The sequence below is a fragment of the Massilia sp. METH4 genome, assembly GCF_037094685.1.
In the GTDB taxonomy this organism is placed as follows: domain Bacteria; phylum Pseudomonadota; class Gammaproteobacteria; order Burkholderiales; family Burkholderiaceae_D; genus Rugamonas.
In genome coordinates this window covers 4,107,404-4,163,283 of record NZ_CP146614.1, presented here as the reverse complement: position 1 = coordinate 4,163,283, position 55,880 = coordinate 4,107,404, and the positions used below count along the sequence as shown (strand labels likewise).

Annotated in this window: 52 protein-coding genes, 6 tRNA genes and 2 pseudogenes (2 of these 60 running past the window's edge); 25 read left to right on the top strand and 35 right to left on the bottom strand. The window is 64.4% G+C overall.

The annotated features are described in order from the left end of the window. Positions 1 to 138, top strand: the final stretch of a protein-coding gene (locus V6Z91_RS18395) for a hypothetical protein (protein ID WP_338759329.1). 483 nt of this gene lie to the left of the window's left edge; only the last 138 of its 621 coding nucleotides appear in the window; its start codon lies beyond the left edge, outside the window; the stop codon is at positions 136 to 138. A 95-nt stretch (positions 139 to 233) separates the two neighbouring features. Here the strand turns inward: V6Z91_RS18395 and V6Z91_RS18390 are convergent. Beyond that, positions 234 to 697: pseudogene (locus V6Z91_RS18390) on the bottom strand (transposase); the annotation flags it as partial. A 235-nt stretch (positions 698 to 932) separates the two neighbouring features. On the opposite strand from V6Z91_RS18390, the gene V6Z91_RS18385 reads away from it, so the two are divergent. Then, positions 933 to 1,637 (top strand): hypothetical protein, encoded by a 705-nt coding sequence (locus tag V6Z91_RS18385; RefSeq protein WP_338759326.1) that lies wholly within the window; start codon positions 933 to 935, stop codon positions 1,635 to 1,637. A 261-nt stretch (positions 1,638 to 1,898) separates the two neighbouring features. On the opposite strand, the gene V6Z91_RS18380 is transcribed toward V6Z91_RS18385, so the two are convergent. From V6Z91_RS18380 to cysS, 6 genes are all read right to left on the bottom strand, one after another. Beyond that, positions 1,899 to 1,991 (bottom strand) — tRNA-Ser (locus V6Z91_RS18380). 119 nt (positions 1,992 to 2,110) lie between these two features. After that, positions 2,111 to 3,355: an aspartate kinase gene (locus tag V6Z91_RS18375; RefSeq protein ID WP_338759323.1), complete on the bottom strand. Its 1,245-nt coding sequence runs from the start codon at positions 3,353 to 3,355 to the stop codon at positions 2,111 to 2,113. A 133-nt stretch (positions 3,356 to 3,488) separates the two neighbouring features. Further along, positions 3,489 to 4,868, bottom strand: coding sequence for a tRNA lysidine(34) synthetase TilS (gene tilS / locus V6Z91_RS18370; RefSeq protein WP_338759322.1), 1,380 nt, complete (start codon positions 4,866 to 4,868; stop codon positions 3,489 to 3,491). Between the two features lie 133 nt (positions 4,869 to 5,001). Further along, on the bottom strand, positions 5,002 to 5,976 hold the full coding sequence (locus V6Z91_RS18365) for an acetyl-CoA carboxylase carboxyltransferase subunit alpha (RefSeq protein ID WP_338759319.1): 975 nt from the start codon (positions 5,974 to 5,976) through the stop codon (positions 5,002 to 5,004). A gap of 75 nt (positions 5,977 to 6,051) precedes the next feature. Then, positions 6,052 to 6,714, bottom strand: a complete 663-nt coding sequence (locus V6Z91_RS18360) for a DNA-3-methyladenine glycosylase 2 family protein (protein ID WP_338759317.1) — start codon at positions 6,712 to 6,714, stop codon at positions 6,052 to 6,054. Next, complete coding sequence (cysS, locus tag V6Z91_RS18355) at positions 6,714 to 8,099, bottom strand: cysteine--tRNA ligase (protein ID WP_338759314.1); 1,386 nt, start codon at positions 8,097 to 8,099, stop codon at positions 6,714 to 6,716. The genes V6Z91_RS18360 and cysS overlap by 1 nt, the downstream gene beginning before the upstream one ends. A 359-nt stretch (positions 8,100 to 8,458) precedes the next feature. On the opposite strand from cysS, the pseudogene V6Z91_RS18350 reads away from it, so the two are divergent. The 3 genes and pseudogenes from V6Z91_RS18350 to V6Z91_RS18340 form a co-directional block, all read left to right on the top strand. Beyond that, positions 8,459 to 9,013, top strand: a pseudogene (locus V6Z91_RS18350) (peptidylprolyl isomerase); the annotation flags it as partial. 245 nt (positions 9,014 to 9,258) lie between these two features. Next, on the top strand, positions 9,259 to 9,750 hold the full coding sequence (locus V6Z91_RS18345) for a peptidylprolyl isomerase (protein WP_338759311.1): 492 nt from the start codon (positions 9,259 to 9,261) through the stop codon (positions 9,748 to 9,750). Between the two features lie 30 nt (positions 9,751 to 9,780). Then, positions 9,781 to 10,518, top strand: coding sequence for a UDP-2,3-diacylglucosamine diphosphatase (locus tag V6Z91_RS18340; RefSeq protein WP_338759308.1), 738 nt, complete (start codon positions 9,781 to 9,783; stop codon positions 10,516 to 10,518). 252 nt (positions 10,519 to 10,770) lie between these two features. Here the strand turns inward: V6Z91_RS18340 and V6Z91_RS18335 are convergent, their stop codons facing one another. Next, a complete protein-coding gene (locus V6Z91_RS18335; protein WP_338759305.1) occupies positions 10,771 to 11,373 on the bottom strand; it encodes a DinB family protein in 603 nt (200 codons plus the stop codon). Positions 11,374 to 11,472: 99 nt separating this feature from the next. Between V6Z91_RS18335 and V6Z91_RS18330 the strand changes: the two genes are divergently transcribed. Then, on the top strand, positions 11,473 to 12,105 hold the full coding sequence (locus tag V6Z91_RS18330; RefSeq protein WP_338759302.1) for a glycoside hydrolase family 19 protein: 633 nt from the start codon (positions 11,473 to 11,475) through the stop codon (positions 12,103 to 12,105). 25 nt (positions 12,106 to 12,130) lie between these two features. Here the strand turns inward: V6Z91_RS18330 and V6Z91_RS18325 are convergent, their stop codons facing one another. Together V6Z91_RS18325 and V6Z91_RS18320 are read right to left on the bottom strand one after the other, a co-directional pair. Beyond that, on the bottom strand, positions 12,131 to 12,889 hold the full coding sequence (locus V6Z91_RS18325; protein WP_338759300.1) for a tetratricopeptide repeat protein: 759 nt from the start codon (positions 12,887 to 12,889) through the stop codon (positions 12,131 to 12,133). 72 nt (positions 12,890 to 12,961) lie between these two features. Further along, positions 12,962 to 13,519 (bottom strand): DUF1439 domain-containing protein, encoded by a 558-nt coding sequence (locus V6Z91_RS18320; RefSeq protein WP_338759298.1) that lies wholly within the window; start codon positions 13,517 to 13,519, stop codon positions 12,962 to 12,964. Positions 13,520 to 13,619: 100 nt separating this feature from the next. Between V6Z91_RS18320 and V6Z91_RS18315 the strand changes: the two genes are divergently transcribed. After that, entirely contained in the window at positions 13,620 to 14,348 is a 729-nt protein-coding gene (locus V6Z91_RS18315; protein WP_338771921.1) for a DUF72 domain-containing protein, read from the top strand. Here V6Z91_RS18315 and V6Z91_RS18310 read toward each other — a convergent pair. Beyond that, on the bottom strand, positions 14,345 to 16,567 hold the full coding sequence (locus V6Z91_RS18310) for a solute carrier family 23 protein (protein ID WP_338759295.1): 2,223 nt from the start codon (positions 16,565 to 16,567) through the stop codon (positions 14,345 to 14,347). The two genes, V6Z91_RS18315 and V6Z91_RS18310, sit on opposite strands and share 4 nt — an antisense overlap. A gap of 698 nt (positions 16,568 to 17,265) precedes the next feature. Between V6Z91_RS18310 and V6Z91_RS18305 the strand changes: the two genes are divergently transcribed. The 4 genes from V6Z91_RS18305 to V6Z91_RS18290 all read left to right on the top strand — a co-directional run bounded on the left by V6Z91_RS18305 (position 17,266) and on the right by V6Z91_RS18290 (position 20,124). Next, a complete protein-coding gene (locus tag V6Z91_RS18305) occupies positions 17,266 to 17,625 on the top strand; it encodes a GntR family transcriptional regulator (protein WP_338759293.1) in 360 nt (119 codons plus the stop codon). Further along, entirely contained in the window at positions 17,622 to 18,479 is an 858-nt protein-coding gene (locus V6Z91_RS18300; protein ID WP_338759290.1) for an ABC transporter ATP-binding protein, read from the top strand. The genes V6Z91_RS18305 and V6Z91_RS18300 overlap by 4 nt, the downstream gene beginning before the upstream one ends. After that, complete coding sequence (locus tag V6Z91_RS18295) at positions 18,476 to 19,459, top strand: hypothetical protein (RefSeq protein ID WP_338759287.1); 984 nt, start codon at positions 18,476 to 18,478, stop codon at positions 19,457 to 19,459. Before V6Z91_RS18300 ends, V6Z91_RS18295 begins: the two co-directional genes overlap by 4 nt. Before the next feature lie 167 nt (positions 19,460 to 19,626). Then, positions 19,627 to 20,124 (top strand): hypothetical protein, encoded by a 498-nt coding sequence (locus tag V6Z91_RS18290; protein ID WP_338759284.1) that lies wholly within the window; start codon positions 19,627 to 19,629, stop codon positions 20,122 to 20,124. Here V6Z91_RS18290 and V6Z91_RS18285 read toward each other — a convergent pair. From V6Z91_RS18285 to rnr, 4 genes are all read right to left on the bottom strand, one after another. Next, positions 20,105 to 20,815 carry a YceH family protein gene (locus V6Z91_RS18285; protein ID WP_338759282.1) on the bottom strand — a complete coding sequence of 237 codons (711 nt, stop codon included), beginning with the start codon at positions 20,813 to 20,815 and terminating at the stop codon, positions 20,105 to 20,107. The genes V6Z91_RS18290 and V6Z91_RS18285 overlap by 20 nt on opposite strands. 10 nt (positions 20,816 to 20,825) lie before the next feature. Then, entirely contained in the window at positions 20,826 to 21,560 is a 735-nt protein-coding gene (gene cysE, locus V6Z91_RS18280) for a serine O-acetyltransferase (protein WP_338759280.1), read from the bottom strand. A gap of 139 nt (positions 21,561 to 21,699) precedes the next feature. Then, positions 21,700 to 22,446 (bottom strand): 23S rRNA (guanosine(2251)-2'-O)-methyltransferase RlmB, encoded by a 747-nt coding sequence (gene rlmB, locus V6Z91_RS18275; protein ID WP_338759278.1) that lies wholly within the window; start codon positions 22,444 to 22,446, stop codon positions 21,700 to 21,702. An 80-nt stretch (positions 22,447 to 22,526) separates the two neighbouring features. Continuing rightward, a complete protein-coding gene (gene rnr / locus V6Z91_RS18270) occupies positions 22,527 to 25,205 on the bottom strand; it encodes a ribonuclease R (RefSeq protein ID WP_338759275.1) in 2,679 nt (892 codons plus the stop codon). A gap of 294 nt (positions 25,206 to 25,499) precedes the next feature. Between rnr and V6Z91_RS18265 the strand changes: the two genes are divergently transcribed. The 10 genes from V6Z91_RS18265 to V6Z91_RS18220 all read left to right on the top strand — a co-directional run bounded on the left by V6Z91_RS18265 (position 25,500) and on the right by V6Z91_RS18220 (position 34,120). Continuing rightward, positions 25,500 to 25,584 (top strand) — tRNA-Leu (locus V6Z91_RS18265). Between the two features lie 203 nt (positions 25,585 to 25,787). Next, positions 25,788 to 25,872: transfer RNA gene (locus V6Z91_RS18260), tRNA-Leu, on the top strand. A 186-nt stretch (positions 25,873 to 26,058) separates the two neighbouring features. Next, positions 26,059 to 26,646: a hypothetical protein gene (locus tag V6Z91_RS18255; RefSeq protein WP_338759273.1), complete on the top strand. Its 588-nt coding sequence runs from the start codon at positions 26,059 to 26,061 to the stop codon at positions 26,644 to 26,646. A gap of 78 nt (positions 26,647 to 26,724) precedes the next feature. After that, positions 26,725 to 26,809: transfer RNA gene (locus tag V6Z91_RS18250), tRNA-Leu, on the top strand. Positions 26,810 to 26,840: 31 nt separating this feature from the next. Beyond that, positions 26,841 to 26,925 (top strand) — tRNA-Leu (locus V6Z91_RS18245). Positions 26,926 to 27,076: 151 nt separating this feature from the next. Continuing rightward, a complete protein-coding gene (locus tag V6Z91_RS18240; RefSeq protein ID WP_338759269.1) occupies positions 27,077 to 29,287 on the top strand; it encodes an ATP-binding protein in 2,211 nt (736 codons plus the stop codon). Continuing rightward, positions 29,284 to 29,481, top strand: a complete 198-nt coding sequence (locus V6Z91_RS18235) for a hypothetical protein (protein ID WP_338759266.1) — start codon at positions 29,284 to 29,286, stop codon at positions 29,479 to 29,481. The genes V6Z91_RS18240 and V6Z91_RS18235 overlap by 4 nt, the downstream gene beginning before the upstream one ends. A 36-nt stretch (positions 29,482 to 29,517) precedes the next feature. Continuing rightward, positions 29,518 to 30,063, top strand: a complete 546-nt coding sequence (locus V6Z91_RS18230; protein ID WP_338759263.1) for a phasin family protein — start codon at positions 29,518 to 29,520, stop codon at positions 30,061 to 30,063. A 146-nt stretch (positions 30,064 to 30,209) separates the two neighbouring features. Continuing rightward, positions 30,210 to 31,847, top strand: a complete 1,638-nt coding sequence (locus V6Z91_RS18225) for a VRR-NUC domain-containing protein (protein WP_338759260.1) — start codon at positions 30,210 to 30,212, stop codon at positions 31,845 to 31,847. Next, the gene (locus tag V6Z91_RS18220; protein WP_338759257.1) at positions 31,832 to 34,120 is read left to right on the top strand and encodes an ATP-dependent DNA helicase; all 2,289 of its coding nucleotides are present in this window, start codon (positions 31,832 to 31,834) and stop codon (positions 34,118 to 34,120) included. Before V6Z91_RS18225 ends, V6Z91_RS18220 begins: the two co-directional genes overlap by 16 nt. Before the next feature lie 3 nt (positions 34,121 to 34,123). On the opposite strand, the gene V6Z91_RS18215 is transcribed toward V6Z91_RS18220, so the two are convergent. From V6Z91_RS18215 to V6Z91_RS18185, 7 genes are all read right to left on the bottom strand, one after another. Beyond that, a complete protein-coding gene (locus V6Z91_RS18215) occupies positions 34,124 to 34,870 on the bottom strand; it encodes a LytTR family DNA-binding domain-containing protein (RefSeq protein ID WP_338759254.1) in 747 nt (248 codons plus the stop codon). An 8-nt stretch (positions 34,871 to 34,878) separates the two neighbouring features. Continuing rightward, positions 34,879 to 35,955, bottom strand: coding sequence for a histidine kinase (locus V6Z91_RS18210; protein WP_338759252.1), 1,077 nt, complete (start codon positions 35,953 to 35,955; stop codon positions 34,879 to 34,881). 13 nt (positions 35,956 to 35,968) lie between these two features. Further along, complete coding sequence (locus tag V6Z91_RS18205; RefSeq protein ID WP_338759249.1) at positions 35,969 to 36,682, bottom strand: DUF5668 domain-containing protein; 714 nt, start codon at positions 36,680 to 36,682, stop codon at positions 35,969 to 35,971. Continuing rightward, the gene (locus tag V6Z91_RS18200; RefSeq protein ID WP_338759247.1) at positions 36,679 to 37,083 is read right to left on the bottom strand and encodes a DUF5668 domain-containing protein; all 405 of its coding nucleotides are present in this window, start codon (positions 37,081 to 37,083) and stop codon (positions 36,679 to 36,681) included. Before V6Z91_RS18200 ends, V6Z91_RS18205 begins: the two co-directional genes overlap by 4 nt. Positions 37,084 to 37,276: 193 nt before the next feature. Beyond that, complete coding sequence (locus V6Z91_RS18195; protein ID WP_338759244.1) at positions 37,277 to 37,438, bottom strand: hypothetical protein; 162 nt, start codon at positions 37,436 to 37,438, stop codon at positions 37,277 to 37,279. A gap of 25 nt (positions 37,439 to 37,463) precedes the next feature. After that, positions 37,464 to 37,622 carry a hypothetical protein gene (locus V6Z91_RS18190; RefSeq protein WP_338759241.1) on the bottom strand — a complete coding sequence of 53 codons (159 nt, stop codon included), beginning with the start codon at positions 37,620 to 37,622 and terminating at the stop codon, positions 37,464 to 37,466. Between the two features lie 296 nt (positions 37,623 to 37,918). Then, positions 37,919 to 38,800 carry a LysR family transcriptional regulator gene (locus V6Z91_RS18185; protein WP_338759239.1) on the bottom strand — a complete coding sequence of 294 codons (882 nt, stop codon included), beginning with the start codon at positions 38,798 to 38,800 and terminating at the stop codon, positions 37,919 to 37,921. Between the two features lie 283 nt (positions 38,801 to 39,083). On the opposite strand from V6Z91_RS18185, the gene V6Z91_RS18180 reads away from it, so the two are divergent. Both V6Z91_RS18180 and V6Z91_RS18175 read left to right on the top strand, forming a co-directional pair. Then, positions 39,084 to 39,632, top strand: coding sequence for an FxDxF family PEP-CTERM protein (locus V6Z91_RS18180; RefSeq protein ID WP_338759237.1), 549 nt, complete (start codon positions 39,084 to 39,086; stop codon positions 39,630 to 39,632). Positions 39,633 to 40,305: 673 nt separating this feature from the next. Beyond that, entirely contained in the window at positions 40,306 to 41,283 is a 978-nt protein-coding gene (locus tag V6Z91_RS18175; protein WP_338771919.1) for a type II asparaginase, read from the top strand. Between the two features lie 53 nt (positions 41,284 to 41,336). On the opposite strand, the gene V6Z91_RS18170 is transcribed toward V6Z91_RS18175, so the two are convergent. Further along, complete coding sequence (locus tag V6Z91_RS18170; protein WP_338759234.1) at positions 41,337 to 42,224, bottom strand: LysR family transcriptional regulator ArgP; 888 nt, start codon at positions 42,222 to 42,224, stop codon at positions 41,337 to 41,339. A 93-nt stretch (positions 42,225 to 42,317) separates the two neighbouring features. Here V6Z91_RS18170 and V6Z91_RS18165 point away from each other — a divergent pair, with 93 nt between their 5' ends. Beyond that, positions 42,318 to 42,941 (top strand): LysE family transporter, encoded by a 624-nt coding sequence (locus V6Z91_RS18165; RefSeq protein WP_338759231.1) that lies wholly within the window; start codon positions 42,318 to 42,320, stop codon positions 42,939 to 42,941. Positions 42,942 to 42,953: 12 nt separating this feature from the next. On the opposite strand, the gene V6Z91_RS18160 is transcribed toward V6Z91_RS18165, so the two are convergent. The 7 genes from V6Z91_RS18160 to V6Z91_RS18130 form a co-directional block, all read right to left on the bottom strand. Next, the gene (locus tag V6Z91_RS18160; RefSeq protein ID WP_338759229.1) at positions 42,954 to 43,601 is read right to left on the bottom strand and encodes a zinc ribbon domain-containing protein; all 648 of its coding nucleotides are present in this window, start codon (positions 43,599 to 43,601) and stop codon (positions 42,954 to 42,956) included. 69 nt (positions 43,602 to 43,670) lie between these two features. Further along, positions 43,671 to 43,874, bottom strand: coding sequence for a hypothetical protein (locus tag V6Z91_RS18155; protein ID WP_338759227.1), 204 nt, complete (start codon positions 43,872 to 43,874; stop codon positions 43,671 to 43,673). Between the two features lie 150 nt (positions 43,875 to 44,024). Beyond that, a tRNA-Arg gene (locus V6Z91_RS18150) sits at positions 44,025 to 44,101 on the bottom strand. Between the two features lie 166 nt (positions 44,102 to 44,267). Next, entirely contained in the window at positions 44,268 to 45,626 is a 1,359-nt protein-coding gene (gene glmM, locus V6Z91_RS18145) for a phosphoglucosamine mutase (protein ID WP_338759224.1), read from the bottom strand. A gap of 19 nt (positions 45,627 to 45,645) precedes the next feature. Continuing rightward, a complete protein-coding gene (gene folP, locus V6Z91_RS18140) occupies positions 45,646 to 46,470 on the bottom strand; it encodes a dihydropteroate synthase (RefSeq protein WP_338759221.1) in 825 nt (274 codons plus the stop codon). Positions 46,471 to 46,538: 68 nt separating this feature from the next. After that, positions 46,539 to 48,419 (bottom strand): ATP-dependent zinc metalloprotease FtsH, encoded by a 1,881-nt coding sequence (gene ftsH, locus V6Z91_RS18135; protein ID WP_338759218.1) that lies wholly within the window; start codon positions 48,417 to 48,419, stop codon positions 46,539 to 46,541. Between the two features lie 273 nt (positions 48,420 to 48,692). Then, positions 48,693 to 49,343, bottom strand: coding sequence for an RlmE family RNA methyltransferase (locus V6Z91_RS18130; protein WP_338759215.1), 651 nt, complete (start codon positions 49,341 to 49,343; stop codon positions 48,693 to 48,695). Between the two features lie 42 nt (positions 49,344 to 49,385). Between V6Z91_RS18130 and yhbY the strand changes: the two genes are divergently transcribed. Next, positions 49,386 to 49,853, top strand: coding sequence for a ribosome assembly RNA-binding protein YhbY (gene yhbY, locus V6Z91_RS18125; RefSeq protein ID WP_338759213.1), 468 nt, complete (start codon positions 49,386 to 49,388; stop codon positions 49,851 to 49,853). 121 nt (positions 49,854 to 49,974) lie between these two features. Here the strand turns inward: yhbY and V6Z91_RS18120 are convergent, their stop codons facing one another. The 5 genes from V6Z91_RS18120 to V6Z91_RS18100 all read right to left on the bottom strand — a co-directional run. Further along, entirely contained in the window at positions 49,975 to 50,436 is a 462-nt protein-coding gene (locus V6Z91_RS18120) for a DUF4149 domain-containing protein (RefSeq protein WP_338759212.1), read from the bottom strand. Next, entirely contained in the window at positions 50,436 to 50,912 is a 477-nt protein-coding gene (greA, locus tag V6Z91_RS18115; RefSeq protein WP_338759211.1) for a transcription elongation factor GreA, read from the bottom strand. Before greA ends, V6Z91_RS18120 begins: the two co-directional genes overlap by 1 nt. A gap of 115 nt (positions 50,913 to 51,027) precedes the next feature. After that, entirely contained in the window at positions 51,028 to 54,258 is a 3,231-nt protein-coding gene (gene carB, locus V6Z91_RS18110) for a carbamoyl-phosphate synthase large subunit (protein ID WP_338759209.1), read from the bottom strand. A gap of 2 nt (positions 54,259 to 54,260) precedes the next feature. After that, complete coding sequence (gene carA, locus V6Z91_RS18105; RefSeq protein WP_338759208.1) at positions 54,261 to 55,424, bottom strand: glutamine-hydrolyzing carbamoyl-phosphate synthase small subunit; 1,164 nt, start codon at positions 55,422 to 55,424, stop codon at positions 54,261 to 54,263. A gap of 294 nt (positions 55,425 to 55,718) precedes the next feature. Then, a protein-coding gene (locus V6Z91_RS18100; RefSeq protein ID WP_338759207.1) for a GDSL-type esterase/lipase family protein crosses the window boundary here: on the bottom strand, positions 55,719 to 55,880 show its 3' end. The gene runs 1,038 nt beyond the window's last position; 162 of the gene's 1,200 nt are visible here — the last part of the coding sequence; the start codon falls outside the window, past its right edge; the stop codon is at positions 55,719 to 55,721.

The following is a 55,880-nucleotide window of genomic DNA, read 5'->3' as shown; positions in this document are numbered from 1 at the left end:
ACGGATCTGCGCGACGTGCTTCGGAACTACGATCCTTATAAGGGGGAATTCACCTTCCGCGGCGAGTCGTATGACTTGGTGCCAATCCACGCTGCACTAGAGCAGGTCTATGCAAAGGCTTCCGAGTTGCATAAATAGCTTGCTTCGGACTATTTTGGTAAGCGTCTGCTCAGCACCGTCTTGAGGCGCCAGATTGAAAGCGAGATGATGGCCACACCGCTGGGAAGCGGCGTTCAGCCGGCCAGCTTGGCGGCACAGTTCCAGAGCAGGAAATCTTCGACGCGATTGATTGGGTGATCGGCGATATGCATCAGCACATTGCGCAACCAGGCTTCGGGGTCGATACCGATCAGCCCGGCCGTTCCGATCAGCCTATACATGGCAGCGGCCCGTTCGCCACCGCTGTCGGCGCCGGCAAAGAAGAAGTTGCGCCAACCCAGCGGGACGCCACGTGGTGCGCGTCCAGCCGCCGAGTTGTCGATCTCGATGCGGCACTCGTCGGCATAGCGGGTAAGCGCTGGCCACAGCTTGAGGGTGTACAGCATCGCCGCTGCCGTATCCGATCTGCGCGATAGCGTAACGAGCAAGGCGTGCAGCCAGCGCTCCAGGTCATCGAGCCGCGGTTTCGCTCGTAGCTGCCGTGCAGCACAACGTTCGTCGAAGGCTTGCCGCGGATGGCTTCTTCGATGCCATACAGTTCACTGGTCCAGCGCAGCGCATTGGTGGTTCGCGCTGTCATGCAAGCCGCACCGATGTCATAAAGATTACAAGCGCCGGCACTGCATCATGACTTTAGCGCGTGCACTTTCTCTCCAGATATACTAGTTGCATGGAGACAGGTCATATAGGAGATTGCGCTGACAACAAGCGCATTGCGCTCGACCTGAACCTGCCATACCCTAGCATGCGACCTATCTTAATATGGTAGCCAGATGCTCCTCTCCGCTCAAAACATCGATGAACTGCGCGAACGGCTTCCCGGTTTGGATGTCGTGGTTCCAGCCCACCCAGCGCCGCGCGGCAACACGCCAGAGCTGTACTCGATCACTCGGCTTTTGGCGACTATACCGTTGGGCAATACTGATTTTCCACTTCATCTGTCCAAGAGTGAGCGTCCAGACTTCGTACTGCAGTTGGGCAGCCGGTCAATCGGTGTCGAACACACGGAAGCTGTGGCGGAAAATATTGCCCATGAGAGGAAAATTCGTGCTTCCATGCCTAGCCATCGCTTTCACCTCATCAGGCCGGCGACGGTAACTGAGCCGAGGATGTCTCGCAATGACATAGAAGCGCAGATTTCCAAAAACCGCATGCCTGCGCCAATGATGGGAGACTCGGTAGAGCGTAACTGGGCTGAAGCGATGGCGCACTTCATCGGCAAGAAGGCATTAAGCGCGCAGAAGCCCGGCTACGCCGTGCATGACGAACAGTGGCTGATGATCTACGATAACTGGCAGGCTTTCGCTCTGGAGCGCCAGCATGCCCTGCTGTTGCTGCAAGAACGATTGGCGTTACTCGTCCCCTTTTCGGTCTTCAGCCGCGTCTTCATCCTTACCGGTAAAGTGCTTATTGATCTTTCCGCTGACAGCATGCTAATCCACCGTCAGATGAGCCGCCGTCCCGTAGCGAGAGCCTGACCACCCTTCTAGCCCGAACACCTCGACCAAGTCACACCCTGCGCAGTGAATTGAACCCTAGCACAACCATACAGCTAGGACGCGATGCCATTCAAGGAATCTATCGCTCATGCGTATTACGACCGAAGCCCAATCTCGGCAACGCTCCGCCCTACGACATCCAAACGACGCGACAGAGGGGGCAAAAAGGGGGGCAAGTACAGAGAAATTCGCTCAGAAAAACAAAAAGCCCTTGAAAATCAAGGGCTTTCTGAGAAATACTGGCGGAGGCGGTGGGATTCGAACCCACGATACAGGTTTTGCCCGTATGCTTCCTTAGCAGGGAAGTGCCTTCGGCCACTCGGCCACGCCTCCTAGATGATTACTCACCTATCATCTTTTCTGCAACATTTCTGCGTCAGATCAGATGCCCGCCATAGTAATTGCCACGACCTGTTTGGTCAAGGAAATCGGCGGTATTTTTTCGGAAATATTTACTCTTTCTCGAGTTCGAACGCCTTGTGCAGCGCGCGCACGGCCAGTTCCATGTATTTCTCGTCGATCAGCACGGAAATCTTGATCTCGGACGTGGAAATCATCTGGATGTTGATGCTCTCGTCGGCCAGCGTCTTGAACATCTGCGAAGCGACGCCTACGTGGCTGCGCATGCCCACGCCGACCACGGAGATCTTGGACACTTTCGCGTCGCCGATCAGCGAGGCGAAGCCCAGCTCGTCCTTCTGGCCGTTCAGCACTTCCAGGGCCTTGTTGTAGTCGTTGCGGGAGACGGTGAACGTGAAGTCGGTCTTGCCGTCGACGGACTGGTTCTGGATGATCATGTCCACTTCGATATTGGCGTCGGCCACCGGGCCCAGGATGTGGTAAGCCACGCCCGGGCGGTCTGGCACGCCCATGACGGTGATTTTGGCTTCATCGCGGTTGAAGGCGATGCCGGAGATGACTGCTTGTTCCATATTGTCTTCCTCAAACGAAATCAGGGTACCGGACTGGGCTTCTTCTGCCAGGTCCATCAGCGGATCGGTCAGCGACGACAGCACGCGCGTCGGCACGCGGTAGTTGCCGGCGAATTCCACCGAGCGCGTCTGCAGCACTTTCGAGCCCAGCGACGCCATTTCCAGCATCTCTTCGAACGTGATGTTCTTCAGGCGGCGCGCTTCCGAGACCACGCGCGGGTCGGTCGTGTAGACGCCGTCCACGTCGGTGTAGATCAGGCATTCGTCGGCCTTCAGCGCGGCGGCGATCGCCACGGCCGACGTGTCCGAACCGCCGCGGCCCAGCGTGGCGATGTTGTCGTTCTCGTCCACGCCCTGGAAACCGGTGATGATCACGATCTTGTTCTGGTCGAGATCGGCACGCACGCGCTTGTCATCGATCGACTGGATACGGGCTTTCGTGAACGCGGAGTCGGTCTTGATGCCGACCTGCCAGCCGGCGTACGACACGGCATCCTTGCCGATCGCCTGCAGCGCCATCGACAGCAGGCCGACGGACACCTGTTCGCCGGTCGAGGCAATCATGTCCAGCTCGCGCGGGTCGGGCGGGTTCTGGATTTCCTTGGCCAGCGCGATCAGTCGGTTGGTCTCGCCGGACATCGCCGACGGCACCACCACGATCTGGTGTCCCGCGTCGTGCCACTTGGCGACACGGCGCGCGACGTTCTTGATACGGTCCGTCGATCCCATCGACGTACCGCCGTATTTGTGAACGATTAAAGCCATTGCGTTTTCTTATGGGTTGAAGTAAAGGAGCCCTTTACTGTACCTGCTGCAATGCAAAAGGACAAGTCAAAAAAGTAATGAAGTCATACACTTAGGGCATAAGCTCATAAGAATTCGGCACGGTGGCCGAACTTTATTCGGGCACCCAGCGCAGTGCTATGCGGAAATTCGCCCCGGTACCTACATAATGGCAATCCATGCCGATGCCTGCCGCGAACAACAGTCGGCCCGGAATTGCCACCACGGGCAATCGCGGGCGCTGCCAGGCAGGCACGCCGAGCGCCTGGTAATGATGCTTGAGGTCGCGCGTGGGCCGGTTCGGCGCCGGCCTGAGCCGTTCGCCGCCGCGGCGGAACGAGATCGTCAGCAACTGTTGCCGCAGCCAATCGGCGGGAACGCCCTCCTCCGCCATGTCGAAATGCAGCGTGCCGCCATAGTCGGGGAACGTGATCGACGCTTCGCCATTCCAGCGGAAGTGCTGGCTCGGGCGCTGGTCCCAGGCATCCTCCTCGGCGCCGGCCAATTGCCTTCCCTTCGGCACCAGGTGCACGCGGCCACGGTGGCGCCGCACCTCGCAATCGGGGTGCGTAACGAGCAATTGCGCATCGTCGCGGGCGTCCAGCAACTGCGCCGTCATCTCGGCCAGCCAGGCGGCCGAAGGAATGCGGATGCCGCGCACCGTGAACCAGTGGCGCAGCAGGTTGTTGCGGCGGTCTTCGCCCAGCGCACGCAGGTGGTCGACGGCGATGCTGCCCTCTTCCAGGCTCGCTTGCAGATCCTGCTCGGCCAGCTCCGCCAGCAGGCGCTGGGCGGAACGGGCGTGCGCGGCGCTGCGCGCGAAGCGCTCCTGGTAGCCGGGGAATGCGGCGGCCAGCGCGGGCATCACCGTGTGGCGCAGCGCGTTGCGGGCGTAGCGGGTGTCGCTGTTCGATTCATCCTCGATGTGCGCGATGGCGTGCTCGCTGGCGTAAGCTTCGAGCTGGGCGCGTGAGGCTTGCAGCAGCGGGCGCGCGAGCACGACGTCGGCGCTGCCCAGCAGGCCGGGCGCGGTGTTGAAGGCGTCCATGCCGGACATGCCCGCCGGGCCGGCGCCGCGCGCCAGTTGCAGCAGGATCGTTTCGGCCTGGTCGTCCAGATGGTGGGCCGTCAGCAGCAGCTTGACGCCGTGCTCGCCGCTCAGTTCGCCCAGGGCCGCGTAGCGGGCCTGGCGGGCCGAGGCTTCGGTACCGGCCTTGCGATCCGCGAGGGTGACCTTGCGCGAAGCGAACGTGATGCCGAGCCTGGTGCATTCGGCTGCGCAGTGGGCTTCCCAGGCGTCGGCATTGGGGCTGAGGCCGTGGTGGATGTGGAAGGCGAACACAGGTGCGCCGCCCGCGGCCGCGCGGGCCAGGTGCAGCAGGACCGAGGAGTCGAGGCCACCGCTGTAGGCGATGGCGATGGGGTGGCTGGCTTCGCGGGGCAATGTGGCCAGTGCCGCGCGGAAGACCGAAGTGAGATCGGGGTGGCGCTTCATGATTGCTCAAAACAGAACGGGGACAGCCGCGCTGGCGGACTGTCCCCGATATGGTGCTGCGAGAGAAAACCGGTGTCCGACACTATGTCCAGGCGCAGCCTGGAAATAGTGTCAGACACCAATCGTCGGTACCTTACTCCTGCGGCGTGGTTTCCTTGAACTTGCCGTAGCTCATCAGCTTCTGGTGACGCTGTTCCAGCAGGTCTTTCGTCTTCATGCCCTGGAACTGGCGCAGCGAGTCGGCCAGCGCGCGTTTCAGCAGGCGGGCCATTTCCTTCGGGTCGCGGTGGGCGCCCCCCAGCGGCTCACTGACGATCTTGTCGACCAGGCCCATCGCCTTCAGGCGGTGCGCGGTCAGGCCCAGCGCCTCGGCGGCGTCGGCCGCGCGCTCGGCGGTCTTCCACAGGATCGAGGCGCAGCCCTCGGGGGAAATCACGGAATACGTGGCGTATTGCAGCATCAGCACGGAGTCGCCCACGGCGATCGCCAGCGCGCCGCCGGAACCGCCTTCGCCGATGATCGTGGCGATCAGGGGCACCTTCAGTTCGGCCATCACGTACAGGTTGTGGCCGATCGCTTCGGACTGGCCGCGCTCTTCGGCATCGATGCCGGGGAAGGCGCCGGGCGTGTCCACGAACGTGAAGATCGGCAGGTTGAATTTCTCGGCAACCTTCATCAGGCGCATGGCCTTGCGGTAGCCTTCCGGTTTCGGCATGCCGAAGTTGCGCAGCGCGCGTTCCTTCGTGTCGCGGCCCTTCTGGTGGCCGATCACCATGCACGGCTGGCCATTGAAGCGGGCCAGGCCGCCGACGATCGACTGGTCGTCGGCATACGTGCGGTCGCCGTGCAGCTCGTGGAAGTCCGTGAAGATCTCGTTCACGTAGTCCATCGTGTAGGGGCGCTGCGGGTGGCGGGCGATCTGCGATACCTGCCACGGCGTCAGCTTGGCGTAGATATCCTTCGTCAGCTGCTGGCTCTTCTTGGCCAGGCGGTCGATTTCCTCGGAAATGTCGACGGCCGAATCGTCCTGTACGAAGCGCAGCTCTTCAATCTTGGAGTCCAGCTCCGCGATGGGCTGCTCGAAATTGAGGAAAGTAGTTTTGGTCATTGGTCCTCCGAGAGTATGAACCCAGGACGCGCTCGTGCAACGGCAGCGGGAGCGGGCGAGGCTTCAAATTGTTGGCTATTCTACCGGAACAGGATCGAGGCTACGCCATAAATACCAGGTAGCGACGGTCCGATACGGCTCCCAGTTTGCCGAGACTTCGCGCGCATCGCTGCGCGAAACCGGCTCGCCCGAGAAATAGTTATGGCTGATGCCCGCGATCAGGCGCGGGTCGTCCAGCGGCAGCACATTCGGCCGCAGCAGGTTAAAGATCAGGAACATTTCCGCTGTCCAGCGCGTGATGCCGCGGATCTGGACCAGCTCCGCAATGACGGCTTCATCGTCCATCTGGTGCCACTCGCCGGCATGCACTTTCCTTGCCTTGAAGTTGTCCGCCAGGTCGAGGATGTATTCCGTCTTGCGCTTGGAAAGCCCGCACGCGGCCAGCTGCTCGGGGCCGGCCTTGATGACGAGCGCGGGCGTGAATTTCGGGATTGCTTCCAGCAACTTCTGCCAGGCGGCATTGGCCGCCTTCGGCGTCACCTGCTGGTTGACGATCGAGCGCGCCAGGGTGATGAACGGGTCGTCGTGACCCACCAGGTGCAGGTCGCCGAACTGGGGGATGAGCTTGTTCATGATGCGGTCACGCCGCATCAGCTCGGCCTTGGCCTCTTCCCAATACGGCGGCACGGCCACCTGGCGGCCCGCGCCGCCCGATTTGTCCCTGGACTGGAGAACCATTATGCGCGGCGCCAGTTCGTCGTGCCGTCCGGCTTGTCCTCGAGGACGACGCCGGCGGCCAGCAGGTCGGCGCGGATCTTGTCCGCCTGCGCGAAGTCGCGCGCCTTCTTGGCCGCGGCGCGCGCCGCGATCGCTTCTTCGATGGACGCTTCGCCGAATGCATCGGCCACGCCCGCCTTCAGGAATTCCTGCGGATCGCGCTGCAGGATGCCCAGCACGCCGGCCAGGCCCTTCAGCTGGCGCACCGCTTCCGGCGCCTTCGTGCGATTGACTTCGGACGCCAGGTCGAACAGCACGGAGACGGCGATCGGCGTGTTGAAATCGTCGTTCATGGCTTCCGCAAAACGTTGCGCATGGGGCTCGTTCCAGTCGAGCTCGGCACCGTCGCCCTGCACGCCATCGAGGGCGGTGTACAGGCGCGTCAGCGCGCCGCGCGCATCCTCGATATGCGTATCCGAGTAATTCAGCGGGCTGCGATAGTGGGCGCGCAGGATGAAGAAGCGCACCACTTCGGCGTCGAATTTCTTCAGCACTTCGCGGATCGTGAAGAAGTTGCCCAGGGATTTGGACATCTTCTCGTTATCGACGCGCACGAAGCCGTTGTGGATCCAGTAGTTCGCCAGCGGCTTGCCGAACGCGCCTTCCGATTGGGCGATTTCGTTCTCGTGGTGCGGGAATTGCAGGTCTTGCCCGCCGCCGTGGATGTCGAACTGCTCACCCAGCAGCGCGCACGCCATCGCCGAGCATTCGATATGCCAGCCCGGGCGGCCGTTGCCCCACTTCGACTCCCACTTCACTTCGGCGGGCTCCGACTCCTTCGACGCCTTCCACAGCACGAAGTCGAGCGGGTCGCGCTTGCCCGTGTTGACGTCCACGCGCTCGCCGGCGCGCAGGTCGTCCAGCGACTTGCCGGACAGCTTGCCGTAGCCTTCGAAGCCGCGCACGGCGTAGTTCACGTCGCCGTCCTCGCCCTTGTAGGCCAGGCCCTTTTCTTCGAGCTTCTCGATGATGGACAGCATCTGCGGCACATATTGCGTGGCGTGCGGCACGTCGGTCGGCGGCAGGATGCCGAGCGCCTGGACGTCCTCATCCATGTAGCGCTCGAAGCGGGAGGTGAGCGAATAGATCGATTCGTTGTTCTCGACGGCGCGGCGGATGATTTTGTCGTCGATGTCCGTCACGTTGCGCACGTATTGCACGTCGTAGCCCGATGCCTTCAGCCAGCGGTAGATCACGTCGAACGCCATCATCATGCGCGCGTGGCCGACGTGGCAGTAATCGTAGACCGTCATGCCGCAGACATACATCCGGACCTTGCCCGCCTCGATGGGTTCGAATACCTGCTTGTCGCGCGCCAGCGTGTTATAGATCTTTAAGTTGCTCATCGGACTCTTGTTTTCTTCGGCGCCGGGGCCCAACGCACAAAGAGAAAACCGGGCGCCGGCATCATCGTGCCGCGCCGGGTTTTCTCGATTGCCTGGGAAGCCGGACAGACCCTCAGTGGTTCTTCTGGGCACCACGAAAAACCTGCTGCGCCTCGCATTGGCGGCCTGCGATGCTCACCGTACCCGAGTACGGTTGCGCTTCTCGACCACCACTGCTTCCGCTCGCGACGGTTCTCGGGGTGCCCTTCTTCTCATGTTCTTGCTTCCGCTCTTGTCGGACTAGAATGGAAGCCGTCGCCAAGTATAGCATTGATAAAATGCCCTGGGCTCAATATCCACCCCGCAACAGGAAGACAAGAATGCATTACAAAACTCTGATCGCCGGGCTCCTGCTGTCCGGCTCCGTATTCGCCGCCGACCCGCAGGTATCGCTCAAAACGACGATGGGCGAGATCGTGCTGGAGCTGAACAAGGAAAAGGCGCCGAAGTCCACGGCGAACTTCCTGGCCTATGTAAAGAGCGGTTTCTACAATGACCTGATCTTCCACCGCGTGATCGACGGCTTCATGATCCAGACCGGCGGCTACACGAAGGACCTGAAGGGCCGGCCGACGCGCCCGCCGATCCCGAGCGAATCGAAGAACGGCCTCCTGAACGTCAAGTATTCGGTGGCGATGGCGCGCATGGACAATCCAAACTCGGCCACCTCGCAGTTCTTCATCAATGTGGTGGACAACGCGGGCCTCGACTACCCGAACTTCGACGGCGTGGGCTACACGGTGTTCGGCCGGGTGATCTCGGGCTACGAGGTGGTGGACAAGATCAAGGGCGTGCTGGTGGACGACAAGACCCCCATCTTCCAGAACGTGCCGGTAACGCCGATCGTCATCAAGTCGGCCACGGTGCTGAAGAAACCGATCGAACCGAAGCCGGTCCCGGGCCAGGCGCAGCCGGAACCGCAGCCGGCGCCCGAACCACAGCCAGCACCGCAAGCCGATGCGCAGCCCGCGGTGCAGTCGGCAACGCAGCCGGCACCGCAGCCGGAACCCGCCTTGCAGGCACCGGCGACGCCGGCACAGTAAAATAGCGTTTTGCCATGGGCTGCGGTAAGATCGCGGCCCTCCTCTGAACACTGTTTCAAATACAACGGGAAAGCACAATGACCACCATTACCATCACCACGAACAAGGGCAAGATCGTTGCCGAGCTGAACGCCGAAAAAGCGCCGAAGACGGTCGAGAACTTCCTGAACTACGTGAAGGCCGGCCACTACGACAACACGATCTTCCACCGCGTGATCGATGGCTTCATGATCCAGGGCGGTGGTTTCGAGCCGGGCATGAAGCAGAAGCCGGCCGACCAGACCGTGGAAAACGAAGCCAAGAACGGCCTGAAGAACGAGCCGTACACGCTGGCGATGGCGCGCACCTCGGCACCGCACTCCGCTTCCGCGCAATTCTTCATCAACGTGAAGAACAACAGCTTCCTCGATTACCCGGGCCAGGATGGCTGGGGCTATGCCGTGTTCGGCGTGGTTACCGAAGGCAAGGAAGTCGTCGACGAAATCCGTAAAGTGAAGACCACGCGCAGCGGCATGTTCGCCGACGTGCCGGTGGAAGACGTGATCATCGAGAAGATCGAAGCCGCCTAAGCAGTTTCAGCTTCAAGCTCAGTACAAACCTTGATTCTTTTTATCTCCGACCTGCACCTGCAGGCCGACCGGCCCGCCCTGACCGAAGCGTTCCTGCGCTTCGTCGATGAGCGGGCCCGCTGCGCCCGCCAGTTGTACCTGCTGGGCGACCTGTTCGAATACTGGGCCGGCGACGACGACCTCGCCGATGCCTTCCACTCCCGCATCGCCGCCGCGCTGCGCGGCCTGGCCGATGCCGGCGTCGCCGTGTTCTGGATCGCCGGCAACCGCGACTTCCTCGTCGGCGACCGCTTCGCCGACGCCGCCGGCCTCACGCTCCTCCCGGAAACCTGGGTCATCGAAGACCATGGCCGCCGCATCGTGCTCGTCCATGGCGACGCCCAGTGCACGGACGACGTGAAATACATGGCCTTCCGCGCCCAGGTGCGCCAACCAGCATGGCAGCAGCAATTCCTCGCCATGCCGCTGGCGCAACGCAAGCAGATTATTGCCGGCCTGCGCGAGAACAGCCGCAAGGACCAGGGCGAGAAATCCTACGACATCATGGACGTGGCACCGCAAGCGATCGCGGACGTCTTCAGCCAGACAGGCGCCACCGTCATGATCCACGGCCACACGCACCGCCCCGCCCTGCACGAGATCGACGGCAAGCTGCGCTACGTGCTGCCCGACTGGGAACCCGAATCGACGCCCCCGCGCGGCGGCTGGATCGCCATCGGCGACGACGGCACCATCACCCGTCACGCCCTCGACGGCCGCGTATTGTAGAAACACCGCGCCCAAACCGGTGGCGAAGCAGGGGTTTCAAGGAGCACCGCTCCTTGCCTGCGCAGCGGAGATGGCTTGCAAGCCGTCTCTCCTTCCAGGCACCGGCATTTTTGAAACATTTCCCGAACCCCGGTGGCGGAGCAGGGAATTCAAGGAGCGTCGCTCCTTGCCTGCGTAGCGGAGATGGCCTACGCGCCATCTCTCCTTCCAGGCACCGGCATTTTTGAAACATTTCCCGAACCTCGGTGCCTGTCACCGGTTTTCGTGGCCCCACACCTGCTCTTCGGTCCAGCCGAGCTCGGCGAAGTCCTGGGTGCGCAGGTCGGCTTCGCCTGACGAATAGAACTCGTCCAGTTGCGGCGGTTCGACCGTCGTGCCGGCGAGCATCGCGTGCACTTGGCCGCGGTGGTGGATCTGGTGCTGGAACAGGTGCGCCAGCAGCCGCTGGCGGGTGTCGCGCTGCACGTCGTCGACGCGCAGGATGGTCACCACCTCGTCGAGCACCTCATCGGTGAGCTCGGCGCAATACGCGATCAGCGAATCGTTGCTTGCCCGCTGGGCCTGCCACAGCGCGGCACAGGTGCCGTACGGCTCTTCCGGCCGGAAGAATTCCTGGTAATCGGGATGGGGCGGTTCGCCGCGGTGCTGGCGCCACAGGGCGTCCAGGTAAAAGCGCTGCACGGCGAGATTGTGGTTGAGCGTGTAGCGAATACTGGGGAAGAAGCTCGTGCGCGTGCTGTCCTCGAATTCCGCTTGCGACAAGGCATGGCAGGCGCGCAGCAGCCGGTGATCGGCCCAGGCGTTGTTGTAGGCCTGAGCCAGGAGAAACTTCGCCAGCGGCGACCGTACCGTCATATGTATGCTCTCCAGGACAAAATAGCGACGTTACCTTACTTGAAAAACGGCCAGGGTGAAATAAGCTGAACCTTGCATACCAAAACCAGAGGGAATGTCATGCTCGATGGCGACACCTTGCGGCGGGTCTTCCCGAACTGCTGCGACGCGGAAGACTGGGCGACGGCGCTCGACACGGCGCTGAGCCGATTTCACATCACCACGCGCGACCGCATCTGCGCTTTCCTCGCGCAAACGAGCCATGAATCGGCGCACTTCAGCCGGCTCGAGGAATCGCTGTTCTACCGCACGCCGGCCCGGCTGATGGCCGTGTGGCCGAAGCGCTTTCCCACCGAGGCCAGCGCCCTGCCCTATGTACAGAACCCCGAACGGCTGGCCAACTTCGTGTATGCGCGGCGCATGGGCAACGGTGATGAAGCGAGCGGCGACGGCTTTCGCTTCCGCGGCCGCGGCCTGATCCAGCTGACGGGCCGCAGCAACTACCAGCAGGCCGGCGAGGCGCTCGGCCTCGACCTCGTGTCGGCACCGGAATGCCTGACGACGAAAGGGGTGGCGGCCCTGACCGCCGCGTGGTTCTGGGACAGCCGCGGCCTGAACGCGCTGGCCGACCACGACAAGCCCGACGAAGACATGGAGGACTTCATGGAAATCACCCGCCGCATCAACGGCGGCACCGTGGGGCTCGATGAAAGGCTGGCAGCCTACAAGCTGTTGCGCAAGGCACTGTCCTGACCTGCCTTGCGGCCGCCCGGCCCCTTCAATGCTGGCCCGGCACGCCCGCGAACGCCGCTTCCAGGCGGCGAATCAGCGGCAGGTTCATCGCATGCGTATGGCGGTCCCAATGGTCCATCGTGGCTTGCAGGTCGTTCTGCAGCCGGTGTGCCAACTGGAATTCGCGTGCTTCGGCTGCCCAGATGGCAAATTCCGCCTTCGCCTCGAAACTGCCGTGCCGGTTGACGGCCGCCTCGAATTCGGCGCGGGCTGCGTCCAGCCGCCCGGCGAGCGCCAGCGCGCGCGCCGTTAGCAGGCTCGTCTGTTCGGGCCGGAAGTTCGGCTGGAGGCGCCGCAAACGTTCCAGGTGTTCCAGCGCCTCGCCGTGACGCCCACAGGCGAGGCTCGCGCGCGCGGCGCCCAGCCGGATATCGGGATCGTTGGCAAAAGCGCCTTGCAGGCACTCGACATACGTTGCGGCGGCGCCCTCGGGATCGCCCGCGCCCAGCTGGGCATTGGCCAGCCGCATCTGGTTCTGGGCCGTGGGCGTGAAGGAAAACGCCTCCTGCGCTTCGCGCAGCTCGCGCGTGGGATCGAACACCTTCGCGGCGCCGGCCGCCGCCTTGCAGCCGCCACGCTCGATCCGCGAATCCGGCAGGTAGACGCCGAAGAAGTACACAACGCTGCCCAGCAAGGGGAACATGAACAGGATCATCAGCCAGACCATCTGCTGCCGGCTGCGGATGGCGTGCACGGCAAAGAAGAGCGCGACCAGCACATGCAGCCCGATAACAACGATCATCATGCCCTCCAGCGCCTCATCGAACGCCCATTGTAGGGACAATGATTCCCCAGTTCAACTTAGTGCCTGCAAGTCTCACTTCGCCGGCACGAAGCGCACGGACAGCCCGCGCGGCGTCGTATGGATCGTCGTCGGCACGTATTGCACGCCGAGGTAGCGTAGTTCGTCGGGGCGGAAGTGATACACCGGCACATCGCGCACGATGCGCTCGACGATCACGTTCGCGGCCCCCGTCAGCTGCCCCTCCATGCGCGCGTCTGCGCCGGGAACGGCGAAACGCTCGATGCGCGCATCGCTCAGCACCACCGCGTTGCGCACATTGTCGACCAGCAGCCGGCCGGACAGCGACACGCTGCCCTGCAATGCCTGCCGTATCAGCGGCGACGAGGCCGAGACATCGGCAGTCAGCGCCAGGCGATCGTTGTCGCGCAGGATCGCCAGCTGAGGCCGCGACAACTGCAGCTCGAACACGCCGAGGGCGCGCTGCTGCAGGGGGAACTTGTCGTCGAGACCACGCTGCAGGCGCTCCAGCGGCACCTCGACTTCGCGCGGGCCCGTCATGCTGGCGCAGCCGGCCAGCAATGCCGCCGCGGCGAGCGGCGCGATCAACAGCATCCTGCAAGCTTGGGACATCGTTCACCTTTCATGGCAGAGAGTGCGGATGATAGCCGATCCCGCCCGCCGTGTGCGCAAGCGTACGGTCGCGTACCCGCGCATCGCGTACCTTCGGCTCATGCAGCCCGTCATTACTCACGAAAATGCCTATATCGGTTGCGCCGGCTGGAGCCTGTCGCGCGACGTCGTCGACGCCTTCCCGGCCGGGGGCAGCCAGCTGGAGCGCTATGCCGCGGTGTTCAACGCGGTCGAGATCAATTCCAGTTTCTATCGGCCGCACCAGCCCAAGACCTATGCGCGCTGGGCGGCCAGCACGCCGGCGCACTTCCGCTTCGCCGTGAAGCTGCCGCGCACGATCACCCATGAGGCGCGCCTGCGCGACGTGACGGCACCGCTGGACCGCTTCGCGGGCGAAGCCGGAGAATTGGGAGGGAAACTGGGCGCCGTGCTGGTGCAGCTGCCGCCCAGCCTGGCGCTGGATCACGAAGCCGCCGGGGCGCTGTTCGCCGCGCTGCGGGAACGCTTCGCCTGCATGATCGCGTGCGAAGCGCGGCATGCCACCTGGTTCGCTCCGGACGCCACCGCACTGTTGCGCGAGGCGGGCGTGACGCGCGTGCTGGCCGACCCGGTGGTGGGCTACCAGGGCGAATTCGAGCCCGCCGCCGCGCCGGCCTATGTACGGCTGCACGGCAGCCCGCGCATCTACTACTCGCGCTACAGCCTTGACCAGATAGACGAAGTGCGGAGGCGCCTGGCGGCGCACCCGCACTCCTGGTGCATCTTCGACAACACGGCGGGCGGGGCCGCCGTGCCGAACGCGCTGGAGCTGCTCGGAACGCCGGCTTAAGCCGCCAGTCCGGCGCGATCCTGGCGATAGCGGTCGAAGCGGTCCGGCGTCACAAGGTCGCCGAACTGCACGGTGCGGCTGGCGATATCGTGGTACGCGCCCACCAGGCCCATCTCGCCCCGCTCGATGCAACCGCGCAGGTACTCGCTGCCGTTGATGATCTCGGCCACCGAATTCTCGATGTTCTGGCGCGTGACCTGCTCCAGCAACTCCTTGCCCGCCGGCGCCTGGGTGCCATGCGCGGCGCACTGGCATTGCCAGACGGCCGTCTGGATCTTGCCGGTGATGGTGCCGATGCTGTGCGCATGCTCGTTCTTCAGCGCCAGGCCGACCGCGCCGCAGCTCGAGTGCCCTTTCACCACGATCAGCTTGGCGCCCAGCTTGTGGGCGATTTCCAGGCTGCCGATGATCTCCTGGCTGATCACGTTGCCGGCGATGCGGATCGTCAGCAGGTCGCCAAGGCCGGCATCGAAGATGATCTCGGGCGAGGTACGCGAGTCGATGCAATTGACCACCACGGCCATCGGGTGCTGGCCGCCGGCCGTCGCATCGACCTGGTGCAGGTAGTATTTCTTGATCCAGCGGCCGGCCTTGAAGCGCTCGTTGCCGTCCTTGAGCAATTGCAGCACCTCCTCGGGGCGCAGGCGCGTCTGCGTATCCTTGTCCAGGGCGGGCACGAACTGGATCGGGTCGGCCAGGCTGTACTCGTCGCGCAGGCCGATCACGTTCAGCTGCACGTCGCGCTCGGCTGCCACCACGCGGTAATCCTGGATGGTCTCCAGCACGTCGTTGTCGATGTAGTCGGCATTGCTGGCGTCGATCAGCACCTTCGAGCCGGCCGGCACATCCCATAATGCCGCCTTGATCGTGGCCTTGTTCAGGAACGACACCTGGTTCGGCAATTCCATCTTGATCACTTCACCGATGTGCAGGCGGTATTGCTCCATCGCGAACGGGTTGCGGAAGTTGCTGCGCAGCAGATAGAACAGGCTGGCGGCCAGGCCGATCAGCACGCCCATCAGCAGGTCGGTCAGCACGATCGCGACCACGGTGATCGCGAACGGCACGAATTGCGAGGCGCCCTTCGCGTACATATCGCGGAACAGCGATACCTTGGCGAGCTTGTAGCCCGTCATGATCAGGATCGCGGCCAGCGCCGCGAGCGGAATCTGGTTCAGCAGCGGGCTCAGCACGAGCACGGCGGCCAGCAGCAGCACGCCATGGATGACGGCCGACGCCTTGGTGGCATTGCCGGTCTGGATATTGACGGAGCTGCGCACGATGACGGAAGTGACGGGCAAGCCGCCCAGCAGGCCGGCGGCGATATTGCCGACGCCCTGCGCCACCAGTTCGCGGTTCGGCGGCGTTTCGCGCTTGTGCGGATCGAGCTTGTCGACCGCCTCGACGTTGAGCAGCGTCTCCAGCGAGGCCACGATGGCGATGGTAGCGCCAACAAACCAGACGTCGGGATTGGCGAAGTGGTTCAGGTCGGGGAAGTTCAGGAAGGCACCGAGGTTGCCCGCGTCGATCGGCGGAATTTCCACCAGGTGCGCCGGCGCCAGGCTCAGGCCCGGTACGAAGCGGCTGAACAGCAGGTGCAACGATACGCCGAGGACCACGACGAACAGCGGCGCCGGCAGCAGCTTCACATTTTTCAATGGGGTGCGGTCCCAGTACAGCAAGACCAGCATCGACAGGGCGGCGATGACGATCGCGCCCGGGGTGATGCTGCCCAGGGCATTGGCCAGCGCCGAGAACGTGGTTTCCCCGTTGGCCTGCACGAACGAATATTCGTCGGCATTGTTGGTGTCATAGCCCACCGCGTGCGGGATCTGCTTCAGGATCAGCAGGATGCCGATCGCCGCCAGCAGGCCCTTGATCACATTCGAGGGCACGTAATTGGCGATGAAGCCGGCCCGGAAAATACCCATGGCCAGTTGCAGCACGCCGGCGATCACGATCGACGCCAGCAGGATTTCAAATGCGCCGAGTTTCGTGATCGACGCCAGTACTACCGCCGCGAGACCGGCTGCCGGTCCGCTGACGCTCGTGTGCGAGCCACTGATGAGCCCGACTATAATGCCTCCGATGATCCCCGAAATAATGCCGGAAAACAGGGGCGCACCGGAGGCCAGCGCAATGCCGAGGCATAAAGGCAGGGCAACGAGAAAAACTACAATCCCTGCCGGGATATCTTGTTTAAGGTGATGGATATTCATGGCGACACGCGTCTGTACGTTGAAAAGCAATTATCAGTCGTACGCGCCAGCCCCTCATCCCACGGTTCTGTAATAAGAATCGTCGATTAGGTAATAATCGTGGGCGGCAGTTCTCCCGACTGAAGGAGCGTCTGCACCGGCAATGAATAGCGAAGCAGCGGCACTTCCTTATCGATACCTGGAAATGTCAACGATGCTCCATCTGGAGAAACAATATAGCACGCGTTTTTTGCGGTGCGCAATCAGATATTCGATTCAGCGAATAGTAATAAGTATTTCTCTGTGGTTATTTTTTCTCCGTAAGCTATTTATATTGTATTTCTTGAAATTCAAGGCCAAGTAAATATGCGGGTTTGCGCCGAATATAATGATCGAGAATGACAGGCATACAGAATCCTTATGATTCGCGACAACGAATAAAGATTAGTCGCGAATAAGGAAATAATACGAGTAGTCGTTCTCAGCACAACCAACTGTCAGGTTCCCAGAGGTGGTTGCCGAGCTGCCGATAACACGGGGCAACTTTCGCACGGGTGCCCTGCCCGTCCAGCCCTCGGCGGGCTTCAGGTGGCTGCGGCAACTTCGCGCCCCGACGGCGGCATCGTCCAACATGAAGAAACGCTTGCGTCACCGAAAATCGGTGTTATAGTTCACTACATCACCAGTCCAATAGCTCACCGATACTGGAGGAACCATGTATGTGGAATGACAATGCGCCGATCTACCGCCAGCTGAAGGAGCGGGTGATCGGCATGATGCTCGATGGCTTGCTCAAGCCCGGCGACGCCCTGCCCTCCGTGCGGCAGGTGGCGGCCGACTACCAGTTGAACCCGATTACCGTATCGCGGGCGTATCAGGAGCTGGTCGATGAAACCTTGGTGGAAAAACGAAGGGGGATGGGTATGTACGTGACTGAAGGCGCCGTGGAAAAACTGCTGGCCTCGGAGCGCGAGCGCTTCCTGCGCGAAGAATGGCCGGCGATGGTCGAACGCATTCGCCGGCTCGGCCTCGATATGGAAAAGCTGCTGCGCGCCACGCAGCCGGGGAGCGCGGGATGAGCGCCGTGATCACCGCGCGCAATCTCGTCAAGCGCTACGGCAAGCGCACCGCGCTGGACGGCGTGAGCTTCGACGTGCAGCCGGGCCGCATCGTGGGCCTGATCGGCCCGAACGGCTCCGGCAAGACCACCACGCTGAAGGCCGCGCTGGGCCTGTGCCAGTTCGAGGGCGAGCTGTCGGTGCTGGGCCTGGACCCGCGCACGCAGCGCGACGAGCTGATGAAGGACGTGTGCTTCATCGCCGACGTGGCCATCCTGCCCCGCTGGCTGAAGGTCAAGGAGGCGATCGACTTCGTGGCCGGCGTGCATCCGCGCTTCGACAGGGCGAAGGCCGAGCGCTATCTTGCCGGCACCAAGCTCGCGCCGGACATGCGGGTGCGCGCCATGTCCAAGGGCATGATCGTGCAATTGCACCTGGCCCTCGTGATGGCGATCGACGCAAAGCTGCTGGTGCTGGACGAACCCACGCTCGGGCTGGACATCCTGTACCGCAAGGAGTTCTACCAGAACCTGCTGGAGGATTACTTCGACGAGCACAAGACCATCGTCATCACCACGCACCAGATCGAGGAGGTCGAGCACATCCTCACGGACGTGCTGTTCATCCGCGAAGGCCGCATCGCGCTGGCCGCATCGATGGAGGAGATCGGCCAGCGCTACACCGAGGTGATGGTGCACCCGCAGCATGCCGCCGCGGCATCGGCCCTGCTGCCGCTGACGCAGCGCACCGTGTTCGGCAAGAGCGTGATGCTGTTCGACGGCGTGTCGAAGGAGCAGCTTGAAAACCTTGGCGAAACGAGGACGCCCAGCGTGGCGGATCTGTTCGTCGCCAGCATGAAGGGGAGCTACGAATGAATACGATGCGCAAGACGATGCCGTGGCTGATCCGGCGCGAAGTGTGGGAAAACAAGGGCATGCTGACGTGGGTGCCGCTGGCGATCGCCGCGCTGATGATCGTGGCCGTGCTGGGCATTGCCATCGGCGGCCAGAAGGCGACCATCCAGGTCGACGGCGTCCCGACGTCGGTTGCCGGCGCGACCGTGCAGCTGGGCGAGCGCCAGATCCAGACGCTTGCCGAAGCCATTGCCGTGATGGCGCCGGTCAGCGCCTCGGTCCTGTACCTGGCCATGGCCTTCATGGTCTTCTTCTACAGCCTGGGCAGCCTGTACGACGAGCGCCGCGACCGCAGCATCCTGTTCTGGAAGTCCCTGCCCGTGTCGGATGCGGCCACCGTGCTGTCCAAGGCCGCCTTTGCGCTGATCGGCATCCCCTTGCTCATCATTGCCGTGGAACTGGTTACCTCATGGGTCATCATCGGCATCGGCATGGCGGGACTCGCGATGAAAGGCACCAATATCTTCCCACAGGTGCTCGCGCATCCGCAATTCTGGCTTGGTCCGCTGAAGGTGCTTTCGCTGCTGCCCGTGTATGCGCTGTGGGCACTGCCGACAGTGGGCTGGCTGCTGCTTGTATCGGCCTGGGCCCGCGGCAAGGTTTTCCTGTGGGCCGTCGGGGTGCCGCTGCTCGCGCTGATCCTGCTCGTATGGATCGAAAAGGGGCTGCAGCAATCCATCAATACCCAGTGGGTGATCGAAAAATTCATCAGCAGGTTGCTCGTTGGCGTCATGCCCGGCACCTGGCTCATGGCCACTGGAGTCGCCGGGCGGGCACGCGAAATGGAAGTGGCGGCGCAAGGACCGGCCGCCGGCTTCGATCTCATCTGGCGCTCATCCTGGGCCAGCGTGGCGACCCCGGAAATGATCCTTGGCGCACTGGCCGGCATCGCCATGATCGCCGGCGCAATCTGGCTGCGCCGCCACCGCGAAGAGGGTTGATCGGTGTCAGCTCAGCTGTAAGCGTGATCTTACAGCGCTGCCAGCCGCGCACCGATGCCGTGCGTGGGTGGTGATTGAGATAATGGCAACCATTCCGCCAGCGCCAGACCCGACGGGTCTCGCGTTGGCTGTTGTTTTGAAGGATGGTTCCAAAAATGCAAACAACAATGAAAATAAGCGACCAGCGTTATCTCGACGGTGCGAACCGGTACTGCACCGAGCCCTGCCTGCTGAGCATTCTCGATCTCGGCCACCCCACTCCGTACTCCGCCAGCGATATGCAGCAATTGCGAGCGCGCCTCAAGAAGGTGTTGCCGGGCCTGCGCCAGGGGCGCAGCCTGATCGGCGTGATTGGCGACGATGTCGATGCGCCCGGCCGCGGCCTGCAACTGGCGCGCCTGATCCAGAGCGTGGCGATCGAACTGCACCGCCTCACGGGCGACGAAGTGATGATGGGCTTTGTCGGCCCCGTACCGAAGATGCCGGGCCGCTACCGGCTGATCCTGCCCTTCCGCTGCGGCACCGTGGCCAACGCGGCGCTGAAGCTGGCGATCGGCCTCGTGGCCGCGCTGCTCGCCGGCGAAGAGTTTCCGCTGGCCGACGGGCTGAAGGAACTGCGCGGCATTGCCGCCGCGGGGGCGCCGTCTATTCGAATTGCCGCCTGAATTGCTCGAACTGGGCGGCCAGGGCGGCATAGTCCGCCCTCAGCTGCTGCACTTCCAGCTCCAGCTGGGCCACGCGGTCGGCGCGTGAGGCGCCACCGGGCGCCACCGCGGCCGTGCCATAGCCCGCCTCTTCCCGCGCCAGCTGAATCTCGCCACCCAGCAATTGACCGTAACGCGGTTCCTTCGTGCCCGGCGCCAGCGCCAGCTTGGCCACCAGCGGCGGGTACTTGTCGATCAAGAATTGCAGTGCCGTCTCCACGTCCGCCACCGACTTGAATTCGTGCAGGCGGCCCGTGCGCGTGCGGATCTCGCCGGCGGTCTGGTGGCCGCGCAGCATCAGCACGGCGAGCACGGCCAGCTTGTCCTGCTCGAGCGACCACTTGATGCGCATGCGGTGCTCGTATTTCGTCACGCGCGCGCCGGCGGCCGCCACGGCGTTGACGAGGCGGCGCTCGGTGAGCCGGGCCAGCACGTCGGCCACGGTGTCTTCCGAGATCTGCATCACCGGATCGCGGCTGGACAGCTGGTTGCAGCCATTGGTGAGCGCATTGAGCGACATCGGGTAGTTGTCCGGCGTCAGTGCTTCCTTCTCGGCCAGCACGGCCAGCACGCGGATCTCGAACGGGTCGAGCGTATCGGACGTTGCGGAAGGTGCGGAACCTTCGGACTGCGTATTGCCTGCTTCTGTCATCTCTCTATCCTCAATCGACCAGCTTGTTCAAGTGCGCGGGGTCGCCCTTGCCGACGGCTTCGATCTCCCCGCATTGCAAACCATTTTCCTTCAGCAGCGCGATGATGCGTTCGATCTGCCGCTCCTGCGCGGCCGCGTGGTTGATCAGCCCATGCAAGGCCTTGGACATCGGATCGTCGCCATTCGGCGTAACGCCGTAGGCGGCGAACAGCCGCTGCGCGTGAGCATCGTGTTTCTGCACGATATGGGCGGGGTTGCCCACGGCGGTAGCGCCCGGCGGCACGGGCTTGAGCAGCACGGCGTTCGAACCCACCTTGGCATACTCGCCCACCGTGAAGCCGCCCAGCACCTTGGCGCCGGCGCCGACGATCACGCCGCGCTCCAGCGTGGGATGGCGCTTCGCGCCCTGCGTGAGCGACGTGCCGCCCAGCGTGACACCCTGGTAGATCGTGCAATCGTCGCCGATCTCGGCCGTTTCACCGACCACCACGCCGAAGCCGTGGTCGATGAAGACCCGGCGGCCGATCCTGGCACCCGGATGGATTTCGATGCCCGTGACGATGCGCGCGAGCGAGCTGATGAATCTGCCCAGCCACTTCAGGCCATGGGTCCAGCACCAGTGTGCCCAGCGGTGCGCAATAATCGCGTGCAAGCCCGGGTAACACGTCAGCACCTCCCAGGCATTGCGGGCGGCGGGATCGCGTTCGATGATGCTGCGGATGTCTTGGCGCAGGTTGCGGAACATGGGCGTACGGAGTCGACGGCGATATCTCGATGGTAGCGCATCGCTGGTGAAGGTGCAGCGGATGGGCCGGCCGGCAGCCATTTACCCCAGGGTCTGCACTTGGGGTAAGGAGGCCGTCGCAACGCCCAACAGGAAGGGATCAGCCTTCCTTCGCGATCCTCTGCCGCCGCGCCTCGTACAGGCACACACCCGATGCCACGGACACATTCAGGCTCTCGACCGACCCAAACATCGGGATATTGACCAGCACGTCGCAGGTCTCGCGCGTCAGCCGGCGCATGCCCTCGCCTTCCGAGCCCATCACCAGCGCGGTCGGGCCGGTGAAGTCGGCTTCGTAGAGACCCTTCTCGCCATCGTCGGACGTGCCGATCAGCCAGATGCCGCGATCCTTCAGTTCGCGCAGGGTGCGCGCGAGGTTCGTCACGGTGATGTAGGGCACGGTCTCGGCGGCGCCGCTGGCCACCTTCGCGGCGGTGGCGTTCAAGCCCACCGCGCGGTCCTTCGGCACGATCACGGCATGCGCGCCGACACCGTCGGCCACGCGCAGGCAGGCACCCAGGTTGTGCGGATCGGTAATCCCGTCCAGCACCAGCAGCAGCGGCGGGCCTTCGATGGCGTCCAGCAGTTCGTCGAGGTTGCGGGCCAATGCCAGCTGCGACGCGAAGGCGATCACGCCCTGGTGGCGGCGGGTGCCGACGATCTTGTCGAGGCGGGCCGAGTCGACCGGCATCACGCGCACGCCGGCCGCCTTGGCATTGGCGATCAGGTCTTTCATGCGGCGATCGTCGCGCGCGGCATCGACGAAGATTTCCTCGACCGACGAGGCTTCGTGACGCAGGCGCGAGGTGACGGCATGGAAGCCGAAAATCATTTTGTTCTTGGACATGGTACTTGGTTCTTATGTGGCGAAGGGACTCGCCGGAAATGCGCCGAGGCAGGTGCCGCGGCGATGGCTTGCCTGGTTGATTATCGCTTCTTGCGGGTTTTGCTGTCAGTCCTGGCAGGCGCCTTGGCAGCCACTTCCGCGGCTGGCTTGGCAGCGCCCCGGGTCTTGGCGTTCTTGCCGTTCTTGGCGTTCTTGGCGCTATTGGCTGGCGCGGCTGCCTCGGCGCGGCGCTTGCCCTTGGGCTCGAACTCGACCTGGGGCACCAGCTTGATCGATGGCGGCGCTGCCGGCTTGCGGGCCACCGGCGCCGGCGCATCCTCGAACGTCACGGCAGGCTCCGTCCTCCCCTTGCGCGGCCCGGCCTTGCCTTCCCTTGCCGCGGGAGCGCCCGCGCCCCTGCCCGCGCCGTTGCGCGACGCGGCGCCGCGCCCACCGCCGCGGCGTGGCTTCACGTCGTCGGCAAAGGCCTCGTCGTCATCGAACGCCGCACCCTTGCGGCCGCCGCGCGCGGGCGGTGCCAGGCTGTCGGTCTCGCTCGGCGCCAGGCGCAGGTCGATCTTGCGCGACTCGAGGTCCACGCGCACGACCTGCACGGTCACGCGGTCGGTCAGCTGGTAGCGCTTGCCGGTGCGCTCGCCGCGCAGTTCGTGGCGCGCGTCGTCGTACTGGAAATAGTCGGCGCCCAGGTCCGTCACGTGCACCAGGCCCTCGACGAACAGCTGGTCGAGCTGCACGAAGATGCCGAACGTCGTCACGCCGGTGATGATGCCGCTGAACTCCTCGCCCAGCTTGTCCTGCATGAAGTAGCACTTCAGCCAGGCTTCCACGTCGCGCGAGGCCTCGTCGGCGCGGCGCTCGTTGGCCGAGCAGTGCACGCCCAGCGCATCCCACACCGTCAGGTCGCGCGCCGGCTTCGGTTCCTTGCCCTCGGCCTTGTCCTTCAGTTGCTGGCGCCGCGTCGCGTTCGAGATCGTGGTGTTCAGCACGCTCTTGTCCTCGATCTTCGGCTCGTACTTCTTGCCCTGCAGGATCGCCTTGATGGCGCGGTGCGTCAGCAGGTCGGGGTAGCGGCGGATCGGGCTCGTGAAGTGCGCGTAGGCTTCATAGGCCAGGCCGAAGTGGCCGATGTTTTCCGGGCTGTAGACCGCCTGCTGCATCGAGCGCAGCAGCATCGTCTGCAGCAGGTTCGCGTCCGGCCGCTCCTTGATCTTCTTCATCAGCTCGGCGTAGTCGCCGGCGACCGGCTTGTCGCCGCCGCCCAGCGACAAGCCCACCTGCTTGAGGAACTCGCGCACTTGCGTGAGCTTTTCCTTCGTCGGCGCGGCGTGGATGCGGTAGGTGCCCGGGTGCTTGTGGCGCAGCAGCAGGTCGGCGGCGCACACGTTGGCGGCCAGCATGCATTCCTCGATCAGCTTGTGCGCATCGTTGCGGGTGCGCGGGATGATCTTCTCGATCTTGCCGGCCGGGTTGCAGACGATATACGTTTCCGTCGTCTCGAAATCGATCGCGCCGCGTTCCAGGCGCGCCTTCAACAGCGCATGGTAGACCGCGTACAGGTCCTGCAGATGCGGCACCAGGTGCGAGCGCTTCGCCGCTTCCGGGCCCTTCGTGTTCGACAGGATCGCCGCCACTTCGGTGTACGTGAAGCGCGCGGCCGAGTGGATCACGGCCGGGTAGAACTGGTAAGCCTTGATCTCGCCCTTCGCGGTGATCACGGCGTCGCACACCAGCGTGAGGCGGTCGACGTTCGGGTTCAGCGAGCACAGGCCGTTCGACAGCTTTTCCGGCAGCATCGGGATCACCCGGCGCGGGAAATACACGGACGTGCTGCGTTCGAGCGCGTCGTTGTCGAGCGCATCGTTCGGCTTCACGTAATGGGAAACGTCGGCGATCGCCACGATCAGGCGGAACGCGTTGGCACGGCCCACCTTCACCTGTTCGCAATACACGGCATCGTCGAAGTCGCGCGCATCCTCGCCATCGATGGTTACCAGCGGCACGTCGCGCAGGTCGACACGCTCGCCCCAATCCTTCTCGTGCACCACGTCCGGCAGCTTGTTGGCCTGCTTCAGCGCGCCATCCGAGAACACGTGCGGCACGCCGAACTTGCGCACGGCGATCTCGATCTCCATGCCGGGGTCGTCCATGTCGCCCAGTACCTCGACGATCCTGCCCACGGGTTGCTTGAAGCGGCCAGGCTGCTCGGTCAACTCCACGCTGACGATCTGCCCGCTCTTGGCCTTGCCGGGGGAACCGGCCACGAGAATATCCTGGCCGATGCGCTTGTCTTCCGGGGCCACGATCCACACGCCGTTATCCTTCAGCAGGCGGCCGATAATGTGCGTGTTGCCCCGCTCGACCACCTCGACGATCGTGCCCTCCGGGCGGCCGCGCCGGTCGTAGCCGGTGATGCGCGCCAGCACCTTGTCGCCGTGCAGCACTTTCTGCATCTCGCGCTCGGACAGGAACAGGTCGTCGCCCGGTTCATCGGGAATCACGAAGCCGAAACCGTCGCGGTGGGCGCTGACCCGGCCCGAGACGAAGTCGGAGTGGTCGGCCAGCACATAGAAGCCGCTGCCATCGGAACGAATCTGGCCGTCACGCTCCATCGCGTTCAGGCGGCGCGTGAGCACGGGCTGGGAGTCGGCTTTCACCCCGAGCGACATGGACAGCGTGCGCAGGTCGAGCGGCGCGTTGGCGCTGCGGAAGATGCCGAGGATTTCCTCGCGGCTGGGAATGGTGTGGATCGTCTGGTTCAAAACTGTTCTTTGGTCTTATTAGTTGGCAAATTCGGATGATCGTGAGGGAAAGGCGGCAACGTAGTGTACCGGAGGCGGGGCGGTTTGCCTAACGTGCGCCAAACGGAGCGTGCGCCGGCGGCACTTTCGGATGACCCTTTGACATTCGGGACGGTTGCTCTATAATCCGGTCTCCCGCAGCGATGCGGGATTGAAGAGTGGATGTGCAGTGTGGAATGAAAGTTCATCTGGCGCAAAACTCTCCAAAGCATTATGATAGCAGGACTTAGAAGCGCAGGAGTTGCAAGCATCAGTGCCCACGTGGCGGAATTGGTAGACGCGCATGGTTCAGGTCCATGTGCCGCGAGGTGTGGGGGTTCGAATCCCTCCGTGGGCACCACTCTACCGGATACGACGAACGAGCCGTGAATCGCGAGATTCACGGCTTTTTTGCTTCACGCGGCCATTGCCATGCAGCCGTTTGACCCACTGGAAACAGCAATATTTCCAGTAATGCACAAAATACCCTTGCGCAATATCGATACGGCCATTATGATGCGTGCCTCGTTGCAGTACAGCGCAGCGAAATGAGTTGAAAGCAGTGCCCACGTGGCGGAATTGGTAGACGCGCATGGTTCAGGTCCATGTGCCGCAAGGTGTGGGGGTTCGAGTCCCTCCGTGGGCACCACTCTACCGGATACGACGAAAGGCCGCGGATCGCGAGATCCGCGGCCTTTTTGTTTTCGTCGGCCCCTTTTACGCTCGCGACGATTCCACGCGCCGCGCCGACGCATGCGCATGCATTTCCCCTCTCGCGCCAAGGCTGCGCACGCTTCTTGCCTCTTCCTTGTCGTCCATCCTCAGGGAGCACGCCATGAAGACGCTGTTGACCGCCATTACCCTGGCCACCGCCACCGTTGCCACCGCTTCGGCCGGCGCCGCGCCACCATTCCATTTCCAGTGCATCGCCGGCATGTCGCCCCATCCGCACGATGGCGCAAGCCCGGGCGCGTTCGATTTCATCGGCGGTGTCGACATTCTGGACATCCATCCCGCCCCGCCAGACTTCTACCCGGACCCTGAATCCACTGCCCTCCCCGGCCTGGACCTGTTCGGCTATCCGGCGCCCCGCGACGGCGTGAGCGGCTGGACAGGGGCCGACCCCGAAAAGTACTTCTCCATCGATGACGGAGCCATGGCCGGCCCGCCGCTCTCCACCGGCATCGTGCACGGTAGTGAACACCAGGCCAGCGGCTGGAACGACGAGCGGTTCATCGGCCTGATGGACCCCACTGCCGGCCAGGGCGAACTGCTGGCCACGAACGTGATCGGCGGGCCCGCTTTCGCGGCCGCGGAACCGTCCGGCACAGCGCTGCTGGGCGCCGGCTTGCTGCTGCCGGGCGGACGGCAAGCGCGCCGGACCGTACGAAAGTCGAGGAACTTTCGTAAAAACAAAAAATGATAGTTGACGGATCCGGTCGCGGGCCTTAAGATGCGTGCCTTCTGTTGCTGAACACCGCAACGAAGCAAAGAAAACAGGGCCCACGTGGCGGAATTGGTAGACGCGCATGGTTCAGGTCCATGTGCCGCAAGGTGTGGGGGTTCGAGTCCCTCCGTGGGCACCAAGTCCTGTTTTCGATACTGAGAAGCATCAGTGCCCACGTGGCGGAATTGGTAGACGCGCATGGTTCAGGTCCATGTGCCGCGAGGTGTGGGGGTTCGAGTCCCTCCGTGGGCACCACTCTACCGGATACCGGGTTCGCAAGAGCCCTGAAACGCCGTCGGTTCGCAGGAACCGGCGGCGTTTTTGCTTTGGCGCCGTTCGCGCGAACCGTCCCTTCACCTTGGCTTCGACCTCTCCCGGCAACCCTTATTGCCCATCAGCGGCTTGCATGGTCTACACTCTGCCCATGTCCACGCCGCGTTCAAACGATACCCCGAGCACGATCCTCATCGCCAGCGCGAAGCTGCACCCTGCCCTGGAACAGGCGCTGGCGCGCGCAGGCTTCCGCGTCGGCGTCGTCAACCGGGGCGACGCCGCGCTGGCGGCGGTGCGCCAGCCGCAGCCGGCCGAGCGGGTGGCCCTCGTGCTACTCGATGCAGCCCTGGCCGGCAGTGCGGACATGGAACTGTGTTCGCGCCTGGCCGGCACCGCGCCGGTGCTGGTGATGTCGACCGTGCCTTCGGACGAGGAGCAGGAACAGGCCCTGCGCGCCGGTGCCGCCGGCTACCTGCGGCTGCCGTGCTCGCCGGCGGACGTGGTGGAAAAAGTCACGGTCGAACTGGCGGTGCGCCATGCCTGGCTGCCGGTCGCGGGCCCGCTGGACACGGGCAACCTCGAAGTCAACTACCACGCGCTGCTGGCCGGGTCGCCGGACGCGATCATCCTGTACGACGCCGAGCGCGGCCTGCCGGTGGACGTGAACCGCAATGCCGAACGCATGTTCGGGCGCGGCGGCACCGAGTTGATGGGCATGCGCTTGGCCGACCTGTGTCCGACCGTGCAGCCGGACGGCACCCCGTCCCACGCGGCCGTCGACGCGCTCGTGGCCCGCGGCCTTTCCGGCGACATCCGCATCTTCCCGTTGACCTTCCAGCATAGCAGCGGGCGCCAGATCGATGGCGAGCTGCGCCTCGTGGTGCTGGAAAAGGGCGAGCTGCGGCTGCTGCACATGCGCGTGGCCGACGTGACGGGCCAGCGCATCGCCGAGGCGCTGCGCACGGGACAGAACCGCCTGCTGGAGATGATCGCGCGCGGCGCGCCGCTCCAGGCCATCCTCGACAAGCTGCTGCTCCTGATCGAGGGCCAGGCGCCTGGCCTCGTGTGCACGGTGCTGCTGCTGGAAGAAGATGGCGTCACCGTGCGCGGCGGCGCGGCGCCGAGCATGCCGCCCGATTTCATGCATGCCTTCGACGGCTTGCAGATCGGCCCCGAGGTGGGCTGCTGCGGCAGCGCCATGTTCCGCCGCGAACCCGTGGTGGTGCCCGACATCGGCCGCGATCCGCGCTGGAACGGCTGGCACGACCTGGCCGCCATCTACGGGCTGCGCGCGTGCTGGGCGATGCCGATCCTGACGGACCGCCAGACCGTGCTCGGCTCGTTCGCCATCTACTACCGCGACGTGCGGCTGCCCAGGGCGGACGACGAGCGGCTGATCGCCGTGGCCGTGCACCTGGCCGGCATCGCCATCGAGCGCTTCCGGCGCGAGGCCGAACTGGCGCGGCACCGCCACCACCTGGAAGAACTGGTGGCCGAACGCACGGCCGAACTGCGCAGCGCCAAGGAACGCGCGGAACATGCCAGTGCCGAACTGGCCGGCGCGCTGGACGACTTGCGCAAGACGCAGGAGGAACTGGTGCGGCGCGACAAGCTGGCCGCACTGGGCGGCCTGGTGGCGGGCGTGGCGCACGAATTGAACACCCCGATCGGCAATACGCTGACCATCGCCAGCGCGATGAGCGAGCGCCTGCTTGCCCTGCGCGCCGGCCTGGCGGCCGGGCTGCGCCGCTCGGACCTTGAGCAATACCTCGCCGCGGCGGGCGAGGCGGACGAGGTGGTGGTGCGCAACCTGCGCCGCGCCGCTGCGCTGATCGCCAGCTTCCGCCAGGTGGCCGTCGACACCGCCAGTTCCCAGCGGCGCCAGTTCCGGCTCGACGAATTCATCGCCGAACTGGTGCTGCCCCTGACGGCCGCCATGCGCCCGCCCCGCCCCCGCGTCGTGCAGGACGTGGCGCCCGGCCTGGCGATGGACAGCTATCCCGGCCCGCTCGGCCAGGCCGTCTCGGCCCTGTTCGAGAACGCGGTCATCCACGGGCTGGGCGGGCGCGACGACGGTATCGTCACGATCGCCGCCCATGCGCGGGAGGACGGCATGATCGCGTTGTCGGTGGCCGACAATGGCGCCGGCATCGCCCCCGAGATCCTGCCCCGCGTGTATGATCCCTTCTTCACCACCCGGCCCGGCGCCGGCGGGTCCGGCCTCGGCCTGCATGTGACGCACAATATCGTCACCGGCGTGCTGGGCGGCCGGATCGCCGTGCGCAGCCTGCCGGGCTCCGGCACCACCTTCACCATGACGCTGCCCGCCGTCGCTCCCGAATGAAACGCGCCCTGATCTTCTGTTCCCTGCTGCTAGGCGCCGCCGCGGCCGCCGCTCCCGCCCCCTGGTGGCTGTGGGAGAGCGTGTCCGGCAGCGGCGCGAAGGTGTGCTCGCAGACCCCGCTGGGTCCCGGCTGGCGCAAGCTGCTCGGCCCCTACAAGGATTCCCGTTGCGAGAAGTTGATTCGTGTTCAATAATGTGCCGACAAGCTTACTCACACCGACGGAGGAGACATGTTCCAGAATCCCGAGCAGTTTGCCCAGGCAACGAAAGCCCTGTTCGAGTTCCAGCTCGAAACCTTCAACACGCTGACCAGCAAGGCGGTGCAAGGCATCGAGCAGGTGGTGCAGCTCAATATCGATACCGCGCGCAGCGGCGTTGAAAAGAACCTCGAGGCCGGCAGGGAAATGAGCCAGGCCACCGATCCGAAAGCCGCCATGGCCGCCGCCAGCGCGCGCATGCAGAACCTGACCAACGTGGCCGAATACAACCACCAGCTCGGCCAGATCCTGGCGGACATCCGCAAGGAATTCACCGAAGCGGCCGACGCCCACCTGGCCGAGGCGCGCAGCAACCTGTCGGCGCTGATCTACGATGTGACGAAGAACGTGCGCCCCGGCTCGGAGAATGCGGTGGAAATCGTCAAGACGGCCATCGACAATGCCTTTGCGGGCTACGAGCAGGTGAACAAGGCAACGCGCCAGGCCATGGCGGCCTTCGAGGAACAGCTGGCGAAAGCGGCCGCGCTCGCCGAACAGCAACAGCAGACAAAGCACTGAGCCGCATCCGGCATTCGTTTGGCAACATCTTTCCCGGCGAAACATAAAATCGCTGGGCAAGGGGCGGGAGACGCGATAGACTGTATATAAATACAGTTTTTCGCCTCTCCCGCCGTTTGTTTTTGCCTCCTGCTGCACCTGCCACAATGAAACCCGTCCTGGAAAACCCGCTTTATTACCTGGACAATTTCCACCGCGTGCTGGCATGGATCGGCGAACGCTATGCCGACCTGCTCGACGACGAGGAGCGCGGCTTCATCGAACGCTTTCCCGCCCTGCCCCAGGCCGCGCGCGCACTGTTCGTGCGCATGGTAATGCGCAAGGGACAATTGTTCCGCGCCTCCAAGCTCGTCTACGAGGAAATCGGCTGTGCCCGGGCCGCCGCCGCGCCGCTGGCCGATACCGGCTGGATCGTCGTCGATCCGCCGGTCTCGCTCGACGAATTGTTCGACCTGCTGCAAAAGCCCGAGCTGTGCCAGGCGTTCGCCCTGACCGGCGCGCTGCGCTCGGCCCGCAAGGAAGCACAGCTGGAAGCGCTGCGCGCCCGGCACGAGGGCGAGCGGCCGTTCTCGGGCTGGTTCGATGGCGACGAGGCTTACCGCATCGTGGCGAAACCGCTGTGCGACCGGCTGCGACTGATCTTCTTCGGCAACTACCACCAGGACTGGACGGAATTCGTGCTGTCCGACCTCGGCGTGTTCCGCTTCGAGCAGGTGGAGATTTCCCAGGCTGCCCGGGGCTTCCGCACGCGGCGCGACATCGACGACTACCTGCAACTGCACGCCTGCCGCGAACGCTTCGCCAACGGCGAGGCGCCGCTGGACGTGCTGCGCGACGTGCCGCCGCCGGGCACGGACAACGAATGGCTGGCCAGCCGGCGCGAGAAGCTGCTGTTCCAGCTGGGCCAGCAACTGGAAAAACTGCGCGACTGGGCTGGCGCCTGCACCGTCTACAGCGATTGCGCCTACCCCGGCGCGCGGGCGCGGGCGATCCGCGTGCTGGAAAAGGATGAACGCTTCGGCCCCGCCTGGGAGCGCCTGCAGGTGGCCATGGCGGCGCCGGAGAGCGAGGCCGAACGCCAGCACCTGTTGCGCATGGCGCCGCGGCTGGCGCGCCGCCTGGGCCATCCGCGCAGCGCTCCCGGCAAGGCAGCGCCACCCGCCAAGCTCGACCTCGCGCTGCCGCATCCGGACGGCCAATGGTGGGTCGAAGGCGTGGTGCGCGAGCACCTGCACCGCGACGAAGCCCCCGTGTTCTATGTCGAGAACGCGCTGATCAACTCCCTGTTCGGGCTGCTGTGCTGGGATGCGATCTTCGCCGCCATTCCCGGCGCCTTCTTCCACCCGTTCCACCACGGCCCGGCCGACCTGCACAGCGCCGACTTCCACCGCCGCCGCGCCGCCCAGTTCGACGCCTGCCTGGCGCAGCTGGACGACGGCAGCTACCCGACCACGATCCGGCGCAACCTGGAGGCCAAGCGCGGCATCTCGTCGCCCTTCGTGTTCTGGGGCGCGCTGGACGACACGCTGCTCGAGCTGGCGCTGCACTGCATTCCGCCCGCCCACCTGAAGCAGTCGTTCCTGCGCATCCTGCAGGACGTGAAAGCGAACCGCACCGGCTTTCCCGACCTGATCCAGTTCTGGCCGGCCGAGCGGCGCTACAACATGATCGAAGTAAAGGGCCCGGGCGACCGCCTGCAGGACAACCAGCTGCGCTGGATCGACTACTGCGCGCAACATCGCATGCCCGTCACCGTCTGCTACCTGCAATGGGCGACGCAGTGACGGACACGAAGTACACGGTGGCTGTGCGGGCGCTGTGCGAGTTCACCGCCAAGGCGGGCGACCTCGACCTGCGCTTCACGCCCTCGCCCACCGCCCAGGAAGGCATCGCCGGCCATGCCGTGGTCACCGCGCGGCGCGACGACGACTACGAAAAGGAAATCGCCCTGTCCGGCACCTTCGGCCCGCTCCTCGTGCGCGGGCGTGCCGACGGCTATGACCCGAAGCGCAACCAGCTCGAGGAAATCAAGACCTTCCGGGGCGAGCTCGATCGCATGCCCGGCAACCATCGCGCCCTGCACTGGGCGCAGGTGAAGGTGTATGGCCACCTGCTGTGCGCCGCGCGCGGCCTGCCGTCGTTGCGGCTGGCACTGGTGTACTACGACATCGGCTCCCAGAAGGAGACTCACCTCGTCGAGGAACACGATGCGGCTTCCCTGCAGGCTTATTTCGAGGCGCAATGCACGCTGTTCGTGGCGTGGGCCGAGATGGAGCTCGCCCACCGCGCGCTGCGCGACGAACAACTGCGCGCGCTGCGTTTTCCCCATGCCGACTTCCGGCCGGGCCAGCGCGAACTGGCCGAGGCGATGTACAAGGCCAGTGCCCGCTCCTGCGCGCTGCTGGCCCAGGCGCCGACCGGCATCGGCAAGAGCATCGGCAGCCTGTTCCCGCTGCTGAAGGCGGCCGCCGCGCACGGCCTCGACAAGATCTTTTTCCTGGCCGCGAAAACGTCGGGCCGGCGCATGGCGCTCGATGCCGCCGAGGCGATCAAGGACAGCGCCCCGCTGCTGCCGCTGCGCACGCTGGAACTGGCAGCGCGCAATACCGCCTGCGAACATCCCGACAAGGCTTGCCACGGCGAATCGTGCCCGCTGGCGAAGGGCTTCTATGACCGCCTGCCTGCAGCGCGCGCCGCGGCCGTGCAGCAGCCCATGCTGGACCGCGCCGCCGTGCGCGCGGTGGCGCTGGCGCACGATGTGTGCCCGTACTACCTGCAAAGCGAACTGGTACGGTGGGCCGACGTGATCGTGGGCGACTACAACTACTACTTCGACGTGACGGCCATGCTGTACTCGCTGACCGTGATGAACGAGTGGCGCATCGGCGTGCTGGCCGACGAGGCGCACAATATGGTGTCGCGCACGCGCAAGATGTACTCGGCGGAGCTGGAGCACGCCCGATTGCGGCTGCTGCGCAAGACCGCGCCCGCCGCGCTGAAGAAGGCGCTGGACCGCGTGCACCGGCAATGGTCCGCGCTCGAGAAGGAACAGGAAGGCGACTACCAGGCCTACGACGCGCTGCCGGAAAAGCTCGTCAACGCGCTGCAGACGGCGGCCACCGACATCGGCGACTACATGGCGGAGAACGCGGCGTGGTTCGATGCCGACATCCTCGATTTCTATTTCGCCGTACTGCACTTCGCGCGGCTGGGCGAGAGCTTCGGCGAGCACTCCGTGTTCGATGTGACGATCGCCAACAAGGGCGCCGGCGGCGGTACCCGCGTGGACTCGGTGCTGTGCCTGCGCAATATCGTGCCGGCGCCCTTCCTGCAGCCGCGCTTCGCCGCGGCGCGCACCACGGCGCTGTTCTCAGCCACGCTGAGCCCGTGGAACTACTACAGCGACACGCTGGGCATGCCGCCCGACACGGCCTGGGTCGACGTCGCCTCGCCATTCCAGGCGGCGCAGCTGACGGTGCACATCGCCGGCCACATCTCCACGCGCTACCAGCACCGCGACCGCTCGCTGGCGCCGATCGCGCGCCTGATGGGCGAGCAGTACGACCGGCAGCCCGGCAACTACCTGGCCTTCTTCAGCAGCTTCGACTACATGGACAAGGCGGCCGACCTGTTCGAGCGCGAGCACCCGCACGTGACCGTGTGGCGCCAGCCGCGCCGCATGGGCGAGGCGGAGCGCGATGCCTTCCTGGCCCGCTTCACCGAGACGGGCCAGGGCATCGGCTTCGCCGTGCTGGGCGGCGCCTTCGGCGAGGGCATCGACCTGCCCGGCGCGCGGCTGATCGGCGCCTTCATCGCCACGCTGGGGCTGCCGCAACTCAATCCCGTCAACGAACGCATCCGCGAGCGCATGCAAGCCATCTTCGGCGCCGGGTACGATTACACCTACCTGTATCCCGGCATGCAGAAGGTGGTGCAGGCGGCCGGCCGCGTGATCCGAACCACCAGCGATACGGGCACCGTCCACCTGATCGACGACCGCTTCGCACGGCCGGACATCCGTGCCCTGCTGCCGGCGTGGTGGCATGTGCCAAGCTGAAGACTACTGCATCACCGCCCTGATCTTCTGGTACCCGCTGCGGCTGATCGGCAGCTTCGTGCCGTCGCCGAGGATGGCCGCGTGGCTGTCCCTGCCGGCCGGTTCGATGCGCGCCACGTGATCCACGTTGACGAGGTAGGAACGGTGGATGCGCAGGAAGCGTCCCGCCTCGAGCTGGGATGCAAGCTGTGACTCCAGCTCGCCCAGCGCCTGGTTCTTCAGCCACGCCTTGCCGTCGGCGTGAATGCACACGTAATCGTCCTGCGCCTCGATGAACACGATCTTCTCGGTGGGGATCACGTGGACCTTCGCGCCGTCGCGGATCAGCACGCGCCCAAGTGGCCTGTCGCGGGCCGCAAGCGCTTCGCGAACGGCCGCTTCCTGCCGCGGCAGCGCGCTGGCGAGGCTGGCGCGGGCGTGGGCAATCGCCTGGTCGAAGCGCTGCTGGCTGAAGGGCTTGAGCAGGTAGTCGAGGGCGTGGACCTCGAAGGCGCGCACCGCGTACTGGTCGAACGCGGTGGCGAAGATGATGCGCGTCTTGCCGCCCGCCAGTTCGGCGACCTCGAAGCCGTCGAGCCTGGGCATCTGGATGTCCAGCAGCACCAGGTCGGGCGCCAGCTCCGTGATCGCCTTCACGGCTTCGAAGCCGTTCGCGCATTCGGCCACCACTTCGATGTCGGGGTGCGCGGCCAGGTATTCGCGCACCACGCCGCGCGCCAGGGATTCGTCATCCACCACGATCAGCCGCATGCTGTCTCCTATGTTTCGTCATTGTCGGTAGTGTGCGCCGGCAGGCGGATCTCGACGCTGAACGTATCGCCTTCGCGCTTCCATTCGAGCGCCGACTGGTTCGGGTAGGCGCACGCCAGCCGCTGCCGCACATTGGCCAGCCCGACGCCGGCACGGCGGCATTCGGGCAGCTCGGGATCGATCGCGTTGGTGACGGTGATCTTCAGCCGGCCGCTCTCGCGCCAGGCCGCCACCAGCACCAGCCCGCCATCGGTCAACTGGCCGATGCCGTGCTTGATCGCGTTCTCGACGAGCGGCTGGATGATCATCGGCGGCACCAGGCAATCGAGCGCGCCCTTCTCCAACGCTTCTTCGGTGACGAGCCGCTCGCCGAAGCGCACCTTTTCGATGGCGAGGAAGTCCCGCACCAGATCCATTTCCTGGGCCAGCGTGATGCGCGGCTGCGCCGCCAGGCCCAGGCTGCGGCGGAAGAAACCAGCCAGCCGCAGCGTCATTTCGCGCGCGCCCTTCGGGTCCTGCGACGTCAGCGCGCTGACGGAATTGAGGCTGTTGAACAGGAAGTGCGGATCGACCTGCGTGCGCAGCATGCGCAACTCGGCATCCTGCGCCATCAGCTTCGATTCCAGCTCGCGCCGCTCCGCCGTGCGGGCCCGACCGCTTTCGATGGCCAGGTAGTTCACGACCGCCAGCAAGCCATACAGCAAGGCGCCGAGGACGAACAGGAAGGCCGACAGCAGCGGTGTCTGCCCGATGCCGGCCCAGGAGACGCCGAGTGCCACGCACAGCTCGTTCCAGCCGCCCAGCACCGCCAGCCACATGAAGGCGGCCAGCACGGCGGCCGTGCACAGGACGAGGACCACCAGCGCCGTCGTGCGCGTGCCGAGCGGATTGGCGCGGCACAGGTAATACGCGGAGAAGCCCGCCGCCACGCCGTAGACCAGCGTGCCGGGGATCGCGAACACCAGCGCGTTCACGAGCGGTGCCGGGGCCAGGGCGGCGCATACGCCGCCGATCACGGCGCCCGCGATCAGCCACGCCAGCAGGTACAGCATTGCGCCGCGGCGCGCCCGGGTAAGCCAGCTCACAGCCTTGCCGCCATCAGTTGCGGATTTCCACGCCGCCCATGATGGCGTAGCCGCGCACAATCAGTCGCTTGCCGGCATCCTTCGGGCGCAGCGTCGACTCCTCGATGCCGCCCAGGATCGGCGCGCCCTCGAGCGACACCGTCCAGTCGACCGGCACCTGGATCGTGATGCCGCCCATCAGCGCGAAGACATGGATCACCGCGTCGCCGGACAGGGAAGCCTCGCGCAGGTCGAGCTCGCAGCCGCCCATGATCGCCGTCATCTCGCCGCCCGCGAACCGCTGCGAGGCAATGCGCCGCTTGTAAACGCCGAGGATGGCGGTGGCGAACACGGCATCGTCGTCGCCTTCCTTCCCGGCCGGCACGGGCACGCCGTGCTCGCCGTGCTTGTCGGGCCGCATGGTGGAGCGCGCCACGACGAACACCCCCACGCCGATCATGACCATTGGCGCCAGCACGTTCCAGCCGATGGCCAGGATGCCGAGCCCTTTCAGCAGCAGCACGACACCGAACACGAGCAGCGCCACGCCGATGGTCCTGCCCTTGGTGGAACGGGCGCCAGTGATCTTCAGCGTGCCCGCCACGATCAGGACGACGGGCCAGAATTGCACGCCCATGTCCAGGTGGATCCAGCCCAGGTTATCGAGCAGGAACATCAATCCCACCGCGATCACCGCCAGGCCGACGACGACCTGCGCCGCCGGATTGTGTTGCCGCTCCGTGCTCATGCCTCCTCCCTCGTGCTCTGTTGAGTCGTTTGCCCGCCGGCCTTTCGTTCAAAATAACGCGACGCCAGCGGCTGCAACACCATGCCGGCGCCGGCCACGATGATAAGCAATGGCCAGCTGTTCTGGAAGGTCAGGCCCCACAGGCCCTCGAAGGTGGCGTAGAACCAGGCGCCGAACAGCACCTGCGACAGGCCGTCGACGAAACGCCGGCCGTCAAACGGCGGCAGCATGTTGCCGATGCCGAATGCGACCAGCACCAGCGGCCAGTACGTCCACAGGCGCGCCACGGTCTCATGGTCGTCCCGGTTGATGAGGTAAGCCAGGCCGAATGCCACCAGCGTCAGCCCCCAGATCACCTGCCGGCGCAGTTTCAGCCGTGCCCTGTCCACTTCGGTTTGCATAGGTTCCTCCATCGGATCGATGCTGGAACGATACGCGGCGCGCGCGCGCACCGAAACCGTTTTTCGGCGAGTGGCGGCTCGTACCCGGTGAATGGCGAAGCGATCGGCGAACGGCGGGTCCCGGCTGCCGGCCCGAAGAAAAAAAAATCCCCACGGCGCGAACGCCGTGGGGAGTTGTGGAGACGGGCACCGCTTATGCGGCCGGAGCGCTCTGGCCCTTGACCTGGTTGCGGTATTTGGCGCGGGCGATGGCCTGCTTTTCCGCTTCCATGGCCTTGTTGAAGGCGCGCGTGCGTTTCTTTTCTTCCTTGCTGCGCATCTGCGCGACGTCCTTGTTGCCGATACGGTTGGTCATGTTCTCTCCCAATGGTGGTTGTGGTTCAGGATCTGCCGTCGTACTTCTGGTCCATCACGAGGCCCCAGCCAAGCTGGCGCCGGATTTCTTCCGGCGTCGGCGGCGGTTCCACTTCGCTGGTCCGGCGTTCCAGGTACTCACGCACCACTTCTTTCGAGGGGTGATTGGTTTGTGTCGTCATCATGATGACCTCCTGTCATGTTCGCGCTCGCTTCCGCTCGATCATCTGCCAATACGCTATCGGTGCGTTCGCTGCCTGGTAAAAAATTCTGGTGCCGGCGCTTGAGGCGACCGGCTTGCCTGCGGACGAGCGGCGTGCTTTCGTTATCCTGATCGTTGCATCGCGCATCAATCACGCAACTCCATCTTATTAACGCACCCTTGCAGCGACCGTGCGCCAGCGAACAGTTCCTGCGGCGCTTTCGCGCGTGTGGATGTGGGACCGCGCCTACAGCGCGAGCGTGCCCGCAGCTGCGGTGCTCAAAGCTTTTGCTGGAAGAATTCAAGGAAGCAGCTGATGCGCTGGGCCAGCTGCGTGTTGCGGTAATAGACGGCATGGATCTGCTGGCGGTAGCCGGTATTGAATGCTGCCAGCAGCGGCACGAGGCGCCCGGCGCCGATGTCGGCGCGGGTCATGAAGTCGGCGAGGCAGGCGATGCCGTCGCCGGCCAGGGCGAGCTGGCGCAATGTTTCGCCGGACGAAGCGGCCAGGGCCGGCGCGACGACAAGGCTGTCGCCCGCGGCATGGCGCAGCGGCCAGACATTGCCCTGTTCGTACTGCACGAAGCCGAGCAGCGCATGGCGCGCCAGGTCCTCGGGCGCGGCCGGCGCGCCATGCCGCGCGAGGTAGGCAGGGCTGGCAAGGATGTGCAGGGGACTGGACGTGAGCGGCCGGGCGTGCAGCGTGGAGTCGTTGAGCGTGCCGATGCGAATCGCGATATCGGTGCGATGCTCGATCAGGTCGGCGATGCGGTCGTTGGACGTGAGTTCCAGCCGGATCTCCGGATACAGCGCACGGAACTCGGCCACATGGGGCACGATGCAGTGAAGCATGAAAGGCGATGCCGCATCCACGCACAGGCGCCCCGCCGGTTGCTGCCGGCGGATGCGGATGCATTCTTCCACTTCCTCGATCGATGCCAGGATGCGCCGCGCGCGCTCGAGGAACAGCTGCCCTTCCTCGGTCAATTCCATGCGCCGCGTGGTACGCGTGAGCAGGGACGTCTGCAGCTTGTCTTCCAGGCGCGCCAATGCACGGCTGACGCCCGACGTGGTCTGGCCGAGGTGCACCGCGGCGGCACTCAGCGAGCCGCTGTCGATCACGGTCACGAAGGTCAGGAGGTCGTCGGAGTTGATATCCATGGCCGGGATTATACAAATCAACGAAAGGGGCGACCGCCGTGCGACCGACGCAACGCCGCAATAAAAGAAATTTCTTGACGTTTCGCCGGCGCTTCGCCGCGCCCCTGCGCGGGCCGGCCGCCGCGCCGCACCTTTCATTAGTGAAGTAAAACGCGCGGAGGCAAAGCTATATTGACAAGGTTAGCAAGTTTGTAAACTTATGTTTTTTTCAGCGATCAACAGTTTACGAGCGTGCCGACAAGGAGCTATTACTTCGTAACAATAAACGAGTCAAGGGGTAAATATGAAGAAAGCTTTGTTCAACAAGGTGGCAGGCTCCCTGCTGCTTACCGCAGGTCTGCTTGCCTCTGGCGCTGCGTCCGCTCAAACCACCCTCACCTTCAATGCCGACGGCAACGCCGATTTCAGCGGCGCGCATGCATGGTCCGAAGAGGCCAACCTGGACACTTACCTGTTCGACGTGGACACCACGTCGTGGGCCAGCGGCACCGCGGTCGTCGGCCGGACCGCGATCGACGGCGTCCGCATGGACGCTTACGCCATCACCGGCATCCAGTTCTTCTGGCAAGCCGAAGATGGCACCCGTACCAATCTGGAAACGGTGTTCACCACCGAGGGTGGCATCGAATTCTATCCGGTCGAGGCATTGGTGGCCGGTTCCTACGGTTTCACCGTCACGGGCAACACGCCCCTCGCCAGCACCGGCGGCATCTATTCCGGCACGCTGAACCTGGCGCCGGTGCCGGAACCCAGCACCTTTGCGATGCTCGGCGTCGGCATCGGCTTGCTGGCCCTCACGGCACGCCGCAAGACCGACAACAAGCTCGGCTGACAGCCGAGATAATCCAGGCTGGCGAATCGACCGGATAATCCGGGCGTTCAAGTTCGCCAATCACGCAAGGCCCGGGTCACGCGCTGAACGGAACCCGGGCTGTTTAATTCCGGCGGCATGCCGTCATTATTGCAATAGCGGCTGAAACAAGCGGCCGCCGGGTAAATCATCGACGGTATCGAATCTTTCGGGACAAACAGAATTCGGCATCGCCGCGGTACTCCTCGTGCGGCTTGCCCGGCGATCGCGGCGCCACGGGTGCACCGGTGCCTCGTCCTCCCCGAAAACGCCCCTCTCCGTGCCATGCGGCGATGTGCCGCAACCAGGTTCGTGCATTACCGACGGCAGTCCAAGAACCGGGACAAGCCCGGACTCCAACTGCCGTTCTATCAGAGGATAAACACGATCCAGAAATTGGACTCGAAAGCGGTGATTGTCCAATTGTTTGGAAAACATAATGCGAGGGGCTTTTTTACAACTACCCGCGGCCGGCAAGCTTGTATTCGAATGCGATTCGTATAATATTCGCCTTTTTACTATTCCTAAAAAGGGAGATTCCATGTCGAAACTGAGGATTGCGAACCTGTCGCCGCATCTGTCGCACTTCTTCCTCGCGCTGGCCGCACTGCTGTTCGTCCTGACGGGCGCACACGCGCAGACGCGCCCGAACGTGATGATCCTGGCGACCGGCGGCACCATCGCCGGCACGGGCGCCACCAGCACCACCACCGTCGGGTACACGGCCGCCAAGATCGGCGTGGACCAGCTGATCGCGGCCGTGCCGGAGCTGGCGAAGGTCGCCAACGTCAAGGGTGAACAGGTATTCCAGATCGCCAGCGAAAGCATGACGAACGAGCACTGGCTGACCCTGGGCAAGCGCGTCAACGCCCTGCTGGCGCAGTCCGACGTGGATGGCATCGTGATCACGCACGGCACCGACACCACCGAGGAAACGGCCTACTTCCTGAACCTGGTCGTCAAGAGCCGCAAGCCGGTGGTGCTGGTTGGCGCCATGCGCCCGTCCACGGCATTGTCCGCCGATGGTCCGATCAATCTCTACAACGCCGTCGCCATCGCCGGCAGCCGCGATGCCGTCGGCAAGGGCGTACTGGTGGCTTTCAATGACCAGATCCACTTCGCACGCGACGTGAGCAAGACCAATACTTCGACGCCTGACGCCTTCAAGACGCCCGAACTGGGCCTGGCCGGCTACATCCAGGGCGGCAAGCCGTTCTTCTACCGCACCACGGCCCGCAAGCACACGGTCGACACGGAGTTCGATATCGCCAACCTGAACGCCCTGCCCCAGGTCGACATCGTGTACGGCTACGCCAACATGAGCCCCGTGGCGCTGGACGCCTTCATTGCCGCCGGCGCGAAGGGCATCATCCACGCCGGTGTGGGCAACGGCAGCCTGGCAGCCCGCGTCAAGCCGGCATTGATCGCGGCCCGCAAGAAAGGTACCTTCATCGTGCGCGCCAGCCGCGTCGGCCAGGGCATCCTGGCCCGCAACGGCGAAGCGAACGACGACGAGCTCGATTTCGTTGCCGCCGATACGCTGAACCCGCAGAAGGCGCGCATCCTGCTGATGCTGGCGCTGACCAAGACGAACAATACCGCCGAGATCCAGCGGATGTTCTATACCTATTGATGGCATAGGGAAGTCGACGAGAAGCCGGACAGTGTCCGGCTTTTTTTACGCCATCACGGCGGCAGGAGCGACCTCCTCGCGGCCGCCACGACTGCCTGGCCGAGGCGCTCCAGCGCGGGCGACTGCACCCGCCAGGCATGCCAGTACAAGGGCACGTCGGTGAATTTGCCGGGGACGAGATCGATCAACTCTCCCGTTTCGAGGGCACTGCCGTATTGCTCCACGGGCACCATGCCATAGCCGAGGCCCAGCTTGACGGCATCGAGGAAAGCCGCGCTGGCCGGCACATGATGCATCGGATAACTACCAGGCATTAACCCCAGTTCGGCCTGGATGAAATCGGACTGCAGCCTGTCCTTGCGCGAAAACACCAGGACCGGTGCCTGCAGGGCCGCGGCGCGCTCGAAGCCGCGCGGGAACCAGCGGGCCGCGAACGCCGGGGAAGCGAGCATCCGGTACCGCATCACGCCCAGCGGCTGCACGACGCAACCGCGCATGACCTTGGCCTCGCTCGATACGCCGGCAACGGCCTCCCCTTTTTCCAGCAACGCATAAGTGTAGTTCTGCTCGTCGAGCACGATGTCGAGCGTAAGCCGCTCGCGCTGCAGGAAGTCGGCGATGCCGGGCAGCAGCCAGGTGTCGAGCGTGTCGTTGTTGACGGCGATGGGCACGCGCAGCGGGGCCGGTTCGTCGTGCAGGCCGGCCAGGAACTCTTCTTCCATCAGCCTGCTTCGGCGCAGGTGCACCAGCAGGCGTTGCCCGGCCGCAGTCGTGCGGCACGGCCGGCTGCGGACCAGCAGCGGTGAACCGAGCGCAGTCTCGAGTGCCGCGATGCGCTGCGATATCGCGGACGGCGTGATGCTCAGCTGGGCTGCGGCGAGCTCGAAACTGCCCGTCTCGGCCGCCGCCAGGAAGGCCTGGCAATGCCGGGTATCCATCATGAGTTAAGCAAATTTAATGAAACCTGAAATATATTAACTCAGCTTCATCTTCTTCGCGCCAGCCACGACAATGACGGCTTTCAGGGGAGCGAAATGACGACACAGGTGTATCTGAGCGGGCTGGGGCTGGGTGCGAGCCTGATCATGGCGATCGGCGCGCAGAATGCGCACGTGCTGCGCATGGGCGTGCAGCGCAGCCACGTGGCGCTCACGGTAGCCGCGTGCATCGTGGTCGACGTGATCTTGATCGGCGCGGGCGTGGCCGGTGCGGGCGGGATGATCGAAGGCTCGCCGCTGCTGCTGGCCCTGGCGCGCTGGGGCGGCGCCGCCTTCCTGCTGTGGTATGGCTTGCGCAGCTGGCGTGGGCTGCTGTCGGCGAACCGGCTCGACATCGGCGGCGCCGCCACGCCGCGCACGGCTGCCGCCGCGCTCGCCAGCGTGCTGGCGATGTCGCTGCTGAACCCGCATGTCTACCTGGACACCGTCGTGCTGCTGGGGTCGATCGGTGGCCGCTACCCGGCGGACGAACGCACCGCCTTCTCGGCCGGCGCCATGACGGCATCGCTGCTGTGGTTCAGCATGCTGGGCTTCGCGGCCGCCCGCTTCGCCGGCGTGCTGGCGCGGCCGGCGGCCTGGAAATGCATCGAGGCGATGACCGGTGCCGTGATGCTGCTGCTGGCGGCGGGCCTGGTCAGGGACGGCATCGCCGCCCTGTAAGGCGATCCCCACTCAGGCTTGCCGGTGACCGCACTCGGTGCAGAACTTCGTGCCCGGTTGCAGCAGCGTGGAGCATGCGGTGCAAGGCACCTGCTGCGCCATCTTGTAGCCGCACTCCGGGCAGAACTTCGCCCCATGCGTCTCGGCGCGGCACTGGGGGCACACCAGTTGCATGTCCTGCTTCACGTCGTGGCGCGTGCCGCGGCTCTCGCCTTCGGTGTCGGCGCGCGCCGCGGCGCTGCGCACCTCGCCCTGGGCGCGCGCCCGCGTGATCGCCACCTGCACGTTCGGCGCGCAATTGAAGCACAGGCCCGTCGCAGGGTCGAAGCACGGCCCGCACATATAGTCGTGGCAATTGCCGCAGCGGTTGAAGTGCTGTTTCGCGTCGGCGATCGCTTCCTTGAACGCTTCGTCGCGGGCGCTGTGCCAGCCGGCCTGGGCCATGCCGCTCACCACCGTGCTGGCATTGCCCAGCAAGCCGCCGAAGATGCTCGCCCCCTTCTGGATCCAGCCCGATGCCTGGCCGCTGCGATACGGCTTGTAGTGCGTGCGCCAGCTGTCGCTGCAGCGCTCGCAATAGAACTCGAACTGGAAACCCGCATCGACGCCGGACGACTGGGAGAGGTCGCGGTAGTTGTTGGAAAAGCGGATCTCGGACATGGCACCTCCAAATCAGAAGCGTGCCATTATAACGACGACAACTGTTGAGTGGTAAACATTGTCGTTGCGTCAGTGCGACGCACGGTTGCGGCGGAACTTCGGCGAGCACAGCACTCGCAGGATCGTCGAACGATCCAGCGCGCGCTGTTCCATGTAGCGGATCGCGCCATCGATGCCTTCGCTCGCGCACAGGCGCAGTGCTTCCTCGATGATGGCCGCGGTGGCTTCGTCGCTGCGAAAAATGGGTTCCCGGGTGTCGTGTTGTTGGTGCATTGCTTTACCTTCGCTGACGCCGCTCCATGCGGGCAAGTTCAGCATATCGCCGGGCGTGGCTGACACGCGCAACGGCGGTGTTTCGATGGTAAGCAAATGTGAACGAGCGGACTGAACACAAGGGCCGGCAGTAGAAACCCTTGGTGAAACTGGCCTGCCCAGCTGGGTTCGAACCAGCGACCTACGGCTTAGAAGGCCGTTGCTCTATCCAGCTGAGCTATGGGCAGAATGCGGCGGAAGGGAAGGAAACAACCCGTCCCGGAGAAGCGAACAGCGGGCCGCGGCCCGCTGTGGGAGCAAAATGATAACCGCTCGGCATGCCGAGCGTCAATCGAGGTCGGCGGTGCACGCCTGTCGCCGCACCGTCGTACGGCGGCGGTCTGCCTCCCTCGATCAGGCCGCGTCGGCTTGCGGCACCTCGACCTTGTCGGCGATGCGCCGGGCGCATTTCTGCGCCACGTGGGCATCGCGCGCTTCGACCATCACGCGGATCAGCGGCTCGGTACCGGAGGCGCGGATCAGCACGCGGCCGGCGTCGCCCAGTTCGCGTTCCACGAGGTCCTTCTCGGCCACCATCGCCGGATTCTGCTGCCAGTCGAAGCCCGCCGGCACGCGCACATTGATCAGGGTTTGCGGGAACATTTCCAGCTCGCCGGCGATCTGCGCCAGCGTCTGGCCGCTGCGCTTCAGGGCGGACAGCACCTGCAGTGCCGAGACGATGCCGTCGCCGGTCGTGTGCTTGTCCAGCGCCAGCAGGTGGCCGCTGCCTTCGCCGCCCAGGATCCAGCCCTTCTCCTTCATCACTTCCAGCACGTAGCGGTCGCCCACCTTGGCGCGCGCGAAACCGATGCCCTTTTCCTTGAACGCCACCTCGAGCGCCATATTGGTCATCAGGGTGCCGACGGCGCCCTTCACTTCGCCGGTGGCCAGTCGATCCATCACCATCACGTAGAGCAGTTCGTCGCCGTTGTACAGGCGGCCGTTCGCGTCGCACATGATCAGGCGGTCGGCATCGCCGTCCAGGGCGATGCCCAGGTCGGCGTCGTGCGCCAGCACGGCGGCGGCCATGGCCTTCGGGGCGGTGGCGCCGTGGGCGTCGTTGATGTTGAAGCCGTCGGGCTTGTTACCGATCGGGATCACCTCGGCGCCCAGTTCGTGGAACACGTGCGGAGCGATGTTGTAGGCGGCGCCGTGGGCGCTGTCGACCACGATCTTCAGGCCGCGCAGGTCCAGCTCGTTCGGGAACGTGCTCTTGCAGAATTCAATGTAGCGGCCCTGGGCGTCTTCCAGGCGCTTGGCGCGGCCCAGTTTTTCGGGCGCCACGCACGCCATCGGCTGGTCGATCTGCGCCTCGATGGCCAGTTCGACGGAATCGGGCAGCTTCGTGCCCTGCTCGGAAAAGAACTTGATGCCGTTATCCTGGTACGGGTTGTGCGAAGCCGAGATCACCACGCCGGCCGACAGGCGCAGGGCGCGCGTGAGGTAGGCGATCGCCGGCGTGGGCATCGGGCCCGCCAGCATCACGTCCACGCCGGCCGCTGCGAAACCCGCTTCCAGTGCCGCCTCCAGCATGTAGCCGGAAATGCGCGTGTCCTTGCCGATCAGGACGGTGGGGCGGGCCGTGCCCGCCGTGGCCGTACGCGCGAGCACCTTGCCGGCGGCGTAACCCAGGCGCATCACGAAGTCCGGCGTGATCGGCGCTTCACCGACCAGGCCACGGACACCATCGGTACCGAAATATTTACGTGCCATGTTGTTCTCTTCAGTTAAGTTATTGGGCTGCGTGCCAGACTTTCAATGCGTCGACCGTTTCGGCGACGTCGTGCACGCGTACGATGCCGGCTCCATGGGCGACCGCGGCCAGCGCGCCGCCGATACTGCCGGCCAGCCGTCCCTCGACGGGTTTGCCGGTGACGGCGCCGATCATCGACTTGCGCGACAGCCCCGCCAGCAGCGGGACGCCGAGCTCGCCGATAAGGCGCCTGCCGGCCTTGAGCAAGGCATAATTATGCTCGACCGTCTTGCCGAAACCAAAGCCGGGATCGATCCACAGACGACCCCGGTCAATCCCGGCCGCCGTCAGTGCATCGATCCGCTCGCGCAGGAACGCCGTCACTTCCAGTACGACATCGTCATAGGCAGGTTTATCCTGCATAGTTGCAGGTTTGTCAAGCATATGCATGATGCAGAGCGCGCAATCGCTGTCGCGCACGGCCTCGATCGCACCGGGGGCGCGGAACGCATTGATGTCGTTGATCATGTCCACGCCAGCCAGCACGGCCTCCTTCATCAGCGCCGGCTTGTAGGTGTCCAGCGAGACGGGCGTGCCGCATTCGCGCAGCGCGTACAGCACCGGCAGCACGCGGCGCATTTCCTCCTCGGCGGGCACCACGGGCGCACCAGGGCGTGTCGACTCGCCGCCGACATCGATGATATCGACGCCGTCGCGGATCATCTGCTCGGCATGCGACAGCGCGTAGTCCAGGGCGGCGAACTTGCCGCCATCGGAAAATGAATCGGGGGTGACGTTCAGGATGCCCATGACGAGGGCACGGTTGGCCGGCAGCGTGTAGCGGCCGAAGGGAATCTGGGGCATGTTTTCCACAAATGAAAAGGGCGAGGATCGCTCCTCACCCTTCAGGTCACGACATGCGATGGCGCAGCTTAAGCCGGCGCGGTCGCGTTCGGCGAAGCGGTCGGGCCGTCGCCGCTGGGCTGCTTGCGCAGCGTCACGCCAGCCTTCGGCGGACGCGGCTCCTGGCCGGCCATGATGTCGTTGATCTGGTCGGCATCGATGGTTTCCCAGTCCAGCAGCGCCTTGGTCATCATTTCAACCTTGTCGCGGTTTTCCTCGAGCAGCTTGCGCGCCAGCGCATACTGCGAGTCGAGGATCTTGCGGATTTCGGCGTCGACCTTCTGCTGCGTCGCTTCCGAAATGGTCTTGTTCGTGCCGCCCAGGAAGCCTTCGTTCTGCTCGTCCTCGTAGACCATCACACCCAGCGAATCGGACATGCCGAACTTCGTCACCATCGAGCGGGCCAGCTTGGTGGCGCGCTGGAAGTCGTTGGATGCGCCCGTGGACATCTGGCCCACGAACAGTTCCTCGGCGATACGGCCACCGAACAGGATCGAGATTTCTTCCAGCATCTTGTCCTTGTAGCCGGAGATCCGGTCATGTTCCGGCAGCTGCCAGGTCAGGCCCAGCGCCCAGCCGCGCGGCATGATCGTGACCTTGTGCACCGGGTCGGCCTTCGGCAACAGCTTGGCGACGACGGCGTGGCCCGACTCGTGGTACGCCGTGTTGCGGCGTTCCTCTTCGCGGATCACCATCGACTTGCGCTCCGGACCCATGAAGATCTTGTCCTTCGCATCCTCGAAGTCCTGCATGTCCACCAGGCGCTTGTTGCGGCGCGCGGCGAACAGCGCGGCCTCGTTGACCAGGTTGGCCAGGTCGGCGCCGGAGAAGCCCGGAGTGCCGCGAGCCAGGATGTCGGCCTTCACGTCGGTGCTGATCGGCACCTTGCGCATGTGCACGTTCAGGATCTGTTCGCGGCCGCGGATATCCGGCAAGCCCACGGAGACCTGGCGGTCGAAGCGGCCCGGACGCAGCAGCGCCTTGTCCAGCACGTCGGCACGGTTCGTGGCGGCGATCACGATGACGCCGGACGAAGCCTCGAAGCCGTCCATTTCCACCAGCAGCTGGTTCAGCGTCTGTTCGCGCTCGTCGTTGCCGCCGCCCATGCCGGCGCCGCGGTGACGGCCGACCGCGTCGATCTCGTCGATGAAGATGATGCAGGGCGAATGTTTCTTGGCGTTCTCGAACATGTCGCGCACGCGGGACGCACCCACGCCGACGAACATTTCAACGAAGTCGGAGCCCGAGATCGAGAAGAACGGCACTTTCGCTTCGCCGGCGATGGCACGCGCCAGCAGCGTTTTACCGGTACCCGGAGGACCGACCATCAGCACGCCGCGCGGAATGCGGCCGCCCAGTTTCTGGAACTTGGTCGGGTCTTTCAGGAAGTCGACGATCTCCGTCACTTCTTCCTTGGCTTCGTCGCAGCCGGCCACGTCCGAGAACGTGACGGTATTGTTGGTTTCATCGAGCATGCGGGCCTTCGACTTGCCGAACGAGAACGCCCCGCCCTTGCCGCCGCCCTGCATCTGCCGCATGAAGAAGATCCAGACGCCGATCAACAGCAGCATCGGGAACCACGACACGAATACCTGCTGCAGGAACGACGGCTCTTCCGGCGGACGCACGTCGAAGCGCACGCCATTGTCGCGCAGGTCGCCGATCAGGCCGCGGTCGAGATAGGTGGACGTGGTGCGCACGCGCGTATCGTCCGTTTTCGTCGCGGTGATGGTATTGCCCTCGATGACGAGGTCCTTGATGCGCTTCGCCTTGATCTCATCCAACAGGTCGGAATACGCAATGGTCTTGCTGCCGCCGGAGATGCTGTGGTTGTCAAACTGCTTGAACAGCATGAACAACAACAGGGCTACGACAACCCATATGGCGGATTTGGAAAACATGTTATTCACGAAAACTCCTTGGATGCTCGCGCACCTGTTACCTGTAGCAGAAATCCGATTTTACCCGCATTAGGCCAAAGCGTGCTACAAAGCGGCCTAAAGGTGCGCGAAAGCAGCAGCGCACGTATCAAAACATCAAAATCGGCCACCGAATCGGCGCGATTTTGCGCGGATCGCGCGCAACGCGCGCCGCCTGGGGCCGATGTGCGGCTCGGCGTGCGGAATACAAGGCCATCCGGCGATTTTTTCCACCGGTTGGCGCAAGCAAACCGCAAATTCGCGTCAATTTTGCGCCGGATGCTTCAGTCCACGGCCGAGCAGGAAGATTTCCGAGGATTTGTCGCGGCTGGCCTTCGGCTTTTTCTGCGCGACCGTCTTGAACTCGTGGCGGAATTTCTCGACGATTTGCGAAAAACCCATGTCCTTGAAGCATTTCACCAGCAAGGCCCCGCCTGGTTTCAAATGCAGTTGCGAGAATTCGATGGCCAGGTCGATCAGGTCTTCCATGCGCGCGGCATCGGCCGTGGCGATGCCCGACAGGTTGGGCGCCATGTCCGACAGCACCAGGTCGGCCTTGCGGCCCTGCAGCACCTCGCCCAGCTGGTCGAGGATGGCCTGCTCGCGGAAGTCGCCCTGGATGAAATGCATGTCGGCGATCGGTTCCATCGGCAGGATGTCCAGGCCGATGATCGTGCCGTTGATGCCGCCGCCTTCCTTGCCGGCCAGCTTGCGCCGCGTGTACTGGCCCCAGCTGCCGGGGGTGCAGCCGAGGTCGACGATCACCTGCCCGGGCTTGATCAGTTTCTCGTCCTCGTCGATCTCCTTGAGCTTGTAGGCCGCGCGGGCGCGGTAGCCATCCTTCTGGGCCGCCTTCACATACGGGTCGTTAATGTGGTCGTGCAACCAGTTTTTGTTTAATTTGTTCTTTGCCATTCGCGTAGAATACTGCTTTTAAAGGAACCACCAAAAATCATTATGTTGAACCTCACCCCTGCTGAGCGCAGCGCCCTGCGCGCGGAAGCCCATGCGCTCAAGCCCATCGTCCTCATTGGGGAAGCCGGCCTGACCGAAGCCGTCATGAAGGAAATCGAACTGGGACTGGATTCCCACGGCCTGATCAAGGTCCGCGTGTTCGGCGACGACCGCGAAGCCCGCATCGAGATGTACGAAACGATCTGCGAGCAGCTCGAAGCCGCGCCGGTCCAGCACATCGGCAAGCTGCTGGTGCTGTACCGCCCGAAGAAGGAAGCCGAAAAAGCCCGCACCACCAAGACCGGCAAGGGCATGCGCATGGTCACCATCGTCAAGCCCAGCGCCAGCGGCACCAAGAAGCCGACCGTCAGCAAGGTCATGCTGAAGGGCAACGAGCGCGTCACCGAAGGCGGCACCATCAAGCGGGCCAAGAAGCGGCAGGCCAGCACCAAGAAGAACGCGCTGGGCTGATTGGCCCACAGACCAGAAAAGCGGGCTTGCCCGCTTTTTTGTTGCTTGAAAAATGGGGACGTACCCCATTTTCCGAGCAATGTTTCTTGAAAAATGGGGTCTGTCCCCATTTTTCAGGCAACTATTGCTTGAGGATCAGCCAGCCCGCCAGGACGCTTTGCACGAGGAAGATTACGCTGGAAATCCCATGCAGCATGCCGAAGCGCGACCTGGCGGCGGACTCCATCACCCCGCCCGGTCCCGCGGCGGCACGCAGTTCGGCCATCATGGGTTGCAGGCCATAGTGGCTGACGACGGTGCACAGCGCCATCGCGGCGATCAGCGCCAGCACGGTGCGGCGGCGCCTCGGCGTCCAGTCGGGGGTGGCGAACTTCAGCAGCACCAGCAGCGCCAGCGCGCAGCCCAGCGACAGCATGGCCTCGGCGTGGAACATGGCGCCGGCGATCGACCCGGCCAGCACGCGGTCGGACAACGTGGCAAACAGCGTGGGCGCGACCAGGTAGCCCACGGTCCACAGGCTGCCGGCCCACAGCACGGTCACGAGAAGGCGAACCCTCTCCAGCAGCCCTGCTTTCGCCAGCATCACACGTAGCGGACTTCGAGGATTTCGTATTCGCGCGGGCCGCTCGGGGCCTGCACTTCGACGATGTCGCCGGCCGACTTGCCGATCAGGGCGCGCGCGATCGGCGAGGTGACGGACACCTTGTTCAGCTTGATATCGGCTTCGTCGATACCCACGATCTGGTAGCTGACCTTCTGGCCCGACTCCAGGTCTTCCAGGTCGACGGTGGCGGCGAACACGACGCGGCCATCGGCATCGAGCGTGGCCGGGTCGATGATCTGGGCGGAAGACAGCTTGCCTTCCAGTTCGGCGATGCGGCCTTCCACGAAGGCCTGGCGCTCTTTCGCCGCGTCGTATTCGGCGTTTTCGGACAGGTCGCCATGCGAACGCGCCTCGGCGATCGCGTCGATGACGATACGGCGTTCCTTGGTCTTCAGCTGGTGCAGTTCTTCCTTGAGGAGTTCGGCGCCGTATTTAGTGAGTGGAACAGAATTCATGTTTCGTCTCTTCGGTGAATGAAAAAGCACAGAGCCCGCGCCAGGGAGCGCGGGCTCTGTGGGATTGCATGGCGGCGGGCCGGCTATGGACCCGCTGCGACGCCTAGTATAAGGCTTAGTTTAAAGTCTTGTGCAGCCCTTGTAAATCGTACACCTGCAACTCGTCCAGGTGCCGGATACCGGCTACCGCGGCTTCCGCGCCGGCGATCGTCGTGTACGTCGGCACGCGCGACTGCAGTGCGGAGGTGCGGATCGCACGGGAATCGACGATGGCGTTGCGCTTTTCCTCGACCGTGTTGATCACCAGGGCGATTTCGTGGTTCTTGATGATGTCCACGATGTGCGGCCGGCCCTCGACCACCTTGTTGACCGGCGTGACGGGGATGCCCGCCGCTTCGATCACGGCCGCCGTGCCCTTCGTCGCCACCAGCGTGAAGCCCGCGTCGACCAGGTCGCGCGCCACTTTCACGGCGCGCGGCTTGTCCGACGCCTTCACGGACAGGAACACCTTGCCCGACTTCGGCAGCTTCACGCCCGCGCCCAGCTGGGACTTCACGAACGCCTCGGCGAACGTCTGGCCCACGCCCATCACTTCGCCCGTCGATTTCATTTCCGGACCCAGGATCGTGTCCACGCCCGGGAACTTCACGAACGGGAACACGGCTTCCTTCACGCTGTAGTAAGGCGGCACGATTTCCTTCGTGATGCCCTGCGAAGCGAGCGTCTGGCCCACCATGCAGCGCGCGGCGATCTTGGCCAGTTGCAGGCCGGTGGCCTTCGACACGTAAGGCACCGTGCGCGAGGCGCGCGGGTTTACTTCCAGCACGAACACCACGTCCTTCAGCTCGCCGTCGATCTCCTGCTTCTGGATCGCGAACTGCACGTTCATCAGGCCGACGACGTTCAGGCCCTTGGCCATCAGCGCGGTCTGGCGCTTCAGTTCATCGATCGTTTCCTGCGCCAGCGAATACGGCGGCAGCGAGCAGGCCGAGTCGCCCGAGTGCACGCCGGCCTGTTCGATGTGTTCCATCACGCCGCCGATGAACGTGGACTCGCCATCGGAGATGCAATCCACGTCGCACTCGATCGCATCGTTCAGGAAGCGGTCCAGCAGCACCGGCGAGTCGTTCGACACCTTGACCGCTTCACGCATGTAGCGCTCCAGGTCGCGCTGCTCGTGCACGATCTCCATCGCGCGGCCGCCCAGCACGTAGGAAGGACGCACCACGAGCGGGTAGCCGATCTCCTGTGCCAGCTTGAGCGCCTCTTCTTCCGTGCGCGCGGTGCGGTTCGGCGGCTGGCGCAGGCCCAGGTCCTGCAGCAGCTTCTGGAAGCGCTCGCGGTCTTCGGCGGCGTCGATCATGTCCGGCGAGGTGCCCACGATCGGCACGCCGTTCTTTTCCAGGTCCAGCGCCAGCTTCAGCGGCGTCTGGCCGCCGTACTGCACGATCACGCCGACCGGCTTTTCCAGGTCGACGATTTCCAGCACGTCTTCCAGGGTCAGCGATTCGAAGTACAGGCGGTCGGACGTGTCGTAGTCGGTCGACACGGTTTCCGGGTTGCAGTTGACCATGATGGTTTCATAGCCATCCTCGCGCATCGCCAGCGCGGCGTGCACGCAGCAGTAGTCGAACTCGATGCCCTGGCCGATCCGGTTCGGGCCGCCGCCCAGCACCATGATCTTCTTCTTGTCGGTCGGGTTCGATTCGCATTCCTCGTCGTACGTGGAGTACATGTACGCCGTGTTGGTGGCAAACTCGGCGGCGCAGGTGTCCACGCGCTTGTACACGGGGCGGATGCCCAGCTCGCGGCGCTTCTCGCGCACGGCCATGTCGGTCGTCTGCAGCAAGTAGGCCAGGCGGCGGTCCGAGAAGCCCTTCTGCTTCAGGCGGTACAGCGTGTTCTTGTCGAGGTTCTCCAGCTTCTGCGTGTCCAGCCACAGTTCCAGGTCGACGATTTCCTTGATCTGCACGAGGAACCACGGGTCGATCTTGGTCAGCTGGTGCACTTCTTCCAGCGTGAAGCCTTGCGCGAACGCGTCACCCACGTACCAGATGCGCTCCGGACCCGGCTCGCCCAGCTCCTCTTCCAGCTTCTCGCGATCCACGGTCTTCTGGTTCAGGCCATCGACGCCCACTTCCAGGCCGCGCAGGGCTTTCTGGAACGATTCCTGGAACGTGCGGCCCATCGCCATCACCTCGCCCACCGATTTCATCTGCGTGGTCAGGTGCTGGTCGGCGGCCGGGAATTTCTCGAACGCGAAGCGGGGGATCTTCGTCACGACATAGTCGATCGACGGCTCGAACGAAGCCGGGGTCGCGCCGCCGGTGATCTCGTTGCGCAGTTCGTCGAGCGTGAAGCCCACGGCCAGCTTGGCGGCGACCTTGGCGATCGGGAAGCCGGTAGCCTTCGACGCCAGCGCGGACGAACGCGACACGCGCGGGTTCATCTCGATGACGATCATGCGGCCATCCTTCGGGTTGATCGAGAACTGCACGTTCGAGCCGCCCGTATCCACGCCGATTTCACGCAGCACCGCCAGCGAGGCGTTACGCATGATCTGGTATTCCTTGTCCGTCAGCGTCTGCGCCGGCGCCACCGTGATGGAGTCGCCCGTGTGCACGCCCATCGGGTCCAGGTTCTCGATCGAGCAGATGATGATGCAGTTGTCCGCCTTGTCGCGCACCACTTCCATCTCGTACTCTTTCCAGCCCAGCAGCGACTCTTCGATCAGCAGCTCGTTGGTCGGCGACGCTTCCAGGCCGCGCTTGCAGATCTGCTCGAACTCTTCCTCGTTGTAGGCGATGCCGCCGCCCGAGCCGCCCATGGTGAACGACGGACGGATGATGGTCGGGAAGCCCAGCTCGCGCTGCACCGACCATGCCTCTTCCATCGAGTGGGCGATGCCCGAGCGTGCCGAACCCAGGCCGATCTTGGTCATCGCGTCCTTGAACTTGGCGCGGTCCTCGGCCTTGTCGATCGCTTCCGGCGTGGCGCCGATCAGCTCGACCTTGTACTTGTCCAGGATGCCGTTGCGGTGCAGGTCCAGCGCGCAGTTCAGCGCCGTCTGGCCACCCATGGTCGGCAGGATCGCGTCCGGGCGTTCCTTCGCCAGGATGCGTTCCACGACTTGCCACGTGATCGGTTCCACGTAGGTCACGTCCGCCATTTCCGGGTCGGTCATGATCGTGGCCGGGTTGCTGTTGACGAGGATGACCTTGTAGCCCTCTTCGCGCAGCGCCTTGCAGGCCTGTGCGCCGGAGTAGTCGAATTCGCAGGCCTGGCCGATCACGATCGGGCCGGAGCCGATAATCAGGATGCTTTTAATGTCAGAACGTTTTGGCATGTTTATTTCTTCTCAGCGGCTTCCATCATCGAGATGAAGCGGTCAAACAGGTACGATACATCGGTCGGTCCGGGCGATGCTTCCGGGTGGCCCTGGAAGCAGAACGCGGGGGTGTCGGTGCGGGCAAAGCCCTGCAGCGAACCGTCGAACAGCGACACGTGCGTGACGCGGCAGTTTTCCGGCAGGGTCGCGGCATCGACGGCGAAGCCGTGGTTCTGCGACGTGATCAGGACCTGCTTCGAATCCAGGTCCTGCACCGGGTGGTTGGCGCCGTGGTGGCCGAACTTCATCTTCAGCGTCTTCGCGCCGGAAGCCAGCGCCATGATCTGGTGGCCCAGGCAGATGCCGAACGTGGGGATCTTCTTTTCCATCAGTTCGCGCGTCGCGCGGATCGCGTAGTCGCACGGTTCCGGGTCGCCGGGGCCGTTGGCCAGGAAGATGCCGTCCGGGTTCAGGGCCAGCGCGTCGGCCGCCGTCGACTGCGCGGGCAGCACGGTCACCTTGCAGCCGCGCTCGGCCAGCATGCGCAGGATGTTGCGCTTCACGCCGTAGTCGAACGCCACCACGTGGAAGCGCGGGTTCTCGACCTTGCCGTAGCCTTCACCCAGCTTCCATTCCGTTTCGGTGAATTCGTACGGGGCTTGCGTGGTCACGACCTTGGCCAGGTCCATGCCGGCCAGGCCGGGGAACGAGCGGGCCAGCTCGACGGCCTGGGCCACCGACGGTTCGGCGCCTTGCGTGCCCGTCAGGATCGCACCGGCCTGCGCGCCTTTTTCGCGCAGGAGGCGCGTCAGCTTGCGGGTATCGATGCCGGCGATGGCGACCACGTTCTCGGCCTTCAGGTAATCGCCCAGCGACTGGGTGGAACGGAAGTTCGATGCCAGCAGCGGCAGGTCACGGATGATCAGGCCGGCGGCGTGCACCTTGGTCGCTTCCACGTCTTCCGGGTTGATCCCGTAGTTGCCGATGTGCGGGTAGGTCAGCGTGACGATCTGGCGCGAGTAGCTCGGGTCGGTCAGGATTTCCTGGTACCCGGTGATGGAGGTGTTAAAGACGACTTCGCCCGTCGTGTGACCGGCGGCACCGATCGAATAACCTTTGAAGACGGTGCCATCGGCAAGAGCCAGGATGGCGGGAACGGCGGGGCCAGAAAAAAATGGCGGCAAGGGCAACTCCTGTAAAGTTACCGTAGCAGCGCCACGCCAGTCGGCCCGCATAAAAAGAAAGCCGGGCTAAGCCAGGCTGCGGGTCGGATGAGAATGGATTGAGTGGGTAGGCGCTACGACGGATATGAATTGGCTAAACCTTTGAATTATAACTCAAAGGGGCCCGTTCGGCAATGCCGGCCGGGCTTGCGGAGGGCTATTTTCCCTCGCCATGCCGGCGCACGGCGCACCCAAGCGCCCCCGCGCATGCGCCGTTCCGTTCAGCAATCCGCCGCCGGCTGCGTCACCGCAGAGTCAATCGGGGGCCACTGCGCGAATGCCCTGCCGCTCCAGGTCTTCGGCCACCAGCCGCGCCAGCTCGGCGGCACCAGCCCGGTTCGGATGCAGGCTGTCGCCGGCCATGTAGAGCGCCAGCGTCGCTTCCGGCCCGATCTGCGTGAAATAGGCGGACGACAA

Coding starts and splice junctions, on each gene's coding strand:
- V6Z91_RS18325 (WP_338759300.1), bottom strand. CDS start 12,889: ATGATGATCGTTGTTATCGGGCTGCATGTGCTGGTCGCGCTCTTCTTT.
- V6Z91_RS18225 (WP_338759260.1), top strand. CDS start 30,210: ATGAAACCCGTCCTGGAAAACCCGCTTTATTACCTGGACAATTTCCAC.
- V6Z91_RS18195 (WP_338759244.1), bottom strand. CDS start 37,438: ATGACCAACCGTATCGGCAACAAGGACGTCGCGCAGATGCGCAGCAAG.
- V6Z91_RS18200 (WP_338759247.1), bottom strand. CDS start 37,083: ATGCAAACCGAAGTGGACAGGGCACGGCTGAAACTGCGCCGGCAGGTG.
- V6Z91_RS18345 (WP_338759311.1), top strand. CDS start 9,259: ATGACCACCATTACCATCACCACGAACAAGGGCAAGATCGTTGCCGAG.
- V6Z91_RS18285 (WP_338759282.1), bottom strand. CDS start 20,815: ATGACAGAAGCAGGCAATACGCAGTCCGAAGGTTCCGCACCTTCCGCA.
- V6Z91_RS18215 (WP_338759254.1), bottom strand. CDS start 34,870: ATGCGGCTGATCGTGGTGGATGACGAATCCCTGGCGCGCGGCGTGGTG.
- V6Z91_RS18130 (WP_338759215.1), bottom strand. CDS start 49,343: ATGGCAAAGAACAAATTAAACAAAAACTGGTTGCACGACCACATTAAC.
- yhbY (WP_338759213.1), top strand. CDS start 49,386: ATGTTGAACCTCACCCCTGCTGAGCGCAGCGCCCTGCGCGCGGAAGCC.
- V6Z91_RS18120 (WP_338759212.1), bottom strand. CDS start 50,436: ATGCTGGCGAAAGCAGGGCTGCTGGAGAGGGTTCGCCTTCTCGTGACC.
- V6Z91_RS18230 (WP_338759263.1), top strand. CDS start 29,518: ATGTTCCAGAATCCCGAGCAGTTTGCCCAGGCAACGAAAGCCCTGTTC.
- V6Z91_RS18360 (WP_338759317.1), bottom strand. CDS start 6,714: ATGGTTCTCCAGTCCAGGGACAAATCGGGCGGCGCGGGCCGCCAGGTG.
- V6Z91_RS18375 (WP_338759323.1), bottom strand. CDS start 3,355: ATGGCTTTAATCGTTCACAAATACGGCGGTACGTCGATGGGATCGACG.
- V6Z91_RS18305 (WP_338759293.1), top strand. CDS start 17,266: ATGTGGAATGACAATGCGCCGATCTACCGCCAGCTGAAGGAGCGGGTG.
- rlmB (WP_338759278.1), bottom strand. CDS start 22,446: ATGTCCAAGAACAAAATGATTTTCGGCTTCCATGCCGTCACCTCGCGC.
- V6Z91_RS18235 (WP_338759266.1), top strand. CDS start 29,284: ATGAAACGCGCCCTGATCTTCTGTTCCCTGCTGCTAGGCGCCGCCGCG.
- V6Z91_RS18180 (WP_338759237.1), top strand. CDS start 39,084: ATGAAGAAAGCTTTGTTCAACAAGGTGGCAGGCTCCCTGCTGCTTACC.
- V6Z91_RS18255 (WP_338759273.1), top strand. CDS start 26,059: ATGAAGACGCTGTTGACCGCCATTACCCTGGCCACCGCCACCGTTGCC.
- V6Z91_RS18365 (WP_338759319.1), bottom strand. CDS start 5,976: ATGACCAAAACTACTTTCCTCAATTTCGAGCAGCCCATCGCGGAGCTG.
- V6Z91_RS18190 (WP_338759241.1), bottom strand. CDS start 37,622: ATGATGACGACACAAACCAATCACCCCTCGAAAGAAGTGGTGCGTGAG.
- V6Z91_RS18165 (WP_338759231.1), top strand. CDS start 42,318: ATGACGACACAGGTGTATCTGAGCGGGCTGGGGCTGGGTGCGAGCCTG.
- V6Z91_RS18170 (WP_338759234.1), bottom strand. CDS start 42,224: ATGATGGATACCCGGCATTGCCAGGCCTTCCTGGCGGCGGCCGAGACG.
- greA (WP_338759211.1), bottom strand. CDS start 50,912: ATGAATTCTGTTCCACTCACTAAATACGGCGCCGAACTCCTCAAGGAA.
- V6Z91_RS18330 (WP_338759302.1), top strand. CDS start 11,473: ATGCTCGATGGCGACACCTTGCGGCGGGTCTTCCCGAACTGCTGCGAC.
- carB (WP_338759209.1), bottom strand. CDS start 54,258: ATGCCAAAACGTTCTGACATTAAAAGCATCCTGATTATCGGCTCCGGC.
- tilS (WP_338759322.1), bottom strand. CDS start 4,868: ATGAAGCGCCACCCCGATCTCACTTCGGTCTTCCGCGCGGCACTGGCC.
- V6Z91_RS18155 (WP_338759227.1), bottom strand. CDS start 43,874: ATGCACCAACAACACGACACCCGGGAACCCATTTTTCGCAGCGACGAA.
- V6Z91_RS18205 (WP_338759249.1), bottom strand. CDS start 36,682: ATGAGCACGGAGCGGCAACACAATCCGGCGGCGCAGGTCGTCGTCGGC.
- V6Z91_RS18310 (WP_338759295.1), bottom strand. CDS start 16,567: ATGAATATCCATCACCTTAAACAAGATATCCCGGCAGGGATTGTAGTT.
- folP (WP_338759221.1), bottom strand. CDS start 46,470: ATGCCCCAGATTCCCTTCGGCCGCTACACGCTGCCGGCCAACCGTGCC.
- V6Z91_RS18240 (WP_338759269.1), top strand. CDS start 27,077: ATGGTCTACACTCTGCCCATGTCCACGCCGCGTTCAAACGATACCCCG.
- V6Z91_RS18320 (WP_338759298.1), bottom strand. CDS start 13,519: ATGTCCCAAGCTTGCAGGATGCTGTTGATCGCGCCGCTCGCCGCGGCG.
- V6Z91_RS18160 (WP_338759229.1), bottom strand. CDS start 43,601: ATGTCCGAGATCCGCTTTTCCAACAACTACCGCGACCTCTCCCAGTCG.
- V6Z91_RS18220 (WP_338759257.1), top strand. CDS start 31,832: ATGGGCGACGCAGTGACGGACACGAAGTACACGGTGGCTGTGCGGGCG.
- V6Z91_RS18290 (WP_338759284.1), top strand. CDS start 19,627: ATGAAAATAAGCGACCAGCGTTATCTCGACGGTGCGAACCGGTACTGC.
- glmM (WP_338759224.1), bottom strand. CDS start 45,626: ATGGCACGTAAATATTTCGGTACCGATGGTGTCCGTGGCCTGGTCGGT.
- V6Z91_RS18175 (WP_338771919.1), top strand. CDS start 40,306: ATGATCCTGGCGACCGGCGGCACCATCGCCGGCACGGGCGCCACCAGC.
- V6Z91_RS18185 (WP_338759239.1), bottom strand. CDS start 38,800: ATGGATATCAACTCCGACGACCTCCTGACCTTCGTGACCGTGATCGAC.
- V6Z91_RS18300 (WP_338759290.1), top strand. CDS start 17,622: ATGAGCGCCGTGATCACCGCGCGCAATCTCGTCAAGCGCTACGGCAAG.
- V6Z91_RS18385 (WP_338759326.1), top strand. CDS start 933: ATGCTCCTCTCCGCTCAAAACATCGATGAACTGCGCGAACGGCTTCCC.
- cysE (WP_338759280.1), bottom strand. CDS start 21,560: ATGTTCCGCAACCTGCGCCAAGACATCCGCAGCATCATCGAACGCGAT.
- V6Z91_RS18295 (WP_338759287.1), top strand. CDS start 18,476: ATGAATACGATGCGCAAGACGATGCCGTGGCTGATCCGGCGCGAAGTG.
- V6Z91_RS18315 (WP_338771921.1), top strand. CDS start 13,620: ATGCAGCCCGTCATTACTCACGAAAATGCCTATATCGGTTGCGCCGGC.
- V6Z91_RS18335 (WP_338759305.1), bottom strand. CDS start 11,373: ATGACGGTACGGTCGCCGCTGGCGAAGTTTCTCCTGGCTCAGGCCTAC.
- cysS (WP_338759314.1), bottom strand. CDS start 8,099: ATGAGCAACTTAAAGATCTATAACACGCTGGCGCGCGACAAGCAGGTA.